This is a genomic window from Actinomyces gerencseriae DSM 6844, from assembly GCF_000429265.1.
GTDB classification, from domain to species: Bacteria; Actinomycetota; Actinomycetes; order Actinomycetales; family Actinomycetaceae; genus Actinomyces; species Actinomyces gerencseriae.
On the sequence record NZ_KE386873.1, the window covers coordinates 223,841 to 281,336 of the forward strand.

At 72.3% G+C, this 57,496-nt stretch carries 49 protein-coding genes and 2 pseudogenes (1 of these 51 only partly in view); 30 read left to right on the top strand and 21 right to left on the bottom strand.

What is annotated here, in order from left to right; genetic code table 11:
* Positions 1-156 carry the end of an NUDIX hydrolase gene (locus tag G448_RS0114090; protein ID WP_026408500.1) on the top strand. It extends 345 nt beyond the left edge of the window, so the window shows 156 of its 501 coding nt (coding positions 346-501); the start codon falls outside the window, past its left edge; it ends in the stop codon at positions 154-156.
* A 393-nt stretch (positions 157-549) separates the two neighbouring features.
* On the opposite strand, the gene G448_RS0114095 is transcribed toward G448_RS0114090, so the two are convergent.
* Both G448_RS0114095 and G448_RS0114100 read right to left on the bottom strand, forming a co-directional pair.
* Positions 550-1,062, bottom strand: a complete 513-nt coding sequence (locus G448_RS0114095; RefSeq protein ID WP_026408501.1) for a VOC family protein — start codon at positions 1,060-1,062, stop codon at positions 550-552.
* A gap of 102 nt (positions 1,063-1,164) precedes the next feature.
* Complete coding sequence (locus G448_RS0114100) at positions 1,165-1,809, bottom strand: isochorismatase family protein (RefSeq protein WP_026408502.1); 645 nt, start codon at positions 1,807-1,809, stop codon at positions 1,165-1,167.
* 182 nt (positions 1,810-1,991) lie between these two features.
* On the opposite strand from G448_RS0114100, the gene G448_RS17885 reads away from it, so the two are divergent.
* Positions 1,992-3,188 (top strand): GlxA family transcriptional regulator, encoded by a 1,197-nt coding sequence (locus G448_RS17885; RefSeq protein WP_026408503.1) that lies wholly within the window; start codon positions 1,992-1,994, stop codon positions 3,186-3,188.
* A 188-nt stretch (positions 3,189-3,376) separates the two neighbouring features.
* Here G448_RS17885 and G448_RS0114110 read toward each other — a convergent pair.
* Positions 3,377-4,393 (bottom strand): annotated as a pseudogene (locus G448_RS0114110) (alpha-amylase family glycosyl hydrolase); the annotation flags it as partial.
* 38 nt (positions 4,394-4,431) lie between these two features.
* Between G448_RS0114110 and G448_RS0114115 the strand changes: the two are divergent.
* Together G448_RS0114115 and G448_RS0114120 are read left to right on the top strand one after the other, a co-directional pair.
* Positions 4,432-5,046, top strand: coding sequence for a TetR/AcrR family transcriptional regulator (locus G448_RS0114115; RefSeq protein WP_026408505.1), 615 nt, complete (start codon positions 4,432-4,434; stop codon positions 5,044-5,046).
* Between the two features lie 50 nt (positions 5,047-5,096).
* The gene (locus G448_RS0114120) at positions 5,097-5,483 is read left to right on the top strand and encodes a hypothetical protein (RefSeq protein WP_026408506.1); all 387 of its coding nucleotides are present in this window, start codon (positions 5,097-5,099) and stop codon (positions 5,481-5,483) included.
* Between the two features lie 251 nt (positions 5,484-5,734).
* On the opposite strand, the gene G448_RS0114125 is transcribed toward G448_RS0114120, so the two are convergent.
* The 4 genes from G448_RS0114125 to G448_RS16870 all read right to left on the bottom strand — a co-directional run bounded on the left by G448_RS0114125 (position 5,735) and on the right by G448_RS16870 (position 10,109).
* Positions 5,735-6,019, bottom strand: coding sequence for a putative quinol monooxygenase (locus tag G448_RS0114125; protein ID WP_026408507.1), 285 nt, complete (start codon positions 6,017-6,019; stop codon positions 5,735-5,737).
* A 72-nt stretch (positions 6,020-6,091) separates the two neighbouring features.
* Positions 6,092-6,898 (bottom strand): hydrogen peroxide-dependent heme synthase, encoded by an 807-nt coding sequence (gene hemQ, locus G448_RS0114130; protein ID WP_026408508.1) that lies wholly within the window; start codon positions 6,896-6,898, stop codon positions 6,092-6,094.
* Positions 6,898-8,478, bottom strand: a complete 1,581-nt coding sequence (locus G448_RS0114135; RefSeq protein ID WP_026408509.1) for a ferrochelatase — start codon at positions 8,476-8,478, stop codon at positions 6,898-6,900. The genes hemQ and G448_RS0114135 overlap by 1 nt, the downstream gene beginning before the upstream one ends.
* Positions 8,475-10,109 carry a glutamyl-tRNA reductase gene (locus G448_RS16870; RefSeq protein ID WP_084436818.1) on the bottom strand — a complete coding sequence of 545 codons (1,635 nt, stop codon included), beginning with the start codon at positions 10,107-10,109 and terminating at the stop codon, positions 8,475-8,477. Before G448_RS16870 ends, G448_RS0114135 begins: the two co-directional genes overlap by 4 nt.
* 241 nt (positions 10,110-10,350) lie before the next feature.
* On the opposite strand from G448_RS16870, the gene G448_RS0114145 reads away from it, so the two are divergent.
* Positions 10,351-11,652, top strand: coding sequence for a uroporphyrinogen decarboxylase (locus G448_RS0114145; RefSeq protein WP_026408510.1), 1,302 nt, complete (start codon positions 10,351-10,353; stop codon positions 11,650-11,652).
* Positions 11,653-11,848: 196 nt separating this feature from the next.
* Here the strand turns inward: G448_RS0114145 and G448_RS0114150 are convergent, their stop codons facing one another.
* Positions 11,849-14,389, bottom strand: a complete 2,541-nt coding sequence (locus G448_RS0114150; protein WP_245572364.1) for a GDSL-type esterase/lipase family protein — start codon at positions 14,387-14,389, stop codon at positions 11,849-11,851.
* A gap of 149 nt (positions 14,390-14,538) precedes the next feature.
* Positions 14,539-14,991 carry a hypothetical protein gene (locus G448_RS0114155; RefSeq protein ID WP_026408512.1) on the bottom strand — a complete coding sequence of 151 codons (453 nt, stop codon included), beginning with the start codon at positions 14,989-14,991 and terminating at the stop codon, positions 14,539-14,541.
* Positions 14,992-15,437: 446 nt separating this feature from the next.
* On the opposite strand from G448_RS0114155, the gene G448_RS16875 reads away from it, so the two are divergent.
* The 10 genes from G448_RS16875 to G448_RS0114210 all read left to right on the top strand — a co-directional run bounded on the left by G448_RS16875 (position 15,438) and on the right by G448_RS0114210 (position 27,235).
* Positions 15,438-17,270: a protoporphyrinogen/coproporphyrinogen oxidase gene (locus G448_RS16875; RefSeq protein ID WP_051269117.1), complete on the top strand. Its 1,833-nt coding sequence runs from the start codon at positions 15,438-15,440 to the stop codon at positions 17,268-17,270.
* Entirely contained in the window at positions 17,267-18,325 is a 1,059-nt protein-coding gene (hemC, locus tag G448_RS0114165) for a hydroxymethylbilane synthase (RefSeq protein WP_026408513.1), read from the top strand. Before G448_RS16875 ends, hemC begins: the two co-directional genes overlap by 4 nt.
* The gene (locus tag G448_RS16880; protein ID WP_084436820.1) at positions 18,322-19,257 is read left to right on the top strand and encodes a uroporphyrinogen-III synthase; all 936 of its coding nucleotides are present in this window, start codon (positions 18,322-18,324) and stop codon (positions 19,255-19,257) included. The genes hemC and G448_RS16880 overlap by 4 nt, the downstream gene beginning before the upstream one ends.
* Before the next feature lie 164 nt (positions 19,258-19,421).
* Positions 19,422-20,657, top strand: a complete 1,236-nt coding sequence (hemB, locus tag G448_RS0114175; RefSeq protein ID WP_245572365.1) for a porphobilinogen synthase — start codon at positions 19,422-19,424, stop codon at positions 20,655-20,657.
* A 748-nt stretch (positions 20,658-21,405) separates the two neighbouring features.
* A complete protein-coding gene (gene hemL, locus G448_RS0114185; protein ID WP_026408515.1) occupies positions 21,406-22,824 on the top strand; it encodes a glutamate-1-semialdehyde 2,1-aminomutase in 1,419 nt (472 codons plus the stop codon).
* Positions 22,825-23,075: 251 nt separating this feature from the next.
* Complete coding sequence (locus G448_RS0114190; protein WP_034495487.1) at positions 23,076-23,378, top strand: hypothetical protein; 303 nt, start codon at positions 23,076-23,078, stop codon at positions 23,376-23,378.
* A 108-nt stretch (positions 23,379-23,486) separates the two neighbouring features.
* Entirely contained in the window at positions 23,487-25,142 is a 1,656-nt protein-coding gene (locus G448_RS0114195) for an alpha/beta hydrolase (RefSeq protein ID WP_026408517.1), read from the top strand.
* A gap of 18 nt (positions 25,143-25,160) precedes the next feature.
* Positions 25,161-26,018, top strand: a complete 858-nt coding sequence (locus G448_RS0114200; protein WP_026408518.1) for a hypothetical protein — start codon at positions 25,161-25,163, stop codon at positions 26,016-26,018.
* Positions 26,015-26,755 carry a hypothetical protein gene (locus G448_RS0114205; RefSeq protein WP_026408519.1) on the top strand — a complete coding sequence of 247 codons (741 nt, stop codon included), beginning with the start codon at positions 26,015-26,017 and terminating at the stop codon, positions 26,753-26,755. Before G448_RS0114200 ends, G448_RS0114205 begins: the two co-directional genes overlap by 4 nt.
* A 243-nt stretch (positions 26,756-26,998) precedes the next feature.
* Positions 26,999-27,235 (top strand): PspC domain-containing protein, encoded by a 237-nt coding sequence (locus tag G448_RS0114210; RefSeq protein WP_026408520.1) that lies wholly within the window; start codon positions 26,999-27,001, stop codon positions 27,233-27,235.
* Here G448_RS0114210 and G448_RS0114215 read toward each other — a convergent pair.
* From G448_RS0114215 to G448_RS0114225, 3 genes are read right to left on the bottom strand one after another with little or no spacing between them, the layout of a single operon-like run.
* Positions 27,196-27,888 carry a hypothetical protein gene (locus G448_RS0114215; RefSeq protein WP_026408521.1) on the bottom strand — a complete coding sequence of 231 codons (693 nt, stop codon included), beginning with the start codon at positions 27,886-27,888 and terminating at the stop codon, positions 27,196-27,198. The two genes, G448_RS0114210 and G448_RS0114215, sit on opposite strands and share 40 nt — an antisense overlap.
* Positions 27,889-27,904: 16 nt before the next feature.
* Positions 27,905-28,801 (bottom strand): hypothetical protein, encoded by an 897-nt coding sequence (locus tag G448_RS0114220; RefSeq protein WP_156911064.1) that lies wholly within the window; start codon positions 28,799-28,801, stop codon positions 27,905-27,907.
* 55 nt (positions 28,802-28,856) lie between these two features.
* Positions 28,857-30,806: a hypothetical protein gene (locus tag G448_RS0114225; protein WP_156911065.1), complete on the bottom strand. Its 1,950-nt coding sequence runs from the start codon at positions 30,804-30,806 to the stop codon at positions 28,857-28,859.
* Between the two features lie 797 nt (positions 30,807-31,603).
* On the opposite strand from G448_RS0114225, the gene G448_RS0114240 reads away from it, so the two are divergent.
* Positions 31,604-32,695 carry a DUF6177 family protein gene (locus tag G448_RS0114240; RefSeq protein WP_026408525.1) on the top strand — a complete coding sequence of 364 codons (1,092 nt, stop codon included), beginning with the start codon at positions 31,604-31,606 and terminating at the stop codon, positions 32,693-32,695.
* Positions 32,696-32,873: 178 nt separating this feature from the next.
* Positions 32,874-33,380: a hypothetical protein gene (locus tag G448_RS0114245; protein ID WP_026408526.1), complete on the top strand. Its 507-nt coding sequence runs from the start codon at positions 32,874-32,876 to the stop codon at positions 33,378-33,380.
* Here G448_RS0114245 and G448_RS0114250 read toward each other — a convergent pair.
* Both G448_RS0114250 and G448_RS0114255 read right to left on the bottom strand, forming a co-directional pair.
* The gene (locus tag G448_RS0114250) at positions 33,370-34,260 is read right to left on the bottom strand and encodes a macro domain-containing protein (RefSeq protein ID WP_026408527.1); all 891 of its coding nucleotides are present in this window, start codon (positions 34,258-34,260) and stop codon (positions 33,370-33,372) included. The genes G448_RS0114245 and G448_RS0114250 overlap by 11 nt on opposite strands.
* 146 nt (positions 34,261-34,406) lie before the next feature.
* On the bottom strand, positions 34,407-34,898 hold the full coding sequence (locus G448_RS0114255) for a Dps family protein (protein WP_026408528.1): 492 nt from the start codon (positions 34,896-34,898) through the stop codon (positions 34,407-34,409).
* 202 nt (positions 34,899-35,100) lie between these two features.
* On the opposite strand from G448_RS0114255, the gene G448_RS16885 reads away from it, so the two are divergent.
* The 5 genes from G448_RS16885 (at position 35,101) to G448_RS0114280 (ending at position 40,226) form a co-directional block, all read left to right on the top strand.
* Positions 35,101-36,504 carry an ATP-binding cassette domain-containing protein gene (locus G448_RS16885; RefSeq protein ID WP_084436822.1) on the top strand — a complete coding sequence of 468 codons (1,404 nt, stop codon included), beginning with the start codon at positions 35,101-35,103 and terminating at the stop codon, positions 36,502-36,504.
* Complete coding sequence (locus G448_RS0114265) at positions 36,504-37,265, top strand: ABC-2 family transporter permease (RefSeq protein ID WP_026408529.1); 762 nt, start codon at positions 36,504-36,506, stop codon at positions 37,263-37,265. Before G448_RS16885 ends, G448_RS0114265 begins: the two co-directional genes overlap by 1 nt.
* The gene (locus G448_RS0114270) at positions 37,262-38,080 is read left to right on the top strand and encodes an ABC-2 family transporter permease (protein ID WP_034495496.1); all 819 of its coding nucleotides are present in this window, start codon (positions 37,262-37,264) and stop codon (positions 38,078-38,080) included. The genes G448_RS0114265 and G448_RS0114270 overlap by 4 nt, the downstream gene beginning before the upstream one ends.
* A 98-nt stretch (positions 38,081-38,178) precedes the next feature.
* Positions 38,179-39,540, top strand: a complete 1,362-nt coding sequence (locus G448_RS0114275) for a sensor histidine kinase (RefSeq protein ID WP_156911066.1) — start codon at positions 38,179-38,181, stop codon at positions 39,538-39,540.
* Positions 39,537-40,226: a response regulator transcription factor gene (locus tag G448_RS0114280; protein ID WP_026408532.1), complete on the top strand. Its 690-nt coding sequence runs from the start codon at positions 39,537-39,539 to the stop codon at positions 40,224-40,226. The genes G448_RS0114275 and G448_RS0114280 overlap by 4 nt, the downstream gene beginning before the upstream one ends.
* Positions 40,227-40,306: 80 nt before the next feature.
* On the opposite strand, the gene G448_RS0114285 is transcribed toward G448_RS0114280, so the two are convergent.
* Positions 40,307-40,690, bottom strand: a complete 384-nt coding sequence (locus tag G448_RS0114285; RefSeq protein WP_026408533.1) for a thioredoxin family protein — start codon at positions 40,688-40,690, stop codon at positions 40,307-40,309.
* Between the two features lie 243 nt (positions 40,691-40,933).
* On the opposite strand from G448_RS0114285, the gene G448_RS0114290 reads away from it, so the two are divergent.
* The 6 genes and pseudogenes from G448_RS0114290 to G448_RS19135 form a co-directional block, all read left to right on the top strand.
* Positions 40,934-41,647, top strand: a complete 714-nt coding sequence (locus G448_RS0114290; protein WP_156911067.1) for a CPBP family intramembrane glutamic endopeptidase — start codon at positions 40,934-40,936, stop codon at positions 41,645-41,647.
* A gap of 105 nt (positions 41,648-41,752) precedes the next feature.
* Positions 41,753-42,946 (top strand): Fic family protein, encoded by a 1,194-nt coding sequence (locus tag G448_RS0114295; protein WP_026408535.1) that lies wholly within the window; start codon positions 41,753-41,755, stop codon positions 42,944-42,946.
* Between the two features lie 185 nt (positions 42,947-43,131).
* Positions 43,132-43,992 (top strand): MurR/RpiR family transcriptional regulator, encoded by an 861-nt coding sequence (locus tag G448_RS0114300; RefSeq protein ID WP_034495500.1) that lies wholly within the window; start codon positions 43,132-43,134, stop codon positions 43,990-43,992.
* Between the two features lie 154 nt (positions 43,993-44,146).
* The gene (locus G448_RS0114305; protein ID WP_026408537.1) at positions 44,147-45,793 is read left to right on the top strand and encodes an NAD-dependent malic enzyme; all 1,647 of its coding nucleotides are present in this window, start codon (positions 44,147-44,149) and stop codon (positions 45,791-45,793) included.
* A 162-nt stretch (positions 45,794-45,955) separates the two neighbouring features.
* Positions 45,956-46,969 (top strand): hypothetical protein, encoded by a 1,014-nt coding sequence (locus G448_RS0114310; RefSeq protein WP_026408538.1) that lies wholly within the window; start codon positions 45,956-45,958, stop codon positions 46,967-46,969.
* A gap of 178 nt (positions 46,970-47,147) precedes the next feature.
* Positions 47,148-47,258, top strand: a pseudogene (locus tag G448_RS19135) (two pore domain potassium channel family protein); the annotation flags it as partial.
* A gap of 140 nt (positions 47,259-47,398) precedes the next feature.
* Here the strand turns inward: G448_RS19135 and G448_RS0114320 are convergent.
* Entirely contained in the window at positions 47,399-48,505 is a 1,107-nt protein-coding gene (locus G448_RS0114320; RefSeq protein WP_026408539.1) for an aspartate-semialdehyde dehydrogenase, read from the bottom strand.
* Positions 48,502-50,025, bottom strand: a complete 1,524-nt coding sequence (locus tag G448_RS0114325) for an aspartate kinase (RefSeq protein WP_026408540.1) — start codon at positions 50,023-50,025, stop codon at positions 48,502-48,504. Before G448_RS0114325 ends, G448_RS0114320 begins: the two co-directional genes overlap by 4 nt.
* A gap of 255 nt (positions 50,026-50,280) precedes the next feature.
* Here G448_RS0114325 and G448_RS0114330 point away from each other — a divergent pair, with 255 nt between their 5' ends.
* Positions 50,281-51,309 (top strand): ABC transporter ATP-binding protein, encoded by a 1,029-nt coding sequence (locus G448_RS0114330; RefSeq protein WP_026408541.1) that lies wholly within the window; start codon positions 50,281-50,283, stop codon positions 51,307-51,309.
* Complete coding sequence (locus G448_RS0114335; RefSeq protein ID WP_026408542.1) at positions 51,306-52,382, top strand: ABC transporter permease; 1,077 nt, start codon at positions 51,306-51,308, stop codon at positions 52,380-52,382. The genes G448_RS0114330 and G448_RS0114335 overlap by 4 nt, the downstream gene beginning before the upstream one ends.
* Before the next feature lie 106 nt (positions 52,383-52,488).
* Here the strand turns inward: G448_RS0114335 and G448_RS0114340 are convergent, their stop codons facing one another.
* The 4 genes from G448_RS0114340 to G448_RS18950 form a co-directional block, all read right to left on the bottom strand.
* Positions 52,489-52,992: a nitrous oxide reductase accessory protein NosL gene (locus G448_RS0114340; protein ID WP_026408543.1), complete on the bottom strand. Its 504-nt coding sequence runs from the start codon at positions 52,990-52,992 to the stop codon at positions 52,489-52,491.
* Between the two features lie 145 nt (positions 52,993-53,137).
* Positions 53,138-53,584, bottom strand: coding sequence for a VOC family protein (locus G448_RS0114345; protein ID WP_034495504.1), 447 nt, complete (start codon positions 53,582-53,584; stop codon positions 53,138-53,140).
* A 34-nt stretch (positions 53,585-53,618) separates the two neighbouring features.
* A complete protein-coding gene (gene recR, locus G448_RS0114350; RefSeq protein WP_026408545.1) occupies positions 53,619-54,224 on the bottom strand; it encodes a recombination mediator RecR in 606 nt (201 codons plus the stop codon).
* Position 54,225: 1 nt separating this feature from the next.
* Positions 54,226-57,411, bottom strand: coding sequence for a DNA polymerase III subunit gamma and tau (locus tag G448_RS18950; RefSeq protein WP_026408546.1), 3,186 nt, complete (start codon positions 57,409-57,411; stop codon positions 54,226-54,228).
* Positions 57,412-57,496 lie beyond the last annotated feature (85 nt).

A 57,496-nucleotide genomic window follows, 5' to 3' on the forward strand; every position in this document is an offset into this window, starting at 1 on the left:
GCTCACGTGGCCGACGACGAGTCCACCCACGTGGGCTGGTTCCGCCCCGACTCGCTCCCCGAGCCCCTGTCGGACTCCAGCGCCGCCCGAATCGAAGCGGGCCTGACCTGGCTGGCCGACCCGGTACCAGGAGCCCGCTTCCACCCCGCGTTCTGACAGCGATTCCGAGGACTTCACCGTCTCCACCGACTCGACCGCCCCACTGTCTCCGCTGCCTCCGCCAACGGCCCGCTCTGAGGCGCCGCACCGCGGCATGATTCTGGTATGACTCAGAAGATTGCGGTGAGCCTGCCGGACGAGCAGGTCGTCTCGATTCGCCGTGCGGTCGAGCAGGGCAGGGCCCCATCGGTGTCGGGATTCATCAGCGCAGCGGTCGCTCGCGTGCAACGGGAGGACGACCTCGCACAGCTGCTGGACGACCTTGATCGCGAGCCCGGCCCCGCGTGGACGCCGCAGACATGGCCTGGGCGGACAAGGCGCGGGGGCGGCTGTCGCAAGCACCACCCGCCCCCGCCGTTTCCGGCCGCAAGAAGGGCGAGGAGGCGGCGGTCAGGCCTCGGGCACCTCGATGCCGACGCGCCGCAGGCCCTCGGCCTGCTCGCTGCCGGGGTCCAGGGGCCTGGCGGCGGTGAGGACGACGCGCACGCCCTCGGGGGTGATGACCTCGACCTCGCAGGAGTTCCACGGGGTGACGCGCGGGCCGGTGACGCTGCCCGGCCGACGCTGCTCGCAGGCCTTGGCGATCTCATCGATCTGGGGCAGGACGCAGGCGAAGCTGACGCTCATCGAGGGGACGGAGGCCAGGGAGGGCTCCTGCGGGGCCGGCACCAGGAGAACGTCCTGGAAGGCCCAGCGGCGCAGATGCACGAGCCGGCCGGGAATGCTGAACAGGGTGAAGAAGCCCAGTGCCTCCGTCCAGAAGTCGACCGAGGCGTCCAGGTCCGACGTCGGGACGGTGATGAACATCGGCATGCCGTAGATGCCGCGGAAGGGCTCGGGCGGTTGGGCGTCCTCACTGGGCGTGGGAACGGGGCTCATCTCGAATGCGTTGAAAGTGCTCATGCGCGCAGCCTCATCCCTCACGCCACGTGAGGGTCAAGACAGATCCGAGTTGCGGTTCCATCTACCCACCACCGCTGCCGACGGCCCTACAGCGGGGCGGCATCATAACGGCATCATCGCGGAGGCGACGAGGTTGCTGCGCGGCAGCGGCTCGTCGCGGCCGAGCGCCCGGCACCAGTCATCGGTGGTGGCCACCGCCGCCCAGTTGGAGTGCAGCAGCGCCATGAGCGCGGTGTGCACCGTGCGGGCATCCGCCCTTCCGGCGCAGTTGCGCAGGTTGATGGCGCCGACGGCGTCGGAGAGCACCTCCGTCGTCAGGCCGATCGTCTCGCCCCAGGCCGCTGAGGCCAGGATGCAGTTGTTCGCCATGAACCCGACGAGCGTCACGGTGTCGACGCCCTGCTCGTGCAGCCACGCGGCGAGGTCTGTTCCCGCGTAGACCGACCCGCGGCGCTTGACGACGCGCTTCCACTGCGGGGTCCGCCGGCGCTCGATGCCCGGGCAGAGCTCGAAGCCCTTCCCGCCGGGGGCGAGGATCGCGCCGCCGGGCGGGCCGGCGTGCTGCACGCAGGCCACCGGGAGTCCGGCGTGCTCGGCGGCGTCGAGTGCCCGCTCGATCCGCTCCAGGCAGTCGCTCAGGCGCGGGTGGCGGATGCGCAGCGGCAGGTGGGCGTACTCGTTCTGCACATCGACGAGGACAAGCGCCCGGCGAGGGACGGTTCGGACTAGTTCATCGAGATCAGTCACGGTGTCTCCAGAGGAGCGCGCGTCGGCGCGGTGGTTGCATCGTCCCGCCCAGGATGTGCGAACGGACCGCCACCCACCAGTGGCGCATATGCTATTCACCGATGAATTCACGCCAATCGGCTCGGTGCGCGCCCAGCACCTGTCGGACTCCGAGTCGAACCGGGACCGTTCGGGGAGGCCGTATGCGCATCGCCGTCCACGCCTTCGACGGCGTCACCATGTTCCATCTGTCGATCCCCCAGATGGTCTTCGGCACCGTGAGCCGGCTGGGTCTGGCCAACTGGCGGGTCTCGCTGTTCACCACCGACCTCGAGCCGGCGCCATCCACTGGGGACTCGACGGACTCCGCGTGCACGGACCGCACCGACCCGGCGCAACCGTCGGACCCGGCAACCCCGGCGGCCTCGCCTCCCTCCGCCTCCATCCGCACCTCGGAGGGCTACGTCCTCAGCGGCCTGGGCGGTCCGGACCTGGCGGGGGAGGCCGACGTCGTCGTGGTCCCGGCGTGGTTCGCAGACGGGCGTCCCGCGGGACGACGCCTGCGCTCACTGCTGAAGGCGGCGCACGCCCGGGGCGCGAGCGTCGTCGGCCTGTGCCTGGGGGCGATCCCGCTGGCCGAGGCAGGCCTCATCGGCGAGCGCCGGGCGGTGACGCACTGGCGGGCCTTCGAGCCGCTGGCGCGCGAGTACCCGGAGATCGCGCTGGACGAGTCGGTCCTGTACGTCGACCACGGCGACGTCCTGACCTCGGCGGGTGCGGCGTCGGGCCTGGACGCCTGCCTCCACCTGGTGCGCACGCGTCTGGGCGCGCAGGCCGCCAACAAGGTCGCGCGCCAGCTCGTCATCGCACCGCATCGCGAGGGCGGACAGGCCCAGTACATCGAGCGGCCGGTGCCGCGGCACGCCGACGACGCCCCGATCGGCCGCACGGCGGCCTGGGCGCTGGAGCACCTGGACGAGCCGCTGCCGGTGGAGCGGCTGGCGAGGACGGCGCGGATGAGCACCCGCTCCTTCATCCGCGCCTTCCGGGAGGCGACCGGCGCCGCGCCGGCGGCCTGGGTGCGCGCCCAGCGGGTGCGCGAGGCGCAGCGCCTCCTGGAGAGCACGGATCTGGCGGTCGAGCAGGTGGCCCCGGCCTGCGGCTTCGGCAGCGCCGTCACCATGCGGCAGGCCTTCGCCCGGGCGCTCGGCACGACGCCGTCGGCCTACCGACGCCGCTTCCGCGCCGCTTCTCCCGACCCCGCCGGCGGACGGGATCACTCCACGGGCGGCTCGACGACGAGCGGAGCCTCGTCCGGCGCCCGCACCTCGGCCCGGGGCGTCGGCTCCAGGCCGAGGCTCACGTGCAGCCTCTCCCCCCGCTCCCCCACGGCGTCGTAGGCGAGCCGCGGGTTGTCCAGGGACGTGACCTCGGTGCGGGCCCGCACGAGCCAGGGGTGGCGCCGCCGCAACCCGATGAGGTCCTGGTGGAGACGCAGCATCCAGGCGCCGTACGGGGCCAGGTCGGCCGGGGCGGCCGGCAGGGCGGGGCGGACCTCGTCGTCGCCGCCGAGGGTCTCGGTCTTGACCCCGCGGAAGGCCTGCTCGTCCCCGTAGTAGACGCTGGGCACGCCACCCACGGTCATGAGCAGGACGACGGCGAGGGCCGCCTTGGCGCCCCCGATGCGGCTGGCGACGCGGGTGACGTCGTGGTTGCCGACGAAGGTGGCCGGGGTGAAGGCCGCCATGAACTCGTTGTGACGCCTCAGGCACCAGTCGAGCTCGTAGAAGTTGACGTCGGCCAGCGAGCTCCAGATCGCCTTCCACAGCTCGTACTGGGTGACGGTGTCAACGGTGGAGGCGGCCACGAAGCCGGCGTAGTCGCCGTGGATGACCTCGCCCATGAACCAGGCGTCGGGGTGGCGCTCGCGCACGGCGGGCAGGACGCTCGCCCAGAAGGCGGGGTCGATGCCGTAGGCGGCGTCCAGTCTCCAGGCGCTCGCGCCGCGGTCGAGCCAGTGGGTCAGGATCCGCACGGCCAGGTCGCGGACCTCCGGCGAGCCGTGGTTGAGGGCGGCCAGCGACTCGTGCCCCTCGAAGGTGGCGTAGCCGGGGCCGGCCCGCCCACCGCTCTCCCCGCCGGCCGCGTCGTCGAAGCGGAAGAGGCCCCGCTCCCCTCCCCCGGCGCGGGCCGCCCGGAAGAGCGGGTGCTCGGTGCCGACGTGCCCGAGGACGCCGTCGAGCATGAGGGCAAGGCCGCGGGCGCGGCAGGCCTCGGCGAGGCGGTCGAAGGCGGCGTCGTCGCCCAGGCGGGGGTCGATGCGCAGGTGGTCGGTGGTGTCGTAGCCGTGGGTGGAGGAGGCGAAGACGGGGCCGAGCGACAGGCCGTTGGCACCGAGCTCGACGGCGTAGTCGAGCCAGGGCTCCAGGCGGTCCAGGCGAGCGGGGGCGCCCGTGCGACAGGGCCCGCTCTCCGCCAGCGGGTCGCCGGGCGCGGGGCGGATGGGGGCGCCGGTGGCGCCGAGGGGATAGACCTGCCACCAGATGACGCGGTCGGTCCAGTCGGGGGCTGCAGAACAGCTTATTCCAAGTGACTCACTAGCCATGCCTCCAAGGATGCCGCTGGACCCGCTAGCATGTCAAGATGCCGCCACGCACCGACAGGCGTCCGCGCCTGCGCATGGATCCCGCCGAGCGCCGCGAGCTCATCCTGTCCGCCGCGAGCCGCGCCTTCGCGAGCCGCCCGTACGAGGAGGTCTCGCTGGCCGAGATCGCCGAGGAAGCGCAGGCCTCCGAGGCCCTGGTGCACAAGTACTTCGCCAACAAGGCCGGCACCTACGCCCAGGTCCTCCAGCGAGCCGCCGACGAGCTCGCCGAGCGGACCAGACGGGCCGCCGACGCCCTGCCGGCCGGCTCCTCGGCGCGCGACCGGGTGCGCGCCTCGATCCTGACCTACCTGGACTTCATCGCGGAGCGCTCCCCCGGCTGGATGGCCTACCAGATCCTGGCCGGGCACGAGCCGGGCGAGGCCGCCCAGGTGCGTCAGGCGGCCCGAGAGTCGGCGGTCGAGGCGCTGGCCGACGTCGTCGGCGGCAGTCACGGGTACCGCGACGAGTTCGCCCTCTGGGGCTACCTGGGATTCCTCGACGACGCCTGCCTGCGGTGGGTGCGAGCCGGCTGCCCGGCCGAGCAGCGGCACAGCCTGGTCGATGCGGCGCTGGGCTGCCTGGAGGGGGCGCTGGGCGATTGGCGCGCCTGAGCGGGGCCGCTCAACGAGCCCCGATGCGCCCGTGCCGGTAGCCTTGTGACATGAGTTACGATGTCCTGGTCTTCGATCCCGCAGCCGTCTCCGACGCGGACTTCCCCGCCTGGTGGGTGGAGCAGGCCACCTGGTCCGAGAACCACTCCTACTCCGACCCGGCAGTGACCACCCCCGAGCTCCAGGCCTTCTACGCGGACATACACCAGCAGTTCCCGAACATGAATGGACCGGACGCCCCGACCGATGAGGAGCTGGACACCGATCCCGATATCGAGGATCGCCTGGCCGACTACAGCATCGGCACCCGCCTCATCTACATGGCCTTCCCCTGGAGCCAGGCCGCGCACGCCCTCACCGCCGTCGAGACCATCGCCCTGCGCAATGGCGTGGCAGTGGCCCGTGTCAGCGACGACTCCTCCATCCAACGCCCCTGACCCCGTGCCGACCTTCACCGAGATCGGTTCAGTTCCGTGCCGAGATCGGTCCGGTTCCGTGCCGAGATCGGTCCGGTTCCGGCTCGAGAGATGCTCCCGCTCCGTCCGGCCGCTTCAAACGGGCGCGGGCCGTTCGAAGCGGCAGCACCTCGGCCCCGAGACGCGCAATCGCTCTCAGCCCTCGCGTGGTACTGGTCGCGGCGACACCGGACCAGGCTCGGCGGAAAAGGGGCAACAGGAGACGATCGGTCTCAGACCTCCTCGTACTGGGTGATGACCGGGGCCTCGTCGGAGAGCTCGACCAGCCGGGGGATGAGGGTGGTGAAGTGCTCGGAGGCGTTGTGGGCATCGATGGCGGCGGCGTCGGCCCAGCCCTCGACGAAAGCGAAGGCACCGGCGTCCTCGCGGGAGACGACGAACTGGTAGGAGACGTTGCCGACCTCGGCGAGGCTGCCGGCGACCAGGCGGCGACCGAGCTCGACGAAGCGCTCACGATTGGCCTCGGGAACTGCGAAAGTGGCAACGATGGTGATCATGGAACTCCTCGATCCGGTCCGTCGGCGGCCCTCCGACCGTCATGACGCGGCCCCATGCTATCGAGGATCGGGTCAGGCCCGCGGCTGGCGCTCCGCCCACTCGCGCGGGCTCACGCGGGAGCCGGTGTAGAAGGGCGTGTCCTGGCGCACGTGGAGTCGGGCCTCGGTGTAGCGCTGGTGGTGGATGACTCCCTCCAGCCGGTCCAGGGTGTCGGCCTCGAAGGCGAGGACCCACTCGTAGTCGCTCATGCCGAAGGCCGCGAGCGTCGAGCCCTTGACATCCGGGTACTTCGAGAAGCCGTTGCGGCCGTGCGCGGCCATGATGCGCGAGCGCTCCTCATCGGGGAGCAGGTACCAGTCGTAGCTGCGCACGAACGGGTACACCATGCACCAGTCGCGCGGGGCGACGCCGCCGAGGCAGGCGGGGATGTGCTTGCGGTTGAACTCGGCCGGGGTGTGCAGGCCCATGCAGGACCACACGGGCTCCAGGTAACGGCCCAGAGCGCTGGCGCGCAGCCGGTGGCTGGCGTCCTGGAGCTTCTCGGGGTCGTCGTCGAGCCACCAGATCATGAGGTCGGCGTCGGAGCGGAACCCGGAGACGTCGTACCAGCCGCGGGTGGTGACCTCGGACTGGTCGACGAAGTAGTTCGACTCCCCGACCAGCCGACGGCGGGTGTCCTCCAGGGCGGGCAGCGGCGCCACGAGGCAGTAGACGGCGTAGAGGGCGTAGTGGAGGCGATTGTTGACGGCGTCCAGATCGACGTCGGTGGCGTCCCGCGGGTCGCGGTGGGGGCGGCGCTCCTCGTCCTCGAACCGATGCAGGCGGGAGTCATCCCGGCCGGGCTCGGCAGTGGGCTGGGGGCTGTCGTGATTCGTCATCACAGGCTTCCTTCGTCGGCAAGAGCAGTGTCGTGAGCAGTATGCGGCCTGGCGGGCGCTGACGGGAGGGATTTCGCGGTCGGGCCGATCCCGTGGGCGGAGCGGGCCCCGGGGCCGGGGACCGGATGGCCTCCCGCGCCCGAGCCGCCGGTCCCGTGACCGCGCGCGGAGCGGGTCTCCGCGCGACAGCACTGGGGCGGGCACACGGTGTGGAAGGGACCGGTGCCGGTGGTCGACGCCGGGCGGGTCTCCTCGCCCCGCGCCGCGGCGGCGCGCTCCGCGAGGATGTCCCCCAGCGAGGACACCAGGGCCGGGTGCGTGCCGGCGGTCGCGGCCCGCACGTAGGGCAGACCCAGGCGGGCGGCGGTGTCCGCGGCCTCGGTGTCGAGGTCGAAGACGACCTCCATGTGGTCGGCCACGAACCCGATGGGCGCGACGACGACGCCCGCGGGCGCGGCCACCGGCGCGCCGTCGGTCAGGCGCCCGGCCACGAGGGCCTCCAGGTGGTCGTTGACGTCCGGCTCGAGCCAGCGGGCCTGCGGCGGTCCGGAGCGCGAGCAGAAGACGAGATCGTGATCGGGCGCCCCCTCCAGGCCGAGGCGGTCGGTCAGGGCGGGCAGGAGGACCTCGATGAGGCGACGGTGCTGCTCCACGTAGGAGATCTCCGTGGACAGGTCCGCGGCCACGCCCGGCTCCGGGGGCGGGACCGGGCGGGCCGTCCGGGCCGATCGCCCCCGATCGCCGTCAGCGCAGCCCGCCCGTCGCGGACAGTCCGCCGAACCCCCGGCGCTCCCGGACGGGCTCCCCGGTCGCCCCCCGGCGTCGTCGCCCGGATGAGCGGCCCCCTCGGGGACACCCCCGGCCCCGGCGCGCCCCGGGCCGCCGTCCCGAACCTCACCGGGACCGGGCGACGAGAGCCGCTCCATGGACTCGGGCACGGAATGGGTGACCAGGACCAGTCTGATGCCCTCCGGGGCGACGCCCCGACCGACGAGCCGCCCGTAGGCCTCGGCGATGGCGTCGACGTTGGCCCGGAGCATGCCCTCGGTGTTGTAGAAGGGGCGGGTCTTGTCCACCACGAGTCCCACCGGCGCCCCGCCGGCACCGCCGACCCGCGCGGCGGCGTCGGCCTCGGCGCCCCGCCCGGTCGCCCCGTCCGCGCCCTCGGCGAGCAGGGCCAGCGCACCGGCCACATCCTCGCGGTACTGGCGGCAGCCCGAGTAGGAGGCGTAGGCGGAGGTCGTGATCGCCAGGACGCGGCGCGCCCCGCCGTCGGCCAGGGCGCGCAGGGCCTCGGAGACGAAGGGGTGCCAGTTGCGATTGCCGATGGCCACCGGCAGGCGCGAACCGCGGGCGGCGAGCTCGGTGCGCAGGGCTTCCAGGAGCTCGGCGTTGCGGGCGTTGATCGGCGAGACGCCGTTGAAGCGGCCGTAGTGGCCCGAGACCTCCAGAAGGCGGGAGTCGGGCACGCCCCGGCCGGCGGTGGCGTTGCGCATGAAGGGCAGGACGTCGTCGGGGCCCTGCGGGCCGCCGTAGGACAGCAGCAGGACGGCGTCGTAGGGGGCCAGTGGATCGCTCATGAGCGCCCTCCCGAAAACGCGGGGATCCTGGCGGGCCCCTCCGGGCCATCCGGTGCCGCGAACCGCTCGGCGAGCGCCCCCGGGAGCGGGTCGGGGGCCGGCGCGGGCGAATCGGCGACCGGTCCCTCGAAGGCCCCGGTCGACGTCCGGCCCTCCTGGTCGGCGGCGTCCGCCGCGGACGCCCGTCCCCGCCGGGTCGGGATCGTCGGGAGGTCGGCGGCCCCGCGCTCGACGCCCGGGTCCCGCGCCTCCCGGGCCCCCTCGTGGGCGGGGCAGGCCGCGGGCGGCCCGCCGTCGGCGCGCAGCCCCGACGCGATCCGCGGGCCGAGCACGACCTCAAGGGCCTCGAGGTACTCCCGCTCGCGACCGTCCTCCCCGGCGGCGCGCGCGGCGACGGTGGGGTGGTGCAGAAGACGAGCGGCCAGATGGTGCAGGGCGCGTGCGGCCTCCTCGGCGTCGACGCGTCCGTCCGCGACGTGCAGGCGGGCGACCTCCTCCTCGACGACGGCCTCGACGCCACCGCGCAGCCGTCGCACGACCGGGTCCATGCGGCGTCCGGCCCGCATCCGCTCGAAGCTCGCGACCTCCCGGGCGATGATCCGCCGCGCCGCCTCGACCTGGCCGGCCTCGACGTCGGGCACGGCGCGCTGCACGCTGGGCAGATCGATGAGCAGGACGCCGGGCAGGGCGCCGACGGACCGCTCGACGTCGCGGCTCAAGGCGAGATCGAGCACGACCAGGGGTCCCCCGTCGGCCGCTGCGCCTCCGCCGGGCTCAAGCCGATGCCCGAGCCCGGGACTCCCCCCGGCCGCGACGCTCCCTGCGCCGCGATGCGCGGCCGGGCGCACGGCCGACGACACCAGCTCGCGGGTCAGGACGGGAGCGCCCAGCCCCCGGCAGGTGATGACGAGGTCGGCCAGCGCGAGCGAGCGCCGCAGGCCGGCCCCGTCGACGGCGCGCACGCAGTGCCCGGCGGCGAAGTCCCGGGCGCGGTCGGAGCGGGAGTGGACCTCGATATCGTGAATCCCGCGGTTGCGCAGAGCGGTGACGGTGGCACCGGCGTAGGCGCCCGTGCCGACGATGAGCGCGCGCACGCCCTGCGGCGGCAGGTGCCGCGCGGCGATCTCCAGGCCGACGGCGACGACGCTGCGCCCGGCGCCGGCCAGCGCGGTCCTGGCGGCCACGTGCCGCGAGGCGGCCGAGGCGTGCTCGACGACGCGGGTCAGGGCGCCGGTGACGGTGCCCTCGGCGGTGGCGAGGATCAGGGCGCGGCGGAGCTGGCCGGCGATCTCGCGCTCGCCGACGACCATCGACTCCAGGCCGGCCGCAGTGGCGAAGAGCTCGTAGTGCGCGGCCCGGCCCGACCAGAGGCTCAGGCGCACGGGCCGATCGGATCCCGATCGCTCGGCGAGGAAGGCGGTCACGTCGTCGCGCAGGGTCTCGGCCGGCAGATCGTCGGGGGCGTCCAGGAGGATCGCCAGACGGTTGCAGGTGCCCAGGACGAGGGCGCCGTCGAGGCCCCGGACGGCGCGGAGCAGGTCGGGCCCGAGGCGGGCGGAGACGCCTCCCAGGCGGGAGACTGCCGCCAGGCCCTGAGCGCGATGATCGGCGGAGAGAAGATGAATAGTCACAGTGAGCGCCAGTCAAGCACCCGTCGGCGGCGGGACTCCACTTGACACCCGCGATAGGGGCCGGAGCATCGGGACAGGGTGTCAGAATTATTTCGCGACAACGTGTCCCATCATTGTTCCCGTTGCCCTTACTGGCATCCCGCGCCCCGGCGGGATCGCCGAGGATGCGTCGCCGAAATAGCATCGGCTAGCATTCAACGACAATACGGGGTGTCGCCTCGAACGTATTCAGGATGATTTCATGATGGATTCCTCACCAAATTCGAGCGGGGACGGGCTCGCCGCCGACGCGATGCCCGCCCTGCTCGAAGCGCTCGGGGGCGGGCGTCCCGCGCGCACGCCCGTGTGGTTCATGCGCCAGGCGGGGCGGAGCCTGCCGGAGTACCGGGCCCTGCGCGAGCGCACCGGGCTCGACATGCTCGACGCCTGCCTCACCCCCGAGCTCGCGGCCGAGATCACGCTCCAGCCCGTGCGCCGCCATGGGGTGGACGCCGCCGTCTTCTTCTCCGACATCATGGTGCCGTTGCGCCTGGCCGGCCTGGCGGTGCGGATCGAGCCGGGGGTGGGCCCCGTCATCGACGACCCGGTGCGCACTCCCGACGACGTCGCCCGGCTGACCGACCACCGCTACGGCGCCGACGCCGCCGGACGCGCGGGCGCGCTCGCCGTCGAGGCCGGCGTGCGCATCGCCGTCGCCGAGCTCGGCGCCCCCGGCGCACCGGGCGACCGCGAGGCGCTCGACGAACGCGCCCGCGCCGGGCTCGCCGAGTCGCGCGGACGGGCCGCGTGGACTCCTCTCATCGGCTTCTGCGGGGCTCCCTTCACTCTGGCCGCCTACCTCGTCGAGGGCCGCCCGAGCCGGGACCACCTGGCGGCGCGCACCCTCATGCACGCCGACCCCGCCGCCTGGGAGAGGCTCATGACCTGGTGCGCCCGGGTGACCGGAGCCTTCATCGCCGCCCAGATCCGAGCCGGGGCCAGCGCCGCCCAGCTCTTCGACTCCTGGGCAGGGGCCCTATCGCCCGCGGATTACCGCGAACGGGCGGCTCCCTACTCCGCGCTGGCGCTGGGAATCGCTCGTGAGGCCGTCTCGCCCACCACCGGCGGGAGCGTCCCGCTGCTCCACTTCGGCACGGGCACGGCTCGCATCCTGACGGACATGCGGGGCGCGGGGGCCGACGGCGGGTGCGCCGTCGGGATCGACGACCGCACGGACCTGACCTGGGCCATCGACGAGCTGCGCGCCGCCGACGGGGGGCGGTTCGCCGAGCGGCACCCGCACCGGCGCCGAGGACCGGTCGTCGTCCAGGGCAACCTCGACCCGGCCCTCCTGGCCGCCCCCTGGGAGATCCTGGCGCCCGCCATCGACGCCTGCCTGGAGGCGGGGCGCGCCGCCGACGGCCACGTCGTCAACCTCGGCCACGGCGTGCCGCCGAGCACGGATCCGGATGTGCTCACCCGCGCGGTGGCCCGCGTGCACGGCTCGGAGGAGTGGGAGCGCGTCGCGCTCGCCGGCTGGGACGGGGCGGCGCGCTCCGGCTAGGACGGGGCGGCGCGCTCCGGCCGCGACGAGTCGGGCATTTCGGCGCGAGGCCGACGACGGCGTCGTCCGACTCGTCCCGGAATGCCCGACTCGTGATTCCTGTAGCCGGACGCGGCGCCGTCGGATCGATCTCGAGCCGGAACTGAACCGATCTCGATGCGGAACTCGACCGATCTCGGCGTAGCGAGCGGTATGGCTATTCGACTCGGCTACGACGACGGACATGCAGCGCGACGGCGGCGCTGACGACGACCGCCAGGGCCGCGGCGATCGGGACCGCGGCGGAGGCTCCGAGACCCGTGCGGGCGAGCGCGGCGGGTCCCCCCGCGGTGCTCGGGGTGGCGGTGGGCGGGACGATGGCCGGGGTCCCACGACCCCCGGACTCGCCCAGCACGCCGGAGGCCCCGTCGGATGCGGCATCGGCCGGATCTGGCACGGCGCCCGCCGAATCGGCCGCGGGCGCGGCGCTAATGGGAGCAGCGGGATCGGCCGTGGGCGCGGGCGGCTGCGCACCGCCGGCGACCTCACCGACGCCGGCCTCATCCTGGGTGGGGAGGCCGGGGGCGGGGTCGCACTCGTCCCCGATGCCATCGGAGTCGTAGTCGGTCTGCCCCCAGTTGTAGACGTCGGGGCAGTTGTCCGACTCCCTCGGGGTCTGGTCGCCGTCATCGGTCACCATGATCGAGGCGGTGGCCGTCGAGCTCCGCCCATCCGACTGAGTCGCGCGCACCCCGACGACGCCGTCGAGCTCGTCGGCGAAGACGTGCTCGACCTTGGGCGCGGTGGTGGTCTGGTCGAAGGCGCCGTCGCCGTCGAAGTCCCACTCGTAGGAGACGATCCGGCCGCTCGTGGCGTAGGACGCCGCCGCGTCGATGGTCAGCGGGTCACCGGCCCGGATGACGTAGTCCCCCTGGATCCAGGCGAAGGGCTTGGACTGCTCGGCCGTCAGGGCATCGCCGATCAGGTCGGGCAGCCCATCGGGGGAGGCGGAGTCCACCACGTCCGCCGCGTCCACCACGCCGCTGCCGCCCGCGGACGCCAGGGTTCTGAAGGACTCGGAGAAATCGGAGGCTCCCGGGCCCGCGGCGCCGGAGGTGTCGATGGCGTGGATGCGGACCGGATCGGCCGCGTAGGCGGCATGGGCCACCGAGGCCGCGGTGTCACCGGTGCCGGGCTCGGGGTCGGCGGCCGGGCGGTCCCCGATGACGACCACCTCCTTCCTCACCCCGGACCGCCAGTCCAGCCCCACGGCCTCCATGATGCCCGAGTAGACGGGGGCGCTCGCGGCGCCGGATGCGTCCGGCGTGCTCGCAGCGCCCCGGGAGGCGGAGTCGCCCCGGGAGGCGGAATCGCCCGGCGTGCTCCCAGCGCCCGGCGTGCCGGAATCACCGGGTGCCCCGGATGCGCCGTCGCTTTCGAGGGCCAGGGCGTCCAGTCCGTTCTCGATGGCGGTCGCGTCGGAGGTGAAGTCCACGTCGGTGCGCGCCGGCCGGCCGTTCGGATCGTCCTGGGAACGGCCCGCGTAGGACACCAGGGCGAAGCGGCAGGAGGATGAGGACGCCGCGGCCCTCTCGGCGATAGAGCGCATATTGGTGCGCATGGCGGCCACGTCGTCTCCCATCGAGCCCGCGCCGCTCACCGCGAAGACCACATCGAGACCCGCACTGGCGGGCGCGACGGGCCTGGCGTTGCCGGGCACGCCCACCTCGTCCTCGATCAGCTCGGCGATCCGCTCGTGACCGATCTTATTGGGGCGGTAGAACATGCTGGAGTCGAGGCTGGCATGCGACGCGGTCCTCCCGTCCTCGTCCAGGGACCCCTCGGTCTCCAGGAACTCGTTGATCCATCGGTACTCGTTCCGTCCGGCGGCCAACGGATCGGGCTCATGACCGGAGAAGGCGGTCATCGTGGAATCGATGTAGGTGACCTTCAGGGTGCTCGAGTGCGCGGTGTTCCACTCGTCCACGAGGGCGGACTGGGACTCCCTGGCCCTCTCGCTCAGGCTTCGCACCCCCGTTCCGGCGCCGTAGCTCGCCCCGCCCGCGCCGGCGAGCACGTACTCCTTGCTGCCCATGGACAGATACGGGTAGCCGACCAGCACCACCTGCGCGCCGTCGGCCAGCTTGGCGTCGAGCTTCTCCAGGATGCTCCGGGTCTGCGACCTCACGCTCGGCACGGCCACGCCGCCCTCGACGGCCTCGCTCTCCAGACGGCTGTCGGCCGTCTGGACGGTCTCCCGGCAGCCCGATGCGCTGCGGAGTCCGACCATGAAGCACCGCTTCACGATGTCCGGGAAGTGCACGTCGTTGCCGCCGATCGTGAGCATCACCAGGTCGGTGTCGGACGGCATCTCGCCGATCTGCTCATTGATGACGTCGCCGGTCGTGCTGCTGCTGTGAGCGAGATTCGTCAGAGTCGCGTGCGCGCCCCGCTCGTTGAGCCAGTCCACGTAATGATGCGCCCAGCTATTGCGACTGCGGTACGCCTTGCCGCCCGGATCGTCCGGGTCCTCGGCCTCGTAGTCCCCGGCGCCGCTGCCGGCCGAGTAGGAGTCCCCGAGCAGGGCGACGTTCAGCGTCACGTCCTGCTGCCCGGCATCCACCGCCTGCGCCGGCGCCTGGAGCGGGGGCGGACTCAGAATGCTCAGGCTCAGAAGGCCCAGGAGGCTCAGGAGAGCGGGAGCCGACAGGACGAGGGGGAGCACCGGGAGGGGACGCGCGCGTTTCATGATGTTCATCAGGGACCTTTCAGGGGCGGCGGGAGCGGCAGGAGCGAACGAGGAGCAGCGAGGACGAGAGGACCAACAGGAGCGGAGGAGACGAATGGGAGGCTATGGGAGGCAGAAGGGGACGACGTCGGCGACCGACCCCGCCCTCGCCGCTGCCGCTAATAGAGGAGCTCGACCAGGACGAGCGTGTAGAGCGGATCCGACGACGGGGCCTCCGGGTACCGAGTGATCGAGAGACGAATCCTGCTGCCCTTCAGGGGACCGGGCCTGCTACCGGTCCACAATGAGGGCAGAAGGTCCGGATCGGCGGTCCACCCCTGCTCCTGGGCGTAGGCCGCCAGGCGACTCATGAGGTCCTTCGAGGTGGACCCCTCGTCGCGGAAGCAGCGGACCAGGCACATCGACGAGGTGCACTCGGTCGAGAACCAGCCGCTCGGCTCGGACTCCTCGATCCCGAAGGCCTGCAGACCCAGGAGCACCGTCGAGGCCATCGGGTCGGCCTTCAGCGCCCGCAGCTTGACCGCGTCCTCGGCGAAGTACCCCGTGGGGCCGTACATCCAGCAGGCGCCCCCCGCCGCGACAGCCGCACCGCCCAGCAGGCACCCCAGCACACGCCTGCGCGACGGTCTTCCGCCCGCGCGAGGGGCCAGGGGGGCCGACAGCACCGGGGGCGCCGGGAACGGCGGAGGGGCAGAGACCGCCGCAGACGCGGAAACCGCGCTCCTGGGCGCATCGTCGGGAAGCGATTCGTCGTCATGGTAGGCGGAATTATCAGGAGTCAGGGAACTCACCCCTGAAAACTAACGAACCGACTACGCAGCGTCAATGCCCGTATCGGCACGCCTCCGACAGCGTATTCTCAGCGGGTCCCCAGCGCGTCGTCAGCGCCGCCGCCCATTGTGTGCCCGGCCCTCGCAATGGCACCGGTACAGTCTCCGGTTGAGGACGCCCGCGACGTCCTCAACCGCTTCGGGACCGTTCCACGCCCGGGTTCCATGCGCGTTCCGCACATCTCGCACATTCTGCACATTCTGCACATTCCATGCACAGGACGATCATGACGCCTCACCCTGACTCCCCCGGCGCATCGCCGCGATCGGTCACAACCCGCGCCGAGATCGGTTCGGCACCGTCCCGGCGCTCCGACCACCCGACCGCCGGGACGTCCGTCCAGCACCGGGATGCGCTCGTCGTCGGCGGCGGCGTCGCCGGCCTGACGGCGGCCTGGGAACTGACCCGCGCGGGACTGCGGCCGCTCGTGGTCGAGGCCCGCGGCTACACCGGCGGGCTCGTCGCCGCGGGCGTGCTCGCCGGGGTGCGCGTGGACCTGGGGGCGGAGGGCTTCGCCGTACGGGGCGACGCCGTCACGAGCATGGTCGACGCCCTCGGCCTGGAGATCGTCGGCCCCGCGGGCGGCGGGGCCGGGCTCTTCCTGCCCCCGGGCCCGGGCGAGCCGGTCCCCGACGACGACCCCGCCCGCGGGTGGAGACTGCACCGCTTCGTCCGCGATGCCCTCCTCGGGATCCCCGCCCGCCCCCTCGCCGACGACGTCGTCGCCATCATCGGCGCAGCGGCCGCCGAGCGGGCCGCCCGAGACTCTCGCCTGGGAGATGCCGGCACTCGCCCCGGCGACCCGACGGACCTGGCGTCCTTCGTGCGCACGCGCATGGGCGACGGCGCGCTCGACCGCCTCGTGAGCCCCATCGTCTCGGGCATCTACTCCAGGGACCCGGCGGTGCTCGCCGCGGACGCGGTCCTGCCGGGGCTGCGAGAGGCCACCGCCCGGCTCGGCTCCCTGCAGGCCGCGGTCGGCGAGGCCCTGGAGCGGCGGCGCGCCCGCGGGCGGGGCCGGAGCACGGCGGACGCGACGACCGCGGGCGGGCTCACGCGCCTGACCGACGCCCTGCGCTCCTCAGTCGAGGCCGCGGGGGGCGATGTGCTCACGCGCACGGGCGCGCAGTGGCTGCGACCCGCCGTCGGCGAGCCCGCCACCGGTCTGCGCGCCGACGAGCCCGGCGGCGCACCCGTCGGCGTGGAGGACGGCGGCGTGATCCCCTGGGACGTGGCCGTCGCCCCCACGGGTCGTGGCGCGACCCCCTCGGACGAGCCGGTCCCCATCGGTCCCGTCCGCATCGTGCGCGCGCCCCGAGTCGTGCTGGCATGCTCGGCGCCCGCCGCTCTGCGGCTGCTCGCCGGCGCCGGCGCCGTGGATGGCGCGGAGGGGGGCGAAGGACTCCGCGACGGCCCCGGAGTTCTCGGAGGCCCTGGAGGCTCTGGCGAGGGCCGGTGCCGCACGGACCCGACGGCACCGATCGGCGCCCCGATCGCCCGCTTCATGCTGGCGGTGCGCGCCCCGGAGCTGGCGGGCGCGCCGATGGGCTCGGGCCTGCTGGTGGCGAACGCCGGCGGGGATCGCCCGGTGCGCGCCAAGGCCCTGTCGCACCTGAATGTGAAATGGCCGTGGATCGGGACGGAGCTGGCCGCCCTGCACGGCCCGGACGCTCATGCGCTGCGCCTCTCCTACGGGCGCCTCGGCGAATCGCGCCCCGAGGTGGACCTGGATCTCGCGCTGGCCGACGTCCGGGCCCTGACCGGCGTGCGGATCGACCCGTCCGACGTCATCGACTCGGCACTGGTGCGGTGGGACGACGCACTGCCACCGGCCACCTCCGAGCACCGCGAGCGCGTCCTGCGCCTGCGCTCCCGGGTCCGGTCGCTGCCGGGGCTCGCGCTCACGGGGGCGTGGGTGGCCGGCACGGGGGTCGCCGCCGTCGTCGAGGACGCCCGTCGCCAGGCCGGTGCCGTGACCGCCGGCGGCGCGGGTAGCCTGCACGCGCCCCTCATGACCCCCGCCGCCCCGGCGCCTCTCGTTGGAAGGAGACACCTGTGACAGAACCCGCGGCCAGGACCGTCAGACTCGGCACGCGCGGCTCGGCGCTCGCCATCACCCAGTCCGGGCTCGTCGCCCACATGATCGCGCAGCGAGCGGCGGAGCTCGGCCTCGATCTCGCCGTCAAGATCGTCGAGATCCGCACCCAGGGCGACGTGGACCCGAGTGCGCTGACGCGGCTCGGAGGCATCGGGGCATTCGCGACGGCACTGCGCGAGGCGCTGCTCGACGGCGACTGCGACCTGGCGGTCCACTCCTTCAAGGACCTGCCCACGGCGCCCGTGCCAGGGCTGCGCATCGCCGCTGCGCCGCTGCGCGAGGATCCGCGCGACGCCCTGTGCACAGTGGGCGGTGCGGACGGGAGGCGCCTGTCCGAGCTGGCGCCCGGGGCGCGCATCGGGACGGGGTCGCCGCGGCGGGCCGCCCAGCTGCTGGCCGCCCGCCCGGACCTGCGGATCGTGCCGATGCGCGGCAACGTGCCCACGCGCTTGTCGCGGGTCCTCGGGAGGGGAGTGCGGGAGGACGGTCCGATGGGAGCGGCGCGCGAGCCGGACCTCGACGGCGTCGTCCTCGCACTGGCGGGTCTGCGGCGCCTCGAGCTGGGCGGTCATGTCAGCGAGATCCTGCCGGCCGGCACGGGAACGGGGCCCTCCGTCATGGTGCCGGCCGCGGGCCAGGGCGCACTCGCCGTGGAGACCCGTGAGGACCTGGAGCGGGAGGACCCCGAGCTGGCGCAGGTCCTGACCCACATCGACAGCCCCGGCACCCGCGCGGCCGTCACTGCCGAGCGCGCGGTGCTGGCCCGACTCGGAGCGGGATGCGCCGCACCGGTGGGCGTCCTGGCCGCGCCGGCCGTGGCGGGCGGCGACACCCTGCGTCTGGAGGCGGTGGTGGCCTCGCTCGACGGGCGCACCGTGGTGCGCGAGTCGGCGATGGCGCACCTGGACGAGGCCGGGGCGCTGGGCGAACGCGTCGCGCAGGCCCTGCTCGCGGCGGGCGCCGCGTCGGTCGCGGATCTGCGGGCGGGCACTCCGACCAGGGGGGACCTGCGGTGACCGGCCCAGCCGCGGGCCCCGCCTCGCCCCAGGCCGCCAGCCCCGCTGGTCCCAACTCGTCCTCCGAGCCCACGGTCCCTGCCTCGTCCGAGGCCGCCAGCCCCACGGGCTCCTCCCGGGCCGCCGGAGCCCCGAGCGGCGTAGCCTCCGCCTCTCCCACGGGACGCGGCGGCCCGCTGGACGGCCGCCGCATTCTGCTTCCGCGGGTCAAGGACGAGGACGCGCTGGCCGCCGCACTGCGCGCCGCGGGAGCCGAGGTCGACACGATCGAGGCGACCCGCGCCATCGCCGGGCCGTCCGAGCCGCGCGCCCGCGCGGAGGCGGCGCTGGCGACGGGCGCCTACGCCTGGCTCATCGTGTCCTCGCCACGCGCACTCGACTACGTCGACCTGACGGGGCTTCCGACCGGTACGGGCCTGGCGGTCGTCGGCCCCGCCACCGCTCGCCGCGTCGCACGGGTCATCGGGCGCCGGGCCGACCTCGTGGCAGGGGGCTCCTCGGCCGCCCTCCTGGAACTCACTCCCCTGTCGAACGGTCCGGCACCGGGCGCCGCCGGAGCGGCGAGACGGATCCTGCTGCCGGGCTCCGCGCTGCGCAGCACCACCCTGGTCGACGGGCTGACCGAGGTCGGCTGGGAGGTGGATGCGGTGCCGGTCTACACGATGGAATCGCTGAGTCCCGCGGAGCTGCCCGACGGCTTCGCCCAGCGCTGGTCGGACGGGGTTTTCGACGCCGTCGTGCTCACGGCCGGCTCCTCCAGCCGAGCGCTGGCCGAGCTGGTCGGACCGCCGCCGGTCTCCACACGAGTGGTGGCGCTCGGGCGCCCGACAGCCGCGTCCGCCGGCGAGGCCGGTTTCGTCGTGGACGCCGTCGCCGCCTCCCCCACCCCGCCCGGCGTTCGCGCCGCCGCCATCGCCGCACTGTTCCCCTGAACTCCCCCGAGCGTCACCCGCCGCCCGCGCCGCAACCGGCCCCGCACGAGAACGACCCGCCTCGGACGCACGAACCGCCCACCGGCCCCTTGCGCGCCCGCCACCGGTAACGCAACCAGATCACCCTCGCGACACCAGCCCCCCCGCATGAGAAGGCACGCCCCATGACCGTTTCCTCGACCCGCCCGACCGAGCGGACGGCCGGCCCCACCGCCCGCGCCGCAGCCGGCTCGGCCGCCCGCGCCGCAACCGGCCCCGCTTCCGGTCCACCAGCCGGCCCCGCGGACGACACCGCAGGCGGCCCCGAGACCGGCCCCGCAGCCGACTTGCGCGCCGGCGCCCTGCCCACCCCCTCCGACCCCGCCACGTCACCGGCGGCCGACGTCCTCGTGAGCAGGGGCGTCCCGGGGCCGGTGGTGCCCGCCGTGCGGCCCCGCCGTCTGCGGCGAACGCCCGCCCTGCGGGGACTGGTCGCCCAGACGAGGATGAGCCCAGCCCAGCTCATCCTGCCGGCCTTCGTGCGCGAGGGCATCGACGAGCCGGTCCCGATCGGCGCCATGCCCGGCGTCGTCCAGCACACCCTGGACTCGCTGCGCCGCGAGGCCGCCGCCTGCGCGGAGGCCGGCGTCGGGGCGATCGACCTGTTCGGGGTGCCCGCCGCTCGCGACGAGACCGGCTCGCGGGCCTGGGCCGAGAACGGGATCCTCAACCGCGGGATCGCCGCGGTGCGCGCCGAGGTGGGCGACGATGTCGTCGTGTGCGCGGACACGTGCCTGGACGAGTTCACCAGCCACGGTCACTGCGGGCTCGTGCGCCCCGGGCCGGGAGCGCGCGCCGGGGAGGTCGACAACGACTCGACCCTGGCGCTGTACCAGGCGATGGCCGTCTCCCAGGCGGAGGCCGGGGCGCATATGGTCTCGCCCTCGGGCATGATGGACGGGCAGGTCGCGGCGATCCGCGCCGCCCTGGACGCCACCGGGCACGACGACGTCGCCATCCTGGCCTACTCCGCGAAGTACGCCTCGGCCTACTTCGGTCCCTTCCGCGAGGCCGTGGACTCCGCCCTCAAGGGAGACCGGCGCACCTACCAGCAGGATCCGGCCAACCGCCGCGAGGGACTGCGCGAGGCGATGCTCGACGTCGAGCAGGGCGCGGACATGGTCATGGTCAAGCCCGCCGGCCCGTACCTGGATGTGCTGGCCGACGTCGCGGCCGCCAGTCCCGTGCCGGTGGCCGCCTATCAGGTGTCCGGCGAGTACGCGATGGTCGAGGCGGCGGCCGCCAACGGGTGGATCGACCGCGGACGGGTCATCGCGGAGTCGGTGCTCGGGATCGTGCGGGCCGGCGCCGATACGGTGCTCACCTACTGGGCGCGTGAGATCGCCGAGGGGCTCGACTGAGGCGCGCCTCCCGGACCCGACCCGCCGGCCAGCGCCTCCGCAGCGGAGGCCCGGGGCGCGCTCGGGGACGCCCCCGAGCCCGGCCCGCCGGCCGGCCGGCGCTCTCATCGCGCGGCGGCCGCGTCCGTCCTCCATCAGTGCGGGACGACGTCGGGGCGTGTCCGCCAAGACCCCGCCCCACCTGCCCGTCCTCCATCAGTGCGGGACGGTGGGAGCGTGGGGCTCCTGTGGCCTAGCAGGACTCGTCCGGACAGGAGGGTGTCCAAATCTGCCGCAAAGGCGTCGCGGGCCGGCATTGACGGTGAAGCAAGGCCCGGAATACCAACGATTCTCTTCGTGCACCCCGACCGGTCCCGGGCCTTTGTGGCAGATTTGGACACTCCGGCGCCGAAACGGGCTGCTCCGGGGTATCCCGGGACGGGCCTCACCCGGGAGGGCGGCGCAGGCGCACCCGGGCGCGGGCATCGGCTCTGGACCCGCGCACCGGGTCCCGCGTCGAAGCGGCTGCCGGCGTCGGCTCCCAGGATCTCCGGGGCCTGCGCGCGTCGAGCCAGCAGGGCTGCGGCGGATCGATGCGTGGCGGCGGCGACCGGGGCCCGCGCACCCGGACCTGCGCACGTCGGTCCGGCGGAGATCGAGCCGGTCCTGCCGAGGTCGAACCGGTAGAGTCCGCTCCGGTGATACTCAACAGCTCGACCGGCCCATCACCGACCCGCCCACCACCGACCGACCCGCCGCAGCAGGAACGATGACGCCCTCGCACTCGACTCCGACCACCAACGCCTCCCTCTTCGACGCCGCCCGCGCCGTCATCCCCGGGGGCGTGGACTCCCCCGTGCGCGCCTTCGGGTCGGTGGGCGGTACGCCCGCCTTCATCGAGAGCGCCCGGGGCGCCCGCGTCATCGACGCCGAGGGGCGCGACTACGTCGACCTGGTGGGGTCGTGGGGCCCGGCACTGCTCGGGCACGCCCACCCCGCCGTCGTCGAGGCCGTGCGCCGGGCGGCGTCCCGCGGCCTGTCCTTCGGCGCCCCCACCGCCGCCGAGACCGAGTTGGCCGAGGCGGTGCGGCGCCGCGTGCCCGCGGCCGAGCGGGTCCGCTTCGTGTCCACCGGCACCGAGGCGACGATGACGGCGGTGCGCCTGGCGCGCGGGGCGGCCGGTCGCGACCTGGTGGTGAAGTTCGCCGGCTGCTACCACGGGCACAGCGACGGGCTGCTGTCGGCCGCCGGCTCCGGGGTGGCCACGGGCGGCCTGCCCGGGTCGGCGGGGGTGCCGCGGGAGGTCGCCGCGCAGACGATCGTGCTGCCCTACAACAACCCGGCCGCCCTGGAGGAGTGCTTCGCGGAGCGCGGGGAGGAGATCGCCGCCGTCATCACCGAGTCGGCGCCCGCGAACATGGGGATCGTGCCGCCCGCACCCGGTTTCAACGCGGCGGTGCGGCGGGTGACCGCGGCGCACGGCGCGCTCATGATCGCCGACGAGGTGCTGACCGGCCTCCGAGTGGGTCCGGCCGGGTTCTGGGGTCTGGAGGCCCTGGACGGTTGGGCCGTCGATCTGCCCGACGGCGGCGCCGCGGTGGCCTCGGCGCCGTCGTGGCCGGGAGCCGACTGGCGCGAGCGGGCGGCCTGGGTGCCGGACCTGCTGACCTTCGGCAAGGTGGTGGGCGGCGGCATGCCGCTGGCGGCCCTCGGCGGGAGGGCCGACGTCATGGAGCTGCTCGCTCCGGCCGGGCCCGTCTACCAGGCCGGGACGCTGAGCGGCAACCCGCTGGCCACGGCGGCCGGGCTCGCGACGCTGGAGCTGGCCGACGACGCCGTCTACGCGACCGTCGCCGCCCGCGCGCGCGAGATCGGACGGGTCGTGGGCGCGGCGCTGGACGCCGAGGGGGTGGCGCACCGGGTGCAGCGCTCGGGCTCGCTGTTCTCGGTCATGTTCGGACCCGACGCCGCCGAGCGCGGCGTGCGCGACTACGACGGCGCGCGCGCCCAGGAGGCGTGGCGCTTCGGGCCGTTCTTCCACGCGTTCCTGGAGGCGGGTGTGGCCCTGCCGCCGAGCGTCTTCGAGGCCTGGTTCGTCTCGGCCGCGCACGCCGACGCCGAGCTGGAGCGCATCGCGGACGCGGCGCCGGCGGCGGCGCGGGCCGCGGCCTCCGCGCGGCCCGAGTGATTCCCCGAAGTGATCGCCGAGTAGCGGCGTCCCGCCCCGGCGGGTCATTTCCCGGTTGACCCGCGAGTGCCGAGGTCGCCCCGACCATCTGCGCCCTCATCGCATACGTCCGGACAGCCATTCACTTCCGGCGGTCTCGGGACTAGGCTGACATCGACCGTGCAGTTCTCGATCCTTCCAGCCCTGACCCGACGAGTACAACGACCGATCGCCACGCGCATCGCGCACGCATCGATGATGATGAGATTCTCATGACTCCGCCCGCCCTGCAGATCTGCTACAGCACGACCTCCACGATCAGCACGACCGTGTCCAACTGCGCCGACGTCATCACCGCGACGTCGGGCGACGAGGAGGTGCGCACCTCCGGCGGCCTGAGCGGGGCCGGCCTGAGCCTCAAGGCATCGAACGCCGCGGACTCCGTCTCCACAGCCAGGAGGAGATTCTCATCCCGGCTCACCGACCACTCCACCGGCATCTACGACGCCACGCGAGGCATCGCCGCCGCCGACGAGGCGGCCGCCGCCGACGTCCCGCGGCTCGGCGACTACTGACTCACTCGGGCCGGCCGCGCTGGAGCCGGCGCTCGGCAGCGCCCACGGCTCACCCTCGATCCTCTCACCCCCTCGACTCTGACCATATCGGAAAATTTCGGAGATGCGATGACGACTTTCGATGATGTCCTGACCTGGAGCGGCACGTCCCTGTACGACGCCGGGGACGCGCTCAAGGCGGTCGCGAACAAGTACGAGCACGTGTACGACGAGCTGACCGGTCTCAGCACCGACGGCCTCGAGGGCAAGACCGCCGAGGCGGAGGCCAAGGCCCGGCGGATCCTCGCCGACGACGCCATGGACCTGTGGACCGCCCTGGGTCACTCCGGCAACGATCTCATCGACGCCTCGACCACGGTCGACAGCCTCATGAACCAGGCCTGGGGCATCAAGGGCCGAGTGGAGGCGCGAGAACTGACCATCACGAACGGCATCGTCGAGGTCCCGGACTCCTACCGGGTTCGGGGATTCGCCGACGATGTCCACTCAGTCCTTGCCTCCTACCAGGAGGAGGTCGATCGCCTGATGGAGCAGGTCGAGGACACGGTGGTGCTCCTGCAGGGCGTCTACGACGACATCGCCGGCCTGGACGACACGGCCCTCGGACCGCGGGCCGATGTGGTCAACGCCGGGAAGCAGGAGCCGGACCCCTCCTGGACGCCCGACGAGGTCAACGACTGGTGGACGGCCCTGAGTCCCGAGGAGCAGCAGGACATCATCACGAACAACCCGTGGTGGATCGGGAACCTGAACGGCATTCCCATGAAGGACAGGGACGCCGCCAACCGGGTCTGGCTGCCGATCATGCAGAGGGAGATCGACCAGCAGGTGGAGGACTTCAGCGGGCCGAAGACGAATTCGCCCGGGCTCACCGCAGGCGGAAACGAGAGTCTGCTGGTCCAATCGGCCCTGACCCCCGAGTACGCCGCCCTGCTCCAGAAGCAGAAGGACATTCACGCACTGTCCGCCATGTTCAGTGAGGATTCGGACGCAGCGGGCCGTTCACTGCTGGTGCTGGACAACTCCGGGGACCATCTCCGGGCGGCGGTCGGCTCGGGCGACGTGGACGGCGCCGCCCACGTCCTCGTCTACACGCCCGGCATGACGACCACCGTCGCCGGCGGCCTCGCCGGGGACGACGGACAGCCTGGCGGGAGTGTCAAGAACACCGAGAACATTATGGAAAAAGTCGATCCAAGCTGGGCGAAACCCGGCGATCAGAATTCCGAGACGGTGGCGGGCGTGACCTGGCTGGGATACGATGCGCCCAATTGGGGGGAGACCTTGACCTTTTCCACGGGCACCGTCCTCAATGACAACGAGGCAGAGAAGGCCGGTCCGGACCTCGCCGGTTTCTACGACGGCGTCCAGGCCACCCACCACGGCGACCCGCACCTGGTGGCGGGCGGCCACTCCTACGGGTCCACGGCCACCGGATACGCGCTGCGGGAGACGACGGCGCCCGACGACGTCGCGATATGGGGGTCTCCCGGCGCCACGACGGTGGATGCCTCCGATCTGAACATGCTGCCCGACCACTCGTACGCCGCGGCCGCGAACGGTGACGTTGTTGCAGCCTCCGGCGTCTACGGCGGGAACCCGACCACCGATCCGGACTCCGACTTCACCGCCCTGGACACCGACAAGCAGGACGGTCTGGGCTCGTCCTCCATGCATTCGAACTACACCAACCCCGGCACCACGTCGCTGCACGATCTCGGGAACATCCTGGGCGGCGACGATCCGGACTACGTCGATCGCTGAAACCCGGGAGGCCCGCTCATGAACACCAGCAACGACGATCCGGGTACCACCAAGTGCCCCGGTCGCACCCGTTCCCGCGTCTGGTGGCAGCGGGGGGCGGGCGTACTGCTGGTGGTCGCCTTCGCCTACGCCACGATCTACGGCTGCGGCACCTTCCTCATCGAGGGGATCAACCCCAACACCAAGCCCGAAAGGTTCACCGGCCCCCGCCCCGACATCCCCATCACCCAGGCCCGCACCGACACCCTCAACCTCCTCCTGACCATCTACGACACCCTCACCCGTGAGCACATCGTCGACGCCTGGGTCCCCCCAGCACCAGGACCCGGCGGAGGCGGCTACCAAGCCCGCATCGGCGGCGAATACAACGAACCCGTCTGCCCCGAAGGAACCACCAACGAACGCTACTTCCTGGCCAGAGCGGCCAGAACCACCCCGAGAGACGATCCCCAGACCGACCGCGAGAACGCCGTGATCGAGGAGATCATGGCCCCCCACGGCTTCATCAACGACACCCGCCGCAAGGAGTACCGCAGGCTCTCCGACGGCGCCCGGATCTACTTCTCCGGATACGCGATCGTGATCACCACCGGCTGCCACCCCGGCACACCATTCCAGGACTGGCCCACCGGCACCGAGGCCGTCCCCGACTACCTGCGCACCACCGGCCGTGGCGCAACCGAAGACCGCGACGTCTACCCGGACACCGACACCTGGCCCACCCAGACCCCCACCAACCCCATCCCCTCACCCGCCACCGACCAACCACCACCCCAAGCAACACCACCCCAGGCCACACCAACCCCCACGAAAACCCCACGACCCGAAAGAACCCCACGACCAAGGAAAACCCCACGACCCAGGACAACCCCATGACCTCCGAACCCGAAGACACCCACAACACGCCCCCGGCCGAGCCCTCAGGGCCCTCCTCCGAGTCCCCCGAGACGTCCTCGGACAAGTTCTTCTGGGGCCTCAGCAGAGCCTCCCGGTGGAGGTGGGGCACTCTGGCCGTCGTCACCCTCGTCCTGTACGTCGTGTTCGTCGTCCCCCTCTGGCGCATGTCCTACGAGACCCATGCCCGTGAGAACGCCCCTCGTGCATTCACCGGAACCGGCGACAACATCCCCCTCACCCAAGCCCGCTCCGACGCACTCGCGCTCCAGGTGAGGATCTACGACGCCCTGACCCCGCTCGGCGCAGGCGAGTGGACACCGCCGGCCGAGGGCACGCCCATCTACCAGGCCTTCCGGGATACGTGGATGGACTGCCCGTTCGGCAAGGCCGGAGAATTCTACGACCTCGCCTCGGGAGGGCACCTCGACGACCGCGAGGCCGCCCTGGCGGCCGTCAGCCCGATCGCCGAGGAGGCCGGCTTCGCCGTCGCCCCCGATGATCAGACCAACCAGCCCGGAGCCACCTTCTACCGGGACAGCGACAACGCCTCCATCTCCCTGCGCCTGGGGGTGACCACCTCCGTCGTCGTCTCCACCGGCTGCCACAAGGGCGCCGCCCTGAGGGGATGGCCGTCGGGCACCGACGTCGTCCCCGGCTACCTGCGCACCACCGGCCGCGCCCCGCAGGCCGGCGGCAACGGGACCTGGGACGACTGAGAGCGGGCCGCCGGGCCGCTGCCGCAGTCCGGGCCCGAACCGCCCAGGCGCCCCGGCGCCCGTGACGGTTCTCCCGACGGCGCCCATGGGCCGGCGGGGTGTGCGACCCGTTCGGGCTTCGGCCCCGCGCCCGCTTCCGGATCGTCCTTTTCCGCGTGGACGTGTGACCTGTTCGGGCCGACCAGGGAAGAGTCAGGGGACTCCCGGATACCGATCGAATTCGGAGAACGGCACGCTTGAGTCATGACACAGCACTACCCGTCCGACCCGTCCCTGTCCGCCCGCACCGAGAGCTGGCGATCCACGCTCCCCCGCCGCTCGTACCGCCGACTGATCGCCGGAGTCTGCGGCGGGCTGGCCGAGTACTGGGGCGTGAGCCCCACGCTCGTGCGCCTCGCCTGCCTCGCCCTGGCCCTGCTCCCGGGGCCCATGTGGGTCGTCTACGTCGTCGCCTGGATCCTCATGCCCGAGCCCGAGTGAGCGGCGGGCGGACGGCCGCCGAGGACGACGGCGTCTCCTCTGGGCCCCGTTCCCGTTAGACGGACATAGATGTAGGTGATCATGAGGTCGGCCAGCGGCCACAGCACGATCCATCCGACCAGGCTGACGCAGCCGACGACGGCGAGCGCAGCGGCGGCCAGGACGGGCCCGCCGGCCCCCGGCCGCCGCATGAGGGCGAAGGACTCGGCGAAGGCCCCTTTTCGCCGCGGCGCGGTGGACATGGCACAACGCGTGGCGAATATCCAGAAGTAGACGAGGACGAACCACAGCCCTCCGGCGAGGGAGGCGAGGCCGATGATCCCGCACGCGAGCATCGTGGGCAGGGCCCGATGCGCGTTGGGCAGCGTGACCAGGTGCCGTGGTCGCAGATGCTCGCCGGCGGCCACCGCGAGCGAGGCCCGGGTCTGGGAAAGCATACCCATCCAGATCATGCACACCGTGGTCAGCAGCGACGGTATCGTCCACGGGTCGCTGAGGTTGGGCGCGAGGTGGAGCACGTCGAGAATGAGATAGGAGAACCCGATCCCGGACCCCACCCACAGGACACCGGGCAGAAACAGCACCGGCTGGCGCCGCAACTGGGTCACGGCCCAACGCAGCGACGCACGAACCGTCAGCGAGGCGGGCACCATGCTGGGAGGCGTCCCGTCACTCGTGCGGCCAGGAGGGCGGCGTGCGCATCATCATCTCGGGAAGCGGCAGGTCGGAGCCGGGTATGACCGCCTCGTACACGCCCGCCTCAATGCGCGTCATGCCGCGCTCTTCCGCCGCGTAGGCGTTCAACGCCAGTGACAGGAGCCGGAACTGGCCCTGACCGGCCCGCCCGGCCAGCAGGCAGGGGAGTCCCTTCCATGTGACGCGCGTCTGCATGAAACCGACCTCGGCGATCTCACCGGGTTCCAGTGGCGCGGCGTCAGTCCCGGACGCGAGGTTGTAGACCTCGACCAGCGCGTCGTCGTCGGAGACGACCAGGTCCGCGGGGTCCGAGGTCTGCTCGCCGCGCCTGCGAACCTGCGGCCCCAGAAAGGGGTTGACCGGCGCCAACGGGGGCGGCGCCTTCAGCGGGGTGCCCTCGGGAAGGACCCACCCGATACGCGCCCCGCCGTAGGTGGCGATCAGGCTCTCGGGCGAGCCGTCGGCCTCATGCTTGATCAACTGGGCCCCGGCCCTCAGACGAGTCGGCTCCACATAGGACAGGGCCGCGATGGGATCGCCGGGCAGCTTGACCATCCCCCGCCCGTCGAACGGGGGATGCTCCAGGATGGGGCCCTTGGTGATCGCCTGCTCGGCCGACGTCGTCCCGCCCATGGCAGCGATGGCCCGATCAGTGGGCCACAGGGGGAAGCGCAGAGTGGCGATACCCGCCACCCGCGTCTGCTCAGTGACCGGCCACTCCAGGAAGAGCGCCTCGAACAGCTCACGGGAGGTATCCGTGGGACGAATGGCCCTCGCATCCACGGCATAACCGTGGACCTGGTCCTCACCGTGACCGATGTACCGGTCGAACATCTCCTTGTTCACGAATTTCTCAAGCCAACGAGCCACCGGAACTCCTTCACGTCAGGTCGCATCAGGACAATCTATTGTGCCATGTCTCATGTCATGCCTGTTCGGCATCCACTACCCGTGGCCAGGCCGGCCAGGCGCCGTGGTCCATATGAGCCTCAACACGATAGCGGCACTCATCGGCGGGCAGGCCCCACATCTCCAGGAAGTGCCACAACCCCGCCTCCGAATGCCGGGAGATCGACACCGGGAACCGAACATCATCCAACTCATCCAAACGCACCGGACCGATCAGCTCATCGAACCCGACCGAACCACCATCCGAGTCACCCGAACCACCCCGCACCGACTCCTCCCCATCAACCTCATCAACCCACGGCGCCACATAGGCGTAGGCGTAGGCCACACGCACCACCTCCACCTCACGCCCCCGCCACCAAGCACGCACACGCCCCACCCATAGGAGTCCCTCGCACTCGTCGACAAAGAGGTCACGGGACACCAGGTCCCCATGGAGCTGCCGCAGCCCCAGCTCCGCCGGAGCCCGGCACCAACTGTCAACCTCGATGTGAAAGCCGGGCTCACCCCAGTCGTACCGAGTCCCAGGCGAATCAACCAGCGGATACGGGACACCGGCATAGACGAGGTACTGCCCGGAGGCCGGGACGGGACCGCACAGCGGCGACGGCCACCGCCGGGCGTCCACCCCTCCGGAGCGCTGCGGGCAGGCCCACGCATCGAAACCCACCGGGAACACGAGCCGAGACGGATACCCGGACGACACCGGATCACGCCGCACCTCCAACGAGTCCCGTTCCTTGCACAGGACGGCCGTGCGCTCGACCACCACCTGCCTCAACGCACCGAGCCCCACCCACCGGCCCTCACCGGCGTCACCGCACCCGCGAACACGCGCCCGCTCACCCCACACCTCCACCACCTCAACAGGAGACTCCTCCAGCACCGCCCACGACACCGCCTCGAACCCCGACACACCAGCATCCGCGGGCACCTCCATCACCCACACCCCACGATCCGGGTCAGCCACAAACCCCTCCGGGCACGGCACCGACCCCGGCACACTCACATGCTCAGGATCACCCTCGACGTCCCAACGGGCCACCACACCCGCAGGCAGAAGATCCACCCAATCATGACGCCGCACCCTCGTCGCATACGTCCCGGCCCACACCGGACCGGTCAACGACGGAGCAAGACCACCGAAACGCTCCTCCCACCCCGACAACGAACCACGACGCAACGGATACAACGGCATAACCGGCCCGCACCACGAAAGCGGCGCCACACCACCGGCCCGCGGCCAAGACTGCCACACCCCACGCTCAAGACGACCCTCCACCTCACCCTCAGCATCCTCGGCCAACCCCCACACCCGCAGGAACGACCACGCCCCCGCCCCCGGCCTGCGCCTGACCTCCGCCTCGAACCGCACATCCTCCAACTCATCCAACCGCACCGGACCAACCCACGACGTCAAACGCCCCCGCCCCCTGACGACCACGGTCTTGAGATACGCACGGGAATAGACAACCCGAGTGACCTCCACATCCTGACCCCGCCAACGAGCCCGCACTGTCCCCACGTTGATCTCGCCCTCGCTGCGGCCAGCCGCCAGCGGCTCACTGACAAGACCTCCCCCGTACGGGCGCATCGGCAGACCCACCGGCCGAGGCGACCACCACCCGTGCAGAACCACGTCATAAGCCGACTTGCCCGTCGCCATGTAATGCATTCCCGCAGACCCACGCGGGTACAAGCGCCCGTCCAGGACGATGTACCACTGACTGGTGCAGGGCACAGGGGCCGCCCACGGAGAGTCCCACACCTCCAGCGGCAGACCACCCGCCCGCTCCGGCGAACCCATGGCATCAAAACCAGCCGGGAACATCAACTCCGGCACCGGACGCCTGTTACTGCGGATACGAGCCTCCTCCACCTGATCCGTCATCCGCGGATTGCAGGCGCACCCCACCAGACGATACGTCTGCCGCACGACCACATCCCGCAGCGCACCCAGATCCACCCACGCACCACCACCATCGCCCCCGCACGGATCGGCACCGCCACCCCCGTCACCGGCGTCCGCACCCCCACCATCCGCCTCATCACACGGAGCCCGGCGAACACGCGCCCGCTCACCCCACACCTCCACCACCTCAACAGCCGCACCATCAAGCACAGCACGAGCCCGCGCCACGAAACCCTCGACCAGCGCACGCCCGGGCAGACGCAGCACCCACGCATCCCGACCAGCATCCGCCACGAACCCCGGCGGACACGGACCCCCCAACGGCACTTCCACCAAACCCGCATCACGATCCCACCGAGCCACCACACCCGGCGGAACCACATACTCAAAACCACCCCCCACCGCATGAACACGCACACGCATCACATACACCCCAGCCCACACCGGACCAGTCAACGACGCACACGCAACAGTCAACTTATCGGAATCCATCGACCCTCCCGGAATTCGGCCATCACCACCGGCTGCTTGGCCAGCGAACCTGGATCGTCGCTCGACGTCGGAGTCTTCTCGGTCAGAGTACCGAGCGCACTCACGCCCATATCGAAGCCCCTCGACTTCTCACACCACATAGTACGGCTTCATTCACAGGGGTTGCTGGCCGAAGGCGCCCCTCCGACCAGACAGTAACGATCCTGCAGACGCCGTCCACGATGTCGACAGGATCACCCCGAACACCTGCCGCAGAGGTGAGGTACGGTGACCATCTCATCGTCGCGATTCTCGGGCGGGTCCTGCTGCTCATTCGAATCGGAAACCTGACCATCGCCGTGTCTCAGGAGTGAGAAGACGTGTCTCATCCGCACCCCTACTACGACTACAAGGTCGGCGACCAGGTCGCCATCACAACCCTGGCGGGTCCGTGCATCGCCTTCGACGAGGGCCTCGCGGACTTCATCCACCTGGTTCGGACCACCACCGACAAGGACCTCGTCATCACGATCCCGCCGAAGGCGCGGCTGACCCCGGCCTTCGACCGCCTCGTGGACGCCACCGGCTGCATCGTGCTCGTCCGGGAGAGCTCCGGGGGATACCGCGACCTCCGCACCGGCCGTTGGACTCCCGAGATCCGCCCAGCCGCTTCGAACCGCGACGACCCTCGGATCGTCGTCTCGGAGGCCCACTTCCAGCAGGACGACCTGACCCCCCTCCTCACGGTATCCGCCTCGATCTACCACCGCGCGCGACTCTCCACGGTCCTCGGCCGCGTCGCCGAGCTCATATGCGCCCATTTCATGCCCGAGGGCACTGTGCTGAGCTGGGCGCGAACCGAACCCGCCGGCGCCGTCTGGGACCGCAAGACCTTCACGAAGACCGCTCGGGACAACACGCCGGAAGCCCACATGATTCTCGCCGCGCACGGTCCCGGCCGCTCGGTGGCCTCGGGCTCCATGACTATCAACCGCACTGAGAACGGTCTCGAGGAGTACCTCGAGATGACGGTGCTCCCCACTCACATCGAACCCGCCTGGTGGCAGGATCGGGTCAACACGTTCCTCCAGGCGGTGGGCACCGAGCTCAAGCCCCAATTCGCGCTGGTCCTCCGCACCGCGGGCAACGACGACGGGACCCTCCCCCCGACTGCTCGTACGGTCCCCACTCCGATGGCCGTCCTCATCGGGGCGCCCGGTATCCGTCGGTTGCGGGTCGATCCCGAGGCCGTTGCCAGCAAGCACGGGGGCTCGGTCACCGGACGCGGCCGTCGCCACGGCGTCCTCATCCCGCTCGACTCCGGCCGGGAGCCCGCCTGGGACGCGATGTCCAGCCTGCTCAGCACACTCGACGGCGACAACGGCAATCTCGCCCGCGTGCTCGCGCCCAAGACAAGTGCGGGTCCGGCCGCCGCGCCCTCATCCCATTTCGGCCCCAAGAGCCAGGACTGACATGGCACGAGGCACAGATGCGGCCATTCTCGACACCGCCCGTGTCAGGCGGAGCCGACTCATGAGCGCCCTCGAACGCGGATCGGCCTCCGGTCGCACGCGCGCGATCGGTCCCCGGCTCCTGGGCTCACTCGTGGCGAACAGCACCGCCCCATCCGACCGACCCTGAGGAGCGATCTTGCCTCGTATCGTCACCATCATCTCGCCCGAGATCCCCAAGACCCCCATGTTCGTCAACGCCACTCTGGCGCGCACCCCGAAGTTCACCCTCAGCCCGACCCCCGACAACTCCATCCTGGGCATCGTCCCCCACGACATGCCGTCCCGTCCCGCCATTGAGACTCCGCGCCCCTTCTTCGTCGTCGACCCCCGCGAGGTCGAGAGGATCGTCGGTGCGCAGCCCCCGTCCGCGTGGGAGCCCGCGATCCTCACGCACTGCTACGTGCCCTACGGCGCGGACTACGACATGTGGATCGACGTCGCTCTCGACGTGGCCGGCATGTGCGGCGGCTTCGCGGTCCTGAAGGGCGAGGTCATCCCCTTCCCCGAGCCGTGGCACTGGTCGCGCGGGGAGGACGGCCGGTGGCAGGCCGACTCGGACTGGATGGACGCCAATGTCGCCGCCTACCACGAGCGCACCGGCGGAACGAGGAACTCCGCCAGTACGGGGGACCTCAACCGCTGACGGCGGTCGTCAACGCGCCCTCGTAGGCGTCCACGTCCTCCTGCGCGAAGGCGCAGATGACGATGCGCAGGCCCGCCTCGGGGTGCGCGCCCAGCCACCGGTCGATCACCGAGACCACCAGTCGGGCGGCCTCCTCCTCGGGGTAGCCGAAGACCCCGGTGGACACCGAGCACAGGCCGACGGAGTCCAGTCCCGCGTCGGCGGCGACGCCGAGGACGGACCGGTAGGAGCTCGCCAGGAGAGCGCGGTGCTCCTCGGTGACCCCTCTCTCGACGACGGGACCGACCGTGTGGATGACGTGCTCGGCCGGCAGGTGATACCCGCCCGTGAGCAGGGCGCGCCCCGTCTCCTCCGGGCGGCCGCCGCGCCCCTCCATGTACTCGGCGCACTCGGCCCGCAGGCCCGGTCCGGCGACGGCGTGGATCACGTTGTCGATGCACGTGTGGCCGGGCACCCGGCAGCCGAGCATCTCGGCGTTGGCGGCATTGACGATCGCCCCCGCGCGCAGGGTTGTCAGGTCGCCCCTCCACAGGGCGACGCGCTCCCCCAGCGGCCCGTCGACGCCGTGCGTGGCGGACAGGGTCGGCAGGGCCCGCGCGTCGGGGGCACCGGCGTCGCGGACGCGCTGGGCGGCCTCGGCCGCGAGCATCTCGTCGAGGTCCTCGCGAACGTCGTCGTCGGGGATGGGCCGGGGAGGACGGATCGTGAGCAGCCCGTCGAGAAGCCGGCGCAGCTCGACCGGTGGGAGCTCGGCCAGCGCGGCGGGCGGCGGGAACGCGGCGACGTCGCCCGCCCGAACGGCCTCGGTGGCGAAGTGCTGCGTGAGGCGGATCAGGCGGGCGACGTCGGCGTGCGCGGCGGCCGGTACGGACTGCGGCATGAAGTCAGGCTAGCGGTCGGCCAGCAGTCGGCGCGCAGCCGGACCGATCTCGACGCGGAACTCGACCGATCTCGGTACGGAACTGAACCGATCTCGGCGACGGGAGAGCTCCGCGGGCCGGGCTGCGGCGGTTCTGGCGCCGGAGCTCAGGCGCTGTAGTTCTGGGCGGAGAGGAACCAGCTCTGCTGCTCCAGGCGCTGGGTGTAGTCCTCGAGGATGCTGGAGGAGGAGGGGTCGGCCTCGTCCACGGCGTCGTGAATGTCGCGCAGCGTCGTGGTGACCGCGTTGATGGCGGCGACGATGTAGTCGACGGCGTCGGAGGTGATGACGCCGCCCTCGGGGGCCTCGGGCACCGAGGTCTGAGCGGCGATCGTCGCGGGACGGGCGTCGGGGTAGGCGTTGATGGCGCGCATGCGCTCGGCGAGCTCGTCGGAGCCCTCGCGCGCGATATCGACGACCTCGTCGAGGTTGAGGTGGAGGTCGCGGAAGTTCGGGCCGACGACGTTCCAGTGGATCTGCTTGCCGACCAGGCTCAGGACGGTGATGTCGATCAGCGCGCGCTGGAGGTCGGCGCGCAGCTCGGCGGAGGCGGTGAAGGCGGGGGCGACGGGCGGGTTCTTGACGGTCTTAGCGCTCATGGCCATCACCATACGATCCCCTCCTGCCGATGGCCACGTCCTATCGCCCTGAGGAAACAGGTCGAACACCACGTCCGGCACCCGCGCCCGGCCGGTCCGCGCGCCCCTGCGCCGGAGCGGCGCCCGCGCCGGCGGTCCCCCACGGAGGACAGATCGCGCCCTCCCGGTTCGCGGGGCCGGGTCCGCGCACTGTCATGGATCCATGAGCACCTCAGCGAACACGGCAGTACTCCCGCAGTGGGCGACGCCGGAGCGGCGGACCGTCCGGACCGGCCGACGACTCCCCCGCCCGTCCAACCAGCCGGCCGCCCCCACAGCGGGTCAGGCGGGCCCAGCCGGCGCCCCGTCCATCCCGGGCGCCCCGGCCGGTGTCCCCACTCCGGCCGGCTCCGCGCCCACGCCCGCGGCGTACCCGGAGGTCCCGGCCGCTCCCTCCGCCCCCGCCCGCGCCGCGACCGCCCGCCCCGTCCCGGCGCAGGCCCCCGGCCGCCCCCGGAGCCCCCGCGCCGACGACCTGGTCGTCACCACCGACGGCCTGACGAAGACCTACGGCGGCTTCCACGCCGTCGACCACGTGGACCTGCGGGTCCCGCGCGGCGGCATCTACGGCTTCCTGGGCCCCAACGGCGCCGGCAAGTCCACCACCATGAAGCTCCTGCTCGGCCTGACCCGCCCCACCTCCGGCACCATGAGCGTGCTGGGCCACCCGGTGAGCCCCCGCTCGTCGCTGCCGTCCGGCGCCATCGGCTCACTCATCGAGGGCCCCTCCTACTACCCCAGGCTCACCGGCCCGGAGAACCTCGCCATGATCGCCGACTACCTCGGCCTGCCCCGCGCCCGCGTGCAGCACGCCCTGGCCACGGTCGCACTGACCGGCCAGGAGAAGAAGCTGGTCAAGGACTACTCGCTGGGCATGAAGCAGCGCCTGGGACTGGCCATGGCGCTGCTGGCCGACCCGCCGCTCATGCTCCTGGACGAGCCCACCAACGGCCTGGACCCGGCCGGCGTCGCCGAGATCCGCGAGCTCATCGTGTCCCTGGCCCGGCAGGAGGGCGTGACCATCATCGTCTCCTCCCACATCCTCAGCGAGATCGAGCAGATGGCCGACGTCGTCGGCATCATCTGCGCCGGGAGCCTGCGCTACCAGGGCCCGCTGTCAGGCCTTCAGGACGAGGGCGTCATCGACTTCACCGTCTCCGACCCGGCGGGCGCGGCCGCCCTGTTCGCCGAGCAGCGGATCGCCCACCGGGTCCGCGGCCGGACGGTGCGCACCCCCATGCTGCCCGACGAGGCGGTGGGCGGGCTCGTGACCCGCATTGTGCGCGCGGGCGGCACGGTCTTCCGGGTGCAGACGGTCCGCAAGACCCTGGAGCAGGCCTTCCTGGAGCTGACGGACCCGCTCGGCCACCCGCACCGGCCCGGCCCGGTCGCGGACGCCGCCCCGGCGCTGTCCGCTCCCGGCACCCGCCCAACGGCGGCCCCGCCCGGCCCCGGCGCCCGCCCGGCGCCCGCGGCCGCGGTTGCCGCCCCCGCCGCCCCGGCGCCCGCGGGAACGGCCAGCGCCGCCCCCGCCGCCCCCCTCACAACCGGACGGGAGGGCCGCTGATGAGCGCCCTCGGCATGGAGCTGCGCAAGATCAAGCGGCGCCGCTTCTGGCTCATGGCCGCGGGCGGCGCCGGCCTGGAACTGGCCTGGGTCGCGGCCGCCACCGGCCAGCGCGCCGGGGGCACGGCCGAGCAGCGCCTGCTGGGGTTGAGCCTCAACGAGAGTCTGAGCCTGTGCGCCATGGTGTTGCCCCTCGTCGCGGCGCTGCTGACCTCCCGCCTGGCGACGGTGGACACCGAGGAGCGGATGGGCCGGCTGCTCACCGCCCTGGGGCAGCGCGGGGCCGCTCGCTTCGACGCGAAGCTGGCCCTGGGGTCCCTCGCCGTCGCGCTCGGGCAGGCGTCGCTCCTGGCGTTCATCGCCCTGGTCGGTCCCGGCATGGGGCTGCGCCCGACGGCGGCCTACCGGGACTCGCTCTGGCCGGCCCTCGTGGTGATGCTCGCCGCCTCCGTCGCGGCGACGGCGGTCCAGCTGGCCCTGGCGACCTGCGTCGACAAGCAGGGGGTCGGGCTGGCCGCGGGCGCGCTGGCGGGGGTGCTGTGCTCGGGGCTGCCCTCCGCGCACCTGGAGGCTCTGGGCTGGCTGCTCCCCTGGGGCGTCGCCGTCGCCGGCAACCCCTTCTCCAGCCTGGCCTCCTTCCGGGCGCACGCCCCCGTCACGGTCGCCCACCCGTGGGCGGGCGCCCTGTTCGCCGTCATCGCCGCCGCCGTCTGGGTCGCGGCGGCCAGACTCGCCGTCGTCCACAAGGAGAACCACCGATGAGCACCTCGACAGCACTCCCCCTCCCCGCCGCCCCGGCGCATACCGCGCGACCCCCGCGCCCCCGGCCCGCCGGGCCGTCGGTACGAGCGGCCTGGGCGTGGGAGAACCGCAAGGCCTCCAACCGCTGGTACTGGGCGGCGCTGGCGGCGCTGTGCGCGCTCGGGATGGCGGGCGGCTGGTACCAGTACACCTCGTTCCGCGCCGAATTCGACGCCCAGGGGACGACCTGGCTCGCCGTGTGGAGTCAGGCGACGCTCCTGCCGACCATGCTGTTCCTGCCCCTGCTCGTGGCGGCGCTCACCGCGCAGACCGCCGCCGGCGAGCACCAGGGGCGCAACTGGCAGCGCATGAGCGCCAACCGCCTGCAAGGCGCCATGGTCGCGGGCAAGCTCCTCCACATGGCGCAGACCGCGCTGCTCACCGCTCTGGTGCTCCTGGGGGAGTTCATCGCCACCGGGCTGCTGCTCGGCTTCGACCCGGCGGGGCTCGGCCCCTACGCGGCGCGCCTCGTCCCCGTCGCCCTGTCGATCCTGGCCGTCGAGGTGTTCGTCGCCTGGCTCGGCGTCGTCATGACCTCGTTCGCCTCGGTCATGTCCACCGTGCTGGTGGCCACCATCGCCGGCTGCGCCGTGACGCTGATCGTCCCTCCGGTCTCGGCCCTCTACCCGCTGTCGCTCATGACCGCGGCCTGCGCCTCTCGTGACCCCGGTAGCATCGCCTCCATGGGGTCCATCGCGCTCGCCTCCGCCATCGCCGCCGCCTGGGCCCTGGTGTGGACGACGGCGCTGCGGCGCGCCGCCGGCCGGGTCTCATGAGCGCGGCGCCCTCCCGCGACCTGGGGCTCATGGCCCCGCGCGAATCCGCGAGCACGCCGACACCGCCCTCCCGCGGCCCGAGGCCCGCGATCCCGCGGGTGCCGCGAACCCCCCTGGACCGGCTCGCCGCCCGATGGCGCGCGTCCGCCGCGACGCTGTGGGCGGTGGCACTCGCCATGGGCCTGTTCGAGCTGCTCATCGCGGGTCGGGTCCTGATCATCCAGCCCCGGGCCGATATCCGACCGCTGCTGGGGCTCGCCCTGCTCGTCGCCGCGGCCCTGCTCGGCAGGCGCCGCCGGCCGCTCGCGGCCGTCATCCTGACCGGCCTGGTCTGCGCGGGCGTGGGCCTGTGGGGGCCGCAGGACGCGACCTTCACGATCCCGCCGCTGGTGGCCCTCTACTCCCTGTGCGTCATTGCGGGGACGACCCAGCGCATTGTCGGCCTGCTCGTGGTCTTCGCCTGCTGGACCCTCCCCCCGGTCGCGACCAGCCTCGCATCCCCCCTCATCGGCTGGATCACGCCGGAGGTCCTCCTGCTCGCCGTCGTCGTCACCGCGGCGGCCACCTCCCGGTCCCGCCGGGAGGCCCTGGAGCACGGCGACGCCCTGCTCGCCGCCCAGGCCGCCGAGCACCGGCTCATGGCGCAGCGCGACGCCGCCCGCCGCCAGGCGCGCGTGGCCGGCGAGCTCCACGACTCCGTGGGGCACTCCCTGACCGCCATTATCGCCCTGACCGAGGGCCTGGCGGGCGCCGCCGACGCCCCCGAGCTCGACGAGGCCATCACCACCGTCAACACCCTCGCCCGCGAGAGCCTGGCCGACACCCGCAGCGCCGTCGACGCCCTCCAGCCCCGCCTCGAGGCGGACGATCCGGACGGCGACGGCACCGCCGACGACGGCGCTGCCAGCACCGCCACCACCACCGTCGGTGCCGGCGCCGTCGACGGGAATCCGCCCGCGGAGCCCGATCGCGCCCACAGCTGGGACGACCTGGCCGCCATCCTGGACACCACCCGCCGCACCGGGCTCGCCGTCGCCCTGACCGAGACCGGGCCGCGCCCGCAGGACCCCGGTGTCGCCGACGCCGTCTTCACGCTCGTGCGCGAGGCCCTGACCAATGTCATGCGCCACGCCGACGGCGCCACCCGGGTCACGGTGGCGCTCGATCACGCCCCCGGCCGCACCGCGGTCACCGTCGTCGACGACGGCGCCGTCCGGCCCGTCGCGAGCGGGATCCGGGACGACGCGCCCCGCTCTCAGGCCGGCCCGGACGACGGGGCGGACAGAATCGGCGCCGACGGGACCGGCCGGGCGGGGCCGCCCGCGAGCGTCCCCGCCCGCGCCCACGGCCTGGCCGGGCTGGCCGCGCTCGCGGCCGCCCGCGGCGGCGCGCTCGTCGCCGGTCCGACGGACGCCGGCTGGCGCCTGCACGCGACCGTCGCCCGCGGGAAGCGGTCATGACCGGTCCGACCATCGCCGTCATGGTCGTCGACGACCAGAGGCCGACCCGCATGGGCCTGACCCTCACGATCCACAAGGCCGAGGACCTGCGCGTGATCGCCCAGGCGGTTCACGGCCGCGACGCCCTGGAGCAGCTCTCCGGCCTGACCGCGCGGGGCGAGCACCTGCCCGACGTCGTGCTCATGGACATCCGCATGCCCGTCCTCAACGGCATTGACGCCACCGCCGCCCTCACCCGCCGCTACCCGACGATCAGGACGCTCGTGCTGACCACCTACGACCAGGACGACTACGCCTTCGGCGCCCTGGGGGCCGGCGCCTCGGGGTTCCTCCTCAAGGACACCCGCAGAAGCGAACTGCACCAGGCGATCCGGGCGGTGGCGGCGGGCGACGCCGTTCTCACCCCGCGTATCACCCGTCAGATGCTCAACCAGCACATGACCCGTCGGGCGGTCACGCCCGAGCAGCGCGATGCGCGGAGGCGCCTGGGGGCCCTCAGCCCCAGGGAGCGGGAGGTGGCCGGCCTGGTCGCGCAGGGGCTGACGAACGCGGAGATCGCCGGGCGCCTGTTCATCCAGCCCGACTCGGTCAAGAAGTCGGTCACACGGATCCTGGGCAAGCTGGGGCTGCGCGACCGCGTCCAGCTCGTCATCATCCTGCGCGACGCGCCCGATGTCCCGGGGTGAGGCGTTGGGGGCGGGCCCCTCGGACCCGCCGATCGGCCTGGGCTCCCCGGACGGGCACGACCGCTACGGGGGCGGGTCCCTCAGGCCTGCTGGTCGGCCGCCTGCGCCCGCTCCTCGGCGATCTTCTGCTTGAGCTCGACCATGTCGAGCCCGCGAACCTGGTCGATGAGGGCGTCCAGCGCCTTGGCCGGCAGTGCTCCCGCCTCGTGATAGACGAGGACGTCGTCGCGGAAGGCCATGAGGGTCGGGATGGAGGAGATGCCCAGCGCGCGCGCCAGCCCCTGCTCTGCCTCGGTGTCGACCTTGGCGAAGGTGATGTCGGGATTGGCCTCGGAGGCCCGCTCGTAGACCGGGCCGAACTGCCTGCACGGGCCGCACCAGGAGGCCCAGAAGTCGACAAGGGTGATGCCCTCGCCGCGGACGGTGGAGTTGAACTGCTCGCCGGTGATGTTCGTGGTGGCCATGGTGATTCCTTCCGGGACTCGTGTACCGGCAGACGCAACGGGGCCCGGGTCCGGTGTATTCCGACGGCACCGGTCCGGGCCGCCGTCGGGAGCGCCCGGCGGCGGCCCGAACCCGACGGGGCCCAGTGGGGCCCGGTGGCGGCCCGGGCCCGGCGCGTTCCGGTGCGCGGCCGGGGCGCGGGCCGGTGGCCCGTCGAGTCGCGGCGCCACGGGTTCGCGCCCGTCGGGCACTACAGTGGCCCGATGCGATCAGCCGGTTCGGCGAAGAAACCCCGCTCCTCCCCGCTCCAGGCCCTGGAGCCCCTGCGCCGGTGGCACCTGCTGCTCGGCCTGCCGGCCGTGACCCTCTACATGCTCGGCAATGCTCTGGCAGGGCTGGGGCTCGTGAACTCCCCGTGGCCGGGGCGGGTCCTGTACGTGATCGCAGCGGTCATCCTCGTGTCCATCATCCGGACCTCCTGGATGTCGTTCAGGGAGCGGGGGTGGCGGGCCGTGCTCGACGTCCTGCTCGCATTCGTCCTGGCCTTCGCCCTCAATGCCTTCGCGTGGCCTCTCGTCGTGCAGGTCCTGGGTCTGCCCGGCGCCGACACCAACCAGGAGATGGTCAGAGCCCTGGTTCTTCGAGCGCCGATCCTCATGGGTCTGATGGTCGCGGTCGCCGGCCCCGTGGTGGAGGAGGTGCTCTACCGCTTCGTGCTGCTGCGCCCCCTCCTGAAGGTCAATTCGCCGCTGGCGCACGCGTCCGTGGCGCTCGCTTTCGGCTTCCAGCACGTGGCGGCAGCGGTGCTGGTGAACCACGACGCCGCCCAGCTGTGGAACATCATCCCCTACGCGGTGTTCAGCCTCATCCAGTCCGTGCTCTACGTCCGCCAGCGCAGTCTCATCGGGCCGATCCTGGTCCACGTCCTGGTCAACGGCCTGGGCCTGGCGACCGTGCTGGCGGGCTCAACCGCCTGAGGTGTACTCGTTTACGAGCATCTCCCGCGCCCGATGTTCGGGAAGTGACCGTTGTCTGCAATCCTCCCCCTTAAGATGTCACACAAGCGCCCTTAGACTGACATCATGGATCTGAGCATGTTCGTCAACGACGACATGGGAGAACTGGTGGACATCGCCGGTTCCGACCCGGTTGCCGGCGACTGGCGGCACAAGGCCTTCATCCCCGCGCCGCTCGGCGACGACGAGCCGGTCCTCAGCGGAAGCACCTACCGGATGGTGGCGGCAGCCGGCCGCGCGCTGGCCGCGCTCGACGCCACGGCGCAGCAGCTGCCGAACCCGTACCTTCTGCGGATGCCGTCATTGCGGCGCGAGGCGCAGTCGACGTCGGCCCTGGAGGGGACCTACGCGCCCCTGCGCGAGGTACTCACCGCCGATGACGACGCACCGGACACCGCCGAGATGCTGGAGATCCTCAACTACGTCCGCATGGCCAACAGCGGCTTCTCCTGGACGCAGGACGGCCGTCCCATCACCCTCGCCTTCATCGAGGACCTTCAGGGCGAGCTCATGAGGGGTACGCCGCTTGAACCGGTATCCGGCAGACTCCGCGACGGTCAGGTCATCATCGGACGCCAGCCCGGCGCTCGGCCCGGCGCCGCCCCGATTCATACAAGCCGATTCGTCCCGGCGCCGCCGGGAGATCGCCTCCACTCCGGCGTGCGCGCTCTGGTCGACTGGCTGCGCCGGGACCACAACGGGAGCATCGATCCGATCATCTCCGCGGGCATGGCCCACTACCAGTTCGAGACCCTCCATCCGTTCCGGGATGGGAACGGGCGCCTGGGCCGGTTCCTCATCGTGCTCACCCTCCTCGGCTCACGCGTCCTCAGCGAGCCGACGCTGACGGTCTCCCCGTGGTTCGAGGAGCGCCGCCCCGAGTACTATGACGCCCTTCTCCGGGTGAGCACCCACGGAGACTGGGACACCTTCCTCGCCTTCTTCTCGCAAGGACTCGCCGCCGCAGCCGCCGGCACGCGCGCGCAAATGCTCGCCCTGGCCACCGTGCACCACGACCTCAAGGAGACGGTGCGCTCGTCCCGTCTGCGGTCGGCGCACGCCTTCGACCTGGTCGACTTCGCGGTGGCGAATCCGAGCTTCACGGTGCGCAAGGCGGAGAAGGTCCTCGGGGTGTCCTACGGACGAGCGAACACGCTCATCGGCCAGCTGGTCGACATCGGAGTGCTCGAGGTCATCGAGTCGCACTCGCAGCCCCGTCGCTTCGCCGCCCCCGCCGTCCTGAAAGTCCTGCTCGCCTGACCCCACCCAACCGGGGACGTTCCGCGCGGCCGGCTGCGCGCCGCTCCGGGCGGGGACATCCTGCGCGTTCGGGTACAGGATTCCTGTCCCCGAACGCGCAAACCGCACCCGTCGGCGGCAAAGTGTCCCCGACGGCGTACGCGAGTGACGGCCTCCGACCCGGCGACTCCGATAAATTGGACACCGTGGAGCCATCTGAGGACGGTCCTTTCCTGGACAGGCTCGCGTCCGCCCGCCTCACCGCACGCGAGCTCGACGTCGCCCGTTTCTATGAGGACAACCTGCCCGGCGCTGCCCTGCTCAACCTCGAGGAGGTCTGCCGCGCCGTGGGGGTCTCCTCGGCGACGGTGGGCCGGTTCGCGCGCAAGCTCGGATACTCCGACTTCCGCGCCATGAGCCGAATCCTGCGCGCCGGCGTGCGCGAGGAGCTGTCCTTACCGGTCGAGCGCCTCCGGCGGATGCACGACGACGCTGCGCCGTCGCCCCAGTCCGTCCTTGAGCAGCGCGTCGGCTCGGCTCAGGAGGTGCTCTCCGGATGCTCCTCCGCGATCGATGCGGAGGCCTTCGCCCGCGCCTGCGCACTGGTCGGCGACGCCGATCGCCCCCTCTACCTGGGTGCTGTCGCCACGGGACGGCCCCTCATGCAGTACTTCGGCCTCCTGCTGTCCTACCTCAGAGGCGGTGTCACCGTCTTGGACGGCACCGACCGCTGGGCGCACGCCCTGACCGGGCTGGAGGCCGACGCCGTCGTCCTCGCTGCGACTTTCGACCGTCACCCGGTTCCAGTCGAAGCCCTGCTGCGCCTGGCAGACCGGCGCGGCGCCACCTCGATCCTCCTGACCAACCGACGCACCGGTCCGCTCGCGCCCCTGGCGGACATCCTTCTGACGACACCGCTGGCCACCCAGGAGGCGATGTTCCGGACACGGGTGGCCACACTCGTCGTCCTCGAGGCGATTCTGGACGCGGTGGCGGCCGAGCGCCCCGAGCACCTCCGCGCCGAGAGAGTCGAGGAGACCTTCACCCTCATGCGCGGTTACCTGTAGCGGCTCCGCCAACCGCCGAGCTCCGCCTCGGCCGACGCGCCATCGCACCTGCACCGGTGGACGTCTCGGAAGAACGAGCGTTAGTTTATTTCCGTAATCCAACAGCATCGTCACTAAACTGACGATCGGCTCCGCTCGCCCTGGAGGAGACCGCATGCCGGCCAAACCAACCATCGTCACCGATCCCCTGACCAACCGCGGCACCGCTTTCACCGAGGAGGAGCGGCGCCGGCTCGGACTCATCGGCCGCTTCCCCTCCGCCGTCGAGACCCTTGACCAGCAGGCGGCTCGGACCTACGCACAGCTGACCACCCAGCCCACGAACCTGGACAAGTACGTCTTCCTCGACCAGCTCCACAACCGCAACGAGGTCCTCTACTACCGGGTGCTCGCCGACCATCTCGCCGAGCTGCTGCCAATCGTCTACGACCCCACGGTCGGCGAGGCCATCAGGAAGTGGAGCCGCGACTACCGCCGGTCGCGCGCCGTCTACCTGTCCGTGGACCGCGTCGAGGACGTGCGCCCCTCCCTGGAGGGCCTGGGTCTGGGGCCCGACGACGTCGACCTGCTCGTGGTCTCCGACGCCGAGGAGATCCTCGGGATCGGGGACTGGGGCGTCAACGGCACCGACATCTCCGTGGGTAAGCTCGCCGTCTACACGGCGGCCGCCGGTATCCACCCCGAGCGGACGATCGCCGTCAACCTGGACTGCGGCACGGACAACGAAGCCCTCCTCAATGACCCCGCCTACCTGGGCAACCGTCACGCGCGCGTGCGCGGCCGGCGCTACGACGCGCTCATCGACGAGTACCTGTCCGTCGCGGCCGGTCTCTTCCCCCGCGCGCTGCTCCACTTCGAGGACTTCGGGCCGTCCAACGCTCGCCGCATCCTGCTGGCCAACCGCGAGAAGTACCGCATCTTCAACGACGACATGCAGGGCACCGGCGCGATCGTCATCGCCGCGGTGGTCTCCGGCATGAAGGTCGCCGGTCAGAACTACGCCGACCAGCGCCTGGTCGTCTACGGCGCCGGTACCGCAGGCACCGGTATGGCCGACCAGATCCACGCCGGCATGGTCCGCGACGGGCTCAGCCCCGACGAGGCTCGCTCCCGCATCTGGCTCATCGACCGAGCGGGCCTCGTCACCGACGACATGGAGGGCCTGCCCGACTACCAGCAGGCCTACGCGCGGCCGGCCTCCGAGGTGGCGGACTGGACGCGCGAGCACGGCAGAATCGGCCTGCTCGAGACGGTGCGTCGGGTTCATCCCACGATCCTCATCGGGACCTCCACGGACCACGGCGCCTTCACCCGTGAGGTCATCGAGGAGATGAGCAGCGGCGTCGAGCGTCCCATCGTCCTACCACTGTCCAACCCCACCGAGCGGATCGAGGCCATGCCCGCCGACATCATCGCCTGGTCCGGCGGCAAGGCGCTGGTCGCCACCGGCATCCCGGTGGAGCCCTTCGAGTACGAGGGGACCACGTTCACGATCGGCCAGGGCAACAACGCCCTGCTCTACCCGGGCCTGGGGCTGGGGGTCATCGTCTCCGGCGCGAGCCGGGTGACCGACGGCATGCTGCTCGCCGCCGCCCAGGCCGTCGCGAGCCAGGTGGACCCGACGGCGCCCGGTGCGGCCCTGCTGCCGCCGGTGGAGAACCTGCGCGCCTCCTCGGCAACGGTCGCCGTCGCGGTCGCCCGCCAGGCCGAGGCCGACGGCGTCGCCACCGTGAGTCACGACAACCTCATCCAGGCGGTCCAGGACGCCATGTGGCAGCCGGTCTACCCCGAGGTCGTCTGAGAGGGGCGGCGCGAAGGTCCCCGTCCGTGTCGAGCGTCCCCGCCGGAAAAGGTCCCATGGACAGGACATGCCTGGCGCCCACAGACTTGACGCATCCGACGTCGTCGGACGAGCCCAATAAGCTGCAATCGCCCCGCCGTGATGTTTCAAGGAAGACACCCTATGGCGATCTACATCCGTTCACGCCCCACCACCTGGGTCGGGGCACTCGGGGTCCTGAGCACGCTGGCTGCCATCGGCATCGCAGCCCTCTACCCGTTCGTGCTGCTCATATGCGCCTTCGCTCTGGGATCCCTGGACGAAGCCATGACCGACCCGTACAGGACAGACCTGGGGATCGAGCCCGCATCCATTCTGGTCACCGTGACGGTCTTGTACAGCTTCGTGCTGACCGCGTTCTGCTTCGGCGCGGCCTCCTGCTTCAGAGGCGCCGACAACTGGTTGGCCAAGAACGCGACCGTATCGCACCGCGACATCGCGGACGCCAGATTCCTTCACGTCGCGCAGGATCCGGAGAGGCGCTCGGCGGGCCTGCTGTGGGCGATGCTCGCCAGCAACCTCCTGGTGGCCTCCCCGATCATTGCGATCGCTGTTCCGCACACCCTGTTCTACAGCGAGTCCACCCAGGAGCTGGTCGGTGCGGCCACCGTGATCGTGGTCCTCCTGCTCATCGTGAGCTTCGTCCTGCTGGTGCGTACCGCCGTGCGCCGTCGGTCGAGCGCGGTGCACCTGACCCCGCGCGGCATGGCCGTTGCGAGCATGGAGTCCTTCAGCCTCGCCCTGCCCTCCAGCCGTGACGATCTCAGAGCCCAGGAGGCGCCGGCGCGCCGCGGCAGGGTGCAGGTGCAGGCCGTCTACTCCCCGCCCAGCGGGGGTTCCGAGCCGGGGGCGCCCGTCCTCATCTCTCGGCTCAGCCTGACGGTGACGCCATCGCAGCTCGACGACGCCCGTTCCCAGGTCGAGGCACGACTCGACGAGGTCTGGCGCGCCTGCGAGCTGGTACGCACCCAGCCCGAGCAGGACGAGGACGCCGGACCGGAGGCGGCCTCAGAGCCTGCACCACAGCCGACGCCCTCCCTGAATTCGGAGGCGTCTCCGGCGGCATCACCCACACAGCAGGACACCTCCGAGCAGGCCGCCTCCGGCTCCGAGCAGACGGGGACATCCCACACGTAGGGCTGCACCCCTTCACGGCTGGGGACATCCTGCGCGTACGGGTGCAGGATTCCTGTCCCCGCCGGCGTCGAAGGCCCCCGTCAGTGCCGAATGTCCCCGACGGCGCGGGCGCACCACCCTCTACACGGTCGGCAGCGCAGACCTGTTCATCGTCGCCTCAGCGCCGGTCATGCCGGAGGCGGAGCGCGAGGCCGCCACGCAGGCACAGGTGGCAGCCCTCCAGCAGCAGGTCAGTGAGCTGAGCCAGCCCATCGACCGCCTCCTGGAGGAACGCGGCTCGGGTAGCTGACCGCATCCGCCCGCCTTCCGGTCCGACGTCGGCCGCACGGACACCGAGCCGGGCATTCTTCCCGGAGGCCAACAGAACTTCTGTCGGAACACGCGAAACATGCCCGGCTCGACGAAGTAAGGAGAGGGCGGGGAGCCGGCTCAGCCCCGCGCGCTCCGGATCTCCGCGGCCACCAGCTCGGCGAGCTCGACGGCGTTGAGGGCCGCGCCCTTGCGCAGGTTGTCGCCGACGGCGAAGAACTGCAGGCCGTGGCCCGGCGCGAAGGCCTGATCGGCGCGCAGGCGCCCCACGAACGTGCCGTCGCGGCCGGCGCCCTTGAGGGGGCTGGGCACGTCCTGGTAGGCGACGCCGGGCGCCGCCTCCAGCAGCTCGCGGGCGCGCTCGACGCTGATCTCGCGGGCGAACTCGGCGTTGACGCTGAGCCCGTGGCCGGAGAACACCGGGATGCGCACGCAGGTGCCGGAGACGAGCAGGTCCGGGATCTGAAGGATCTTGCGCGACTCGTTGCGCAGCTTCTGCTCCTCGTCGGTCTCACCGGAGCCGTCGCCGGCGTCGCTGCCGGCCCAGGCGACGGCGTTGAAGGCGATGGTGTCGACGTAGACCTCCGGCGCGGGGAACTCGACGGCCCGCCCGTCCAGGGCCAGGCCCTCGATGTCCCCGTCGGCGACGGCGCGCACCTGCCCCGCCAGCTCGGCCACACCGGCCCGCCCCGAGCCGGAGACGGCCTGGTAGGTCGAGACGATGAGGCGGATGAGCCCGGCCTCCTCGTGCAGCACCTTGAGGGCGGGCATGGCCGCCATGGTGGTGCAGTTGGGGTTGGCGATGATGCCCTTGGGCCGCTCGCGCAGGGCGTGCGGGTTGACCTCGCTGACGACGAGCGGCACCTCGGGATCCCCCCGCCAGGCCGAGGAGTTGTCGACGACGACGGCCCCGGCCGCGGCGAAGCGGGGGGCGTGCTCGCGCGAGGCGGCGCCCCCGGCTGAGAAGATGGCGACGTCGATGCCGGCCAGGTCCGCCGTGGCCACGTCCTCGACCTCGACCTGGGCGCCGCGGAAGTCCACGACCGTCCCGGCGCTGCGGGCCGAGGAGAAGAAGCGCACCGAGCGGGCCGGAAAGCCGCGCTCGGCCAGCATGGCGCGCATGACGCGCCCCACCTGGCCGGTGGCCCCCACGACGGCGACGACCACGCCGTCGGCCGGGCCGACGTAGTCGTTGACGAGGCTGCTCTGGTTCTGCTGGATGCTCATCGTCCGGTCCCTCCGTAGACGACCGCCTCGGCGGCCTGGGCGTCGAGGCCGAAGGCGGAGTGGACGGCGCGCACGGCCTCGTCGAGCACGGCGTCGTCGAGCACGACCGAGATGCGGATCTCGGAGGTGGAGATCATGTGGATGTTGACCCCGGCCTCGCTCAGCGCGCTGAAGAGTCTGGCGGACACGCCCGGGTGGGAGCGCATTCCGGCGCCGACCAGGGAGAGCTTGCCGATGTCGGGGTTGAAGTGGAGGCTCTTGAAGCCGAGCTCGTCCCTGGCGGCCTCCAGGGCGGCGCGGGCGCCGGCGGAGTCCCCGTCGGGACAGGTGAAGGAGATGTTCGTCGAGCCCGTGCCCTCGGCGGAGACGTCCTGGACGATCATGTCGATATTGGCGTCCGTGCTCGCCACGATCGCGAAGATGCGGGCGGCCGCGCCGGGCACGTCGGGAACGCCGACGAGGGTGATCTTGTCCTGGCTGCGATCGTGGGCGATACCGGAGATGACGGGGGCTTCCACGTGATCCTCCTTGGCGGAACTGAGGGGGCGGGCCCGGGCCCGGGCGTTGATGGCATGACTGTGGGCGGAGCCGACGGAGGCGGAGGTGGGGGCGGCCGTGCCGGCCGGGGCCACGACGCGCCCGGTGACGGCGTCGACCATGGGCGGGGCAGCCGGGACGGGGGCGACGCCGCCGTCCGGCTCGGCATCACCGGCCCGATCGGCGCTATCGGCGCTGCTCCCGGAGAAGGGGGGCTCGGCGATGATGGGCGGCACGAAGGCGCCCTGGCGACGGCCGTCGTAGATCCAGGTGCCGGTCTTGTCCGAGAAGGAGGAGCGCACGTGGACCGGCACCCCGAAACGGCGGGCGTACTCGACGGCGCGCAGGTGGAGGATCTTGGCGCCGTTGGCGGCCATCTCCAGGGTCTCCTCGCTGGAGAGCGCCTCGATGCGCCTGGCGGTCGGCACGATGCGGGGATCGGCGGTGAACAGGCCGTCCACGTCGGTGTAGATCTCGCACACGTCCGCATTGAGCGCGGCGGCGAGCGCCACGGCCGTCGTATCGCTCCCACCGCGGCCGAGCGTGGTGACGTCCTCGACCTCGTTGATGCCCTGGAAGCCGGCGACGATGGCGACGGCGCCCATCTGGACGGCCCGGGCGATGCGCTCGGGCAGGACGCCGACGATCGAGGCGCGCCCGTACTTGGAGTCGGTCAGGACCCCCGCCTGGGCGCCGGTGTAGGCGCGGGCCGGGACGCCGAGCTCGCCCACGGCCATGGCGAGCAGGGCCATGGCGATGCGCTCGCCGGCGGACAGGAGGATGTCCATCTCGCGGGCGGGGGGCGCGTCGGTCAGGGCGGCGGCCATGTCGAGCAGGTCGTCGGTGGTGTCGCCCATGGCGGAGACGACCACGACGACGGTGTTGCCGGCCTCGCGCGTGGCGACCACGCGCTTGGCAACACGTCGCATCGCCTCGATGTCGCTGACGGACGAGCCGCCGTACTTCTGCACGACCAGTGCCATGTGGCGCTCCTCGGGTTGTGGTCACCGCCGGCCACGGGAGGGGGCGCTGCTCACGCGGTTGGCGCGACCGGGCCCACCCCGGCGTGGCAACCCGCCCAGCATACGTGCGCTCCGAGCCACGGGCCCGCTGAAACACCCATCGTGAGACGACGACGCCGACTCGCCGGGGACGTCCCCGCGGCGGCCGGGCGGGCGGGGAGAACTCACCGCCCCGGGGTGGTTCCCAGCCGGGGGCACGGCCCATAGCATGGATCCATGAGCATCGAGGTCACAGATGTGACGCGCTTCTTCGGCTCCACGCGCGCGGTCTGGCGGATGAATATGACCGTGCCCGCGGGCGCGGTCACCGGGCTCGTGGGCTCCAACGGGGCGGGCAAGACGACTCTTCTCCTCATGCTGGCCGCACTGCTGGCCCCCGACACGGGCTCGATCAAGGTGGCGGGACTCGATCCGACCACCCAGTCGCGGGAGGTGCACCGGGCGGTGGGGTGGATGCCGGACGCCTTCGGCACCTGGGACTCGCTGACCTGCACCGAGATCCTGCTGACCTTCGCGGCCGCCCAGGGACTGGACAGGGCCACGGGTCAGCGGCGCGCCATCGAGATGCTCTCCGCCGTCCACCTGGAGGACATGGCTCAGACCCCGGCGCGCGTGCTCTCGCGCGGGCAGAAGCAGCGCCTGGGACTGGCCCGCGCACTGGTGCACCGTCCCCAGGTCCTGCTGCTCGACGAGCCCGCGGCGGGCATGGACCCGCGCTCCCGCGCCGACCTGCGGGTCCTGCTGCGCGACCTCGCCTCAGCCGGCGTCACCGTCCTGGTCTCCAGTCATATCCTGTCCGAGCTGGAGCAGATGATCGACGGCGTCATCTTCATGGCGCACGGCCAGGCGGTCCTCCCGGACGCCCCGACCACCGCGGGCGCCCCGTCGGGCCCCGAGCCCCCGCGCCCCGACGGTGCCGACGGCGCTGGCAGTGCCGACGGAGTCCAGGACGACGAGGGCGCCCTTGCCCCCGCCGCGACGGGCAGGGTCCTCCCCCAGCCGCTGCAGCGCTGGTGGCGGATGCGAGCGCTGGACGCGCAACGACTGTCGGACTGGTCCGCCGGGGCCTCGGTGCGGGCCAGGGCGTCCGAGGACGGCACGGTGAGCCTGGCCGTGCCCGACGACGCCGTCGCCGCTCGCGTCCTGCGGGAGGCGCTCGACGCGGGGGTCGAGGTGGTGTCCTTCTCCCCGGCCGGGGGATCCCTGGAGGAGATCTACCTGTCGATGGAAGGAGAGCGGCGATGAGCTGGTCCGCCGTGCGCACCGTCGCGGTGCTGGAGCTGCGTCAGCGCGTGAGGTCCACACGCTGGCGGGTCATGCTGGTGGTGTGGGGCATTGTCCTGGTCCTCCTGTGCGGGGGCATGGCCTCGCTGGCGTCGATGAGCGGGGATAGCGTCGACAGGGTCGTGCCCTCCCTGTACGACACGGCGCTCTGCTTCGTCCTGGGCATCGGCCTGATCGTCGCCCCGACGCTGTCGGCCACCTCCATCAACGGCGATCGCGCCGACGCGACCCTGGCGCTTCTGCAGGCCACCACGCTGCGCTCCCAGGAGATCGTCGTCGGCAAGCTCGTGGCGGCGTGGTCCGCCGCCCTGGCGTTCCTCGCGGTGGCCCTGCCCTTCCTGGTCGTGCTGACCCTGGCGGGCGGCGCGTCGTGGACGGCACTGCTGGGTCACATGCTGATCCTCGTGGTCTCCCTGGGAGCCGTATGCGCCATCGGCCTGGGGTTCTCGGCCGCGACCGCGCGCACCTCGGCCTCGGCCGTGCTCACCTACCTGGCCGTCGCGGCGCTGGTCATCGGGACGCCTCTGGCCACGGCGATCTCGGCGACGGCGGTTCAGGGGGAGCAGACGCAGATCATCTACACGACGGACTACGACGCCTCGACGAACGACCGCCGGGTGTGCAAGTCCCAGCCCCAGATGTACACCGAGGACATCGTGCACACCGAGCGGATCTGGTGGATGCTCATCCCCAACCCCTTCGTGGCGCTGGCCGACGTCTCGGCGCGGGCCCCGGCGCCGAGCGCGTATCTGTACGACTACTCCTCGGCGGCCCAGCTGGAGATGATGGGAGCGGCCGTCGACGACATGCGCGACAGCCAGCCGGCGGAGATCGTCGAGAACTACTGCGATGAGGACTCGGGGAGCTTGCTGATCTCCGGGGACGACTCGTACGAGCCGGACATCGCGCACCTCGTCTTCTGGCCCGTGAGTCTGATCGTGGTGCTGGGGCTGGGGGCCTGGTCGCTGACGTCCGCGTCGCGGCGCCTGCGCACGCCGGTTCGCAGGCTCGCTCGAGGCACGCGGGTGGCCTGAGCAAGCGGGCGAGTCCATCCCCCGCCCTCCCGCTCCCCCTTCGCCGAGATCGGTTCAGTTCCGCACCGAGATCGGTCCGACGACGGCGCGCCCGGGCACGACGAGCTCATCCCATGACCCCGGGCGGGTTCGCGAGAAGGTCGTCGTAGGTCCTCTCCTGAGCCGACCCGGATGCGGTGTACGTGCCGACGGAGTCCTCCTTGGCGAGGGCGAGAACGTGCGTGGCCATCGGGGTGGCGACGTCGGGCGCGACGACGTAGCGGGCCGAGCCCCCCTCGACCCATGCTCCCGAGTCATAGCCCTTGACGTAGATCGCCCGAACGTCATCGTCCGTCAGGCCCTGCTCCTGGTAGTACACGAAGAGCTCGCCGACGTCGTCGAACTTCCAGACGTCCTTGGCGCCGATGATCTCCCCGACATGCCGCATGTCCGCGATGTGCATTCCGCAGCGCGCACAGGTGTCGCCGGGCTCGATCTCCACCGGGCCGTCGGAGGTCCGCTCCTCCTTCCCGCAGGCCGTCAGACCACTCGTCACGACCAGGGCGGACAGAGCGGCCGCGCCGCCGAGGAGGACGCGCCGTCCCAGAACGACATCGGTCTCGTGGATCATCTCGGTTCCCTCTTCCCCTCGGCGATGCAGCCGATAGCCGATACAGCAAGGACACGCGCGGAGGATCGGCCGGGCCGGGCCCCGGCACCTCGGCCATCCCCGAGACCGGAGGCGGAAGCTGACTCGACGTGTCCTCCTCACGCTCTCACACCGGGAAGTACACGTCTCTGGCGAAGCTCGCCACCTCGTACTCGATCCCCTCGGAGTCTTTGAAGAAGAAAGCATAGTAGTCGACGCAGTACTCGGGCCAGTAGCGCGGAGCGTGGAGGATCCGCGCCGGGATCCGGCGGACGGCGTCGTGAACCGAGTCGACCTCGCACGGGCGATCGACTCGGAAGGCCAGGTGGTGCATCGCGCCCGCTCGGCGGCGGCTGACCGGATCGAAGGAGTACTGCGGGCGCTCGGCTACGATTCCCAGGGAGAATGCCGCATGGTGGTACTCGACGAGCCGGTAGTCCCGGTCCCGGACGACGGCGCGCTCCTTGAGCGCGAGATCGAAACCCAGGAGAGGGAGCAGAGCATCGTAGAAGCGCTCCGCCCGCTCAATATCCCGCACCGTCACGTGGATGTGGTCGATCCGAGGTCCCGCCATCCGTTCACTCCATCGTTCCGTCCCCGGGGGTCCGTCAGCCCTCGACGAGGCGCCGTCCCTCGAAGGCCCGGCCGAGGGTGACCTCATCGGCGTACTCCAGGTCGCCGCCCACAGGCAGGCCCGAGGCCAGTCGGGAGACCGGCACGGCCATGGTGCGCAGCATGCGCGTGAGATAGGCGGCGGTGGCCTCGCCCACGACGTCGGGATCGGTGGCGATGATGACCTCCTCGACGCCGTCCCCCACGCGGGCGAAGAGCTCGCGCACCCGAAGGTCGTCCGGCCCGACCCCGTTGATGGGGTCGATGGCACCGCCGAGCACGTGGTAGAGCCCGCGGTACTCGCGGGTGCGCTCGATGGCGACGACGTCCTTGGGCTCCTCCACCACGCAGATGACCCGCTGGTCGCGACGCGGGTCGCGGCAGATGGCGCACTGCTCGGACTCGGCGATATTGCCGCAGGTCTCGCAGAAGCGCACCCGGGCCTTGACGGCGCGCAGGGCCTCGATGAGGCGCTCGACGCTGGCCGAGTCGGCGGCCAGGATGTGGAAGGCCATGCGCTGCGCGGACTTGGGGCCGATGCCGGGCAGCTCACCGAACTCGTCGATGAGGTCCTGGACGGCGCCCTCGTAGACGGCGGGCATGTCAGCGTCCCTCCTGGGTCACAGTGATCTCCTCCAGCACCCTCGCCCCGAGCAGCCGCTTGACCACGTCAAGGCCGACGACGCCCGCCTCCTCGGCATCCTCGTCGTCCTCGCTGGGAGCATCGTCCTCAACGGACGACGCGAAGGCCGTCGAGGACGCCGCCCGCGATCCCGGACCGGGGAGCGACTCCCCCCGGGCGGCCGCACGAGCCGCGGCCCGGGCGGCGGAGACCCGGTCGTGAGCGGCCCCGGCGGGCGCCCAGCCGGTCCCGGAGTCCTCGGGTCCGTCCTCGCCCTCATCCTCGGGCGGGGGCTCCTGCGGGATGGGCCTGCCATCGGAGAAGGTGGCGGGGCTGTCCCAGTCGATGGGGGCCAGGCCCTCACGCTCCCGGGGCTCTCCGTGCTCCTCGGAGTGCGGCGTCGAGGAGGACTGCGGCGTAGTCGGGACGGATGGCGGGGGCGGTGAGGGGGGCGCAGCCCCACCGGGCAGCGTCGGCAGAGCATGCAGACGGTGGACGGTGGCAAGGGGAGCGCCGTCGGCCGGTTCCGGCACGGTGTCGGACACGGTGCCAACCGGCTCCGGTGCGGGCGACGCGATGGCACCGGACGGCAACGGCGGGGAGGCCACGGAGGTCGCAGAGGCCGCTGCACCGGGGGACGCCGTCGTTCCCGGGACCGGGCCAGCCGGGGAGGCGGCGGACGGGGCCGGGCCGACCGGCCTCGGCGTCTCGACGGGCGGCGAGGCCTGATCGACGCGGCGCGCGTCGGTGGGGTCCGGAAGACCCGGGGACTCCGAGAATTCGGAGTACCCGCCAGAGTCCTGTTCCGCGGACGGGGACGAGGCGGGCCGAACGGAATCGATCACGGGGTGACCGGACTGCGGACTCAGTGGTTCCGACGTCGGTTGGTCGAGGCTGTCCGGAGAACACGAAGTCCCGGCATCGTCGCTCGGGCCGGCCTCCGATGGCTCCGGCCCCTCGGCCCGCCCCGCTCGTCCAAGGCTCTCATCGGCGGAGCTCCGGCCACCGGGGACGGCGATGACGCCCCACCCGTCGTTCTCCACCGCCTCCGGGGACGCGGTGCCGGCCGGAGCCCGGGTCCGGGAGGCGGCGCGGGTCGATTGCGCGCTCGCCTCCGCACCCGGGACGGCCGATCCGCTCGGGCCAGCCGGGCCGCCGGACCGTCCGCCAGGGCCGCTCGGGCCAGCCGGACCGCCGGGGCCCGCTGAATACCCGCTCGGGCCAGCCGGGCCGCCGGACCGTCCGCCAGGGCCGCCGCCCCCGCCCGGATCACTCGGGCCGCTCGGGCCGCCCCCGCCCGGGCCGGCCAGAACGGCGTGCACCTCCAGCCCCAGTCCGAGCGCCTGGTGCAGGGCCCGGGAGAGCACCGGGCCGTGACCGCCGTTCTCGAATGCGTTGACCAGGCCCTGCCCGCTGAAGATGACCTCGAAGACGTCGCCGTTGATGCCGCCGGGTTGGGAGTTGGGGCCGACGAGCGCCCAGGTGGCGCGGCGCGAGCGCTTGGCCGCCTCGAGGACCTCCTCCCAGCGACCGCGGATCATCTCGGCGTTCGCCGCCGCATCGCCCTGTCCGCGGCGCGACGAGCCGACCGGTGGGGCCCCGTGCGCACCTGCCGGGTCCGCATGCGGACCGGCTTGTCCGGCGGGCCCCGCGGGGCCCGCCTGCGGGGGACCCTGAGGCGAGAGCGTCTGCGCAGGCGCGTCCCAGTCCACCGGGGCGGTCCCGCCCCGCGCCGCCGGCGAAGGGCCGGGTGCGGCAGGAGCGATCGACGGATCGGGGGCGGGAGCGCCCGATGCGGCGGAGGCGGGGGCCGCGGGAGCCGCGGGTCCGGTGGCGACGGCCGCGGGCGACGCCGTCGGAGCAGCGGCGGCTGGTGCCCCGGCGGCTGGTGCCCCGGTGGGCGGACCACCCGGCGCTCCGGCGGCGGGCCCGGCAGCGACGGGCTGCGCCGCGCGCGGGGAGGAGTCGGTCGTCATGACCCGGCCGTCGCCGACCCCCGTGCCGACCGCGCCGGGCTGCCGCGCGGACGGAGCCGTCGGAGCACCCTCGCCCGGAGCCGCGGCGCGCCGCCCCGGCACGAGCAGACGGGCCATGAGGAGCTCAAGCTGGAGGCGCGGCGACGTCGCCCCGACCATCTGGGAGAGAGCCTGCGCCGTCACATCGGCCGCTCGCGACAGGCCGACCGCGCCGATGGTGCGCGATTGCACCTCCATGCGGGCCAGCTCGTCGTCGGGCAGAGAGCCGAGCGCGGGGCCGGCCTCCGACCCCGCCAGAGCGATGACCAGCAGGTCGCGCAGGCGCTGCAGGAGGTCCTCGACGAAGCGCCGCGGGTCGTGCCCGGAGGAGATGACGCGGTCCACCACCCGGAACACACCGGCGCCGTCGGAGGCGGCCAGGGCGTCGATGCAGGCGTCGAGGAGAGTCGTGTCCGTGTACCCCAGGAGGGCGACGGCGCGCTGGTAGTCCACCTGCCCGTCGATCGCGCCGCCGATGAGCTGGTCCATGACGGACAGGGTGTCGCGCACGCTGCCGCCGCCGGCGCGGGTGACCAGTGGGAAGACGCCCGGGCCGACCGCGACGTCCTCGGCACCGCAGAGGTGGGCGAGGTACCCCTCGAGCGTGTCCGGTGCCACCAGGCGGAAGGGGTAGTGGTGGGTGCGCGAGCGGATGGTGCCGATGACCTTCTCCGGCTCGGTGGTGGCGAAGACGAACTTCACGTGCGCCGGCGGCTCCTCGACGAGCTTGAGCAGGGCGTTGAACCCCTGCGGGGTGACCATGTGGGCCTCGTCGAGGATGAAGATCTTGAATCGATCGCGGGCGGGGGCGAAGGAGGCGCGCTCGCGCAGATCGCGGGCGTCGTCGACGCCGTTGTGGGAGGCGGCATCGATCTCGACGACGTCGAGGCTGCCCGGGCCGCCGGTGGCCAGGTCCCGGCAGCTCGCGCACTGCCCGCAGGGGGTGTCGGTGGGGAAGCGCTCGCAGTTCAGGCAGCGCGCCAGGATGCGGGCCGATGTGGTCTTGCCGCAGCCGCGCGGACCGGAGAAGAGGTAGGCGTGAGTGACGCGGTCGCCACGCAGCGCAGCCATGAGCGGGGCGGTCACGTGGTCCTGGCCGATGACGTCCTGGAAGGTGTCGGGGCGGTAGCGGCGGTACAGGGCGGTGGTCACGGTCCGAGCCTAATCGGGACCGACGACGCCGTGTGACGACTCCCCTCCACAAGATCGGCCGAGCGAGCCGCGGGCTCGGCCCCGG

What these genes read in the sequence shown, in the direction of transcription:
- G448_RS0114095 (WP_026408501.1), bottom strand. Translation starts at nt 1,062, where the DNA reads ATGAGCACTTTCAACGCATTCGAGATGAGCCCCGTTCCCACGCCCAGT.
- G448_RS17885 (WP_026408503.1), top strand. Translation starts at nt 1,992, where the DNA reads ATGCGCATCGCCGTCCACGCCTTCGACGGCGTCACCATGTTCCATCTG.
- G448_RS0114115 (WP_026408505.1), top strand. Translation starts at nt 4,432, where the DNA reads ATGCCGCCACGCACCGACAGGCGTCCGCGCCTGCGCATGGATCCCGCC.
- G448_RS0114120 (WP_026408506.1), top strand. Translation starts at nt 5,097, where the DNA reads ATGAGTTACGATGTCCTGGTCTTCGATCCCGCAGCCGTCTCCGACGCG.
- G448_RS0114125 (WP_026408507.1), bottom strand. Translation starts at nt 6,019, where the DNA reads ATGATCACCATCGTTGCCACTTTCGCAGTTCCCGAGGCCAATCGTGAG.
- hemQ (WP_026408508.1), bottom strand. Translation starts at nt 6,898, where the DNA reads ATGACGAATCACGACAGCCCCCAGCCCACTGCCGAGCCCGGCCGGGAT.
- G448_RS0114135 (WP_026408509.1), bottom strand. Translation starts at nt 8,478, where the DNA reads ATGAGCGATCCACTGGCCCCCTACGACGCCGTCCTGCTGCTGTCCTAC.
- G448_RS0114145 (WP_026408510.1), top strand. Translation starts at nt 10,351, where the DNA reads ATGATGGATTCCTCACCAAATTCGAGCGGGGACGGGCTCGCCGCCGAC.
- G448_RS0114150 (WP_245572364.1), bottom strand. Translation starts at nt 14,389, where the DNA reads ATGAACATCATGAAACGCGCGCGTCCCCTCCCGGTGCTCCCCCTCGTC.
- G448_RS16875 (WP_051269117.1), top strand. Translation starts at nt 15,438, where the DNA reads ATGACGCCTCACCCTGACTCCCCCGGCGCATCGCCGCGATCGGTCACA.
- hemB (WP_245572365.1), top strand. Translation starts at nt 19,422, where the DNA reads ATGACCGTTTCCTCGACCCGCCCGACCGAGCGGACGGCCGGCCCCACC.
- hemL (WP_026408515.1), top strand. Translation starts at nt 21,406, where the DNA reads ATGACGCCCTCGCACTCGACTCCGACCACCAACGCCTCCCTCTTCGAC.
- G448_RS0114190 (WP_034495487.1), top strand. Translation starts at nt 23,076, where the DNA reads ATGACTCCGCCCGCCCTGCAGATCTGCTACAGCACGACCTCCACGATC.
- G448_RS0114195 (WP_026408517.1), top strand. Translation starts at nt 23,487, where the DNA reads ATGACGACTTTCGATGATGTCCTGACCTGGAGCGGCACGTCCCTGTAC.
- G448_RS0114200 (WP_026408518.1), top strand. Translation starts at nt 25,161, where the DNA reads ATGAACACCAGCAACGACGATCCGGGTACCACCAAGTGCCCCGGTCGC.
- G448_RS0114205 (WP_026408519.1), top strand. Translation starts at nt 26,015, where the DNA reads ATGACCTCCGAACCCGAAGACACCCACAACACGCCCCCGGCCGAGCCC.
- G448_RS0114210 (WP_026408520.1), top strand. Translation starts at nt 26,999, where the DNA reads ATGACACAGCACTACCCGTCCGACCCGTCCCTGTCCGCCCGCACCGAG.
- G448_RS0114215 (WP_026408521.1), bottom strand. Translation starts at nt 27,888, where the DNA reads ATGGTGCCCGCCTCGCTGACGGTTCGTGCGTCGCTGCGTTGGGCCGTG.
- G448_RS0114250 (WP_026408527.1), bottom strand. Translation starts at nt 34,260, where the DNA reads ATGCCGCAGTCCGTACCGGCCGCCGCGCACGCCGACGTCGCCCGCCTG.
- G448_RS0114255 (WP_026408528.1), bottom strand. Translation starts at nt 34,898, where the DNA reads ATGAGCGCTAAGACCGTCAAGAACCCGCCCGTCGCCCCCGCCTTCACC.
- G448_RS16885 (WP_084436822.1), top strand. Translation starts at nt 35,101, where the DNA reads ATGAGCACCTCAGCGAACACGGCAGTACTCCCGCAGTGGGCGACGCCG.
- G448_RS0114265 (WP_026408529.1), top strand. Translation starts at nt 36,504, where the DNA reads ATGAGCGCCCTCGGCATGGAGCTGCGCAAGATCAAGCGGCGCCGCTTC.
- G448_RS0114270 (WP_034495496.1), top strand. Translation starts at nt 37,262, where the DNA reads ATGAGCACCTCGACAGCACTCCCCCTCCCCGCCGCCCCGGCGCATACC.
- G448_RS0114280 (WP_026408532.1), top strand. Translation starts at nt 39,537, where the DNA reads ATGACCGGTCCGACCATCGCCGTCATGGTCGTCGACGACCAGAGGCCG.
- G448_RS0114285 (WP_026408533.1), bottom strand. Translation starts at nt 40,690, where the DNA reads ATGGCCACCACGAACATCACCGGCGAGCAGTTCAACTCCACCGTCCGC.
- G448_RS0114290 (WP_156911067.1), top strand. Translation starts at nt 40,934, where the DNA reads ATGCGATCAGCCGGTTCGGCGAAGAAACCCCGCTCCTCCCCGCTCCAG.
- G448_RS0114295 (WP_026408535.1), top strand. Translation starts at nt 41,753, where the DNA reads ATGGATCTGAGCATGTTCGTCAACGACGACATGGGAGAACTGGTGGAC.
- G448_RS0114305 (WP_026408537.1), top strand. Translation starts at nt 44,147, where the DNA reads ATGCCGGCCAAACCAACCATCGTCACCGATCCCCTGACCAACCGCGGC.
- G448_RS0114310 (WP_026408538.1), top strand. Translation starts at nt 45,956, where the DNA reads ATGGCGATCTACATCCGTTCACGCCCCACCACCTGGGTCGGGGCACTC.
- G448_RS0114320 (WP_026408539.1), bottom strand. Translation starts at nt 48,505, where the DNA reads ATGAGCATCCAGCAGAACCAGAGCAGCCTCGTCAACGACTACGTCGGC.
- G448_RS0114325 (WP_026408540.1), bottom strand. Translation starts at nt 50,025, where the DNA reads ATGGCACTGGTCGTGCAGAAGTACGGCGGCTCGTCCGTCAGCGACATC.
- G448_RS0114330 (WP_026408541.1), top strand. Translation starts at nt 50,281, where the DNA reads ATGAGCATCGAGGTCACAGATGTGACGCGCTTCTTCGGCTCCACGCGC.
- G448_RS0114335 (WP_026408542.1), top strand. Translation starts at nt 51,306, where the DNA reads ATGAGCTGGTCCGCCGTGCGCACCGTCGCGGTGCTGGAGCTGCGTCAG.
- G448_RS0114340 (WP_026408543.1), bottom strand. Translation starts at nt 52,992, where the DNA reads ATGATCCACGAGACCGATGTCGTTCTGGGACGGCGCGTCCTCCTCGGC.
- G448_RS0114345 (WP_034495504.1), bottom strand. Translation starts at nt 53,584, where the DNA reads ATGGCGGGACCTCGGATCGACCACATCCACGTGACGGTGCGGGATATT.
- recR (WP_026408545.1), bottom strand. Translation starts at nt 54,224, where the DNA reads ATGCCCGCCGTCTACGAGGGCGCCGTCCAGGACCTCATCGACGAGTTC.